The 54,416-nt window shown below is 67.1% G+C and carries 60 protein-coding genes and 1 tRNA gene (1 of these 61 running past the window's edge); 19 read left to right on the top strand and 42 right to left on the bottom strand.

Going from position 1 to position 54,416, the window contains the following annotated elements; genetic code table 11:
* From GTW51_RS23540 to GTW51_RS10090, 18 genes are all read right to left on the bottom strand, one after another.
* Positions 1-503, bottom strand: a 503-nt coding sequence (locus GTW51_RS23540; protein ID WP_203566007.1) for a hypothetical protein, incomplete at its 3' end; no start/stop codon positions are given.
* 113 nt (positions 504-616) lie between these two features.
* Positions 617-895, bottom strand: a complete 279-nt coding sequence (locus GTW51_RS10010; RefSeq protein ID WP_163043791.1) for a hypothetical protein — start codon at positions 893-895, stop codon at positions 617-619.
* A 13-nt stretch (positions 896-908) separates the two neighbouring features.
* The gene (locus tag GTW51_RS10015; protein WP_163043792.1) at positions 909-3,365 is read right to left on the bottom strand and encodes a hypothetical protein; all 2,457 of its coding nucleotides are present in this window, start codon (positions 3,363-3,365) and stop codon (positions 909-911) included.
* 62 nt (positions 3,366-3,427) lie between these two features.
* Positions 3,428-5,995, bottom strand: a complete 2,568-nt coding sequence (locus GTW51_RS10020) for a hypothetical protein (protein ID WP_163043793.1) — start codon at positions 5,993-5,995, stop codon at positions 3,428-3,430.
* Positions 5,996-5,998: 3 nt separating this feature from the next.
* Positions 5,999-8,512, bottom strand: coding sequence for a hypothetical protein (locus GTW51_RS10025; RefSeq protein WP_163043794.1), 2,514 nt, complete (start codon positions 8,510-8,512; stop codon positions 5,999-6,001).
* Positions 8,509-11,463, bottom strand: coding sequence for a phage tail tip lysozyme (locus tag GTW51_RS10030; protein ID WP_163043795.1), 2,955 nt, complete (start codon positions 11,461-11,463; stop codon positions 8,509-8,511). Before GTW51_RS10030 ends, GTW51_RS10025 begins: the two co-directional genes overlap by 4 nt.
* Before the next feature lie 4 nt (positions 11,464-11,467).
* A complete protein-coding gene (locus tag GTW51_RS10035; RefSeq protein ID WP_163043796.1) occupies positions 11,468-12,031 on the bottom strand; it encodes a hypothetical protein in 564 nt (187 codons plus the stop codon).
* Positions 12,031-14,091, bottom strand: a complete 2,061-nt coding sequence (locus GTW51_RS10040; RefSeq protein ID WP_163043797.1) for a phage tail protein — start codon at positions 14,089-14,091, stop codon at positions 12,031-12,033. The genes GTW51_RS10035 and GTW51_RS10040 overlap by 1 nt, the downstream gene beginning before the upstream one ends.
* Positions 14,091-14,714, bottom strand: a complete 624-nt coding sequence (locus tag GTW51_RS10045) for a phage connector family protein (RefSeq protein ID WP_163043798.1) — start codon at positions 14,712-14,714, stop codon at positions 14,091-14,093. The genes GTW51_RS10040 and GTW51_RS10045 overlap by 1 nt, the downstream gene beginning before the upstream one ends.
* A 24-nt stretch (positions 14,715-14,738) precedes the next feature.
* Complete coding sequence (locus GTW51_RS10050; protein ID WP_163043799.1) at positions 14,739-15,005, bottom strand: hypothetical protein; 267 nt, start codon at positions 15,003-15,005, stop codon at positions 14,739-14,741.
* Between the two features lie 68 nt (positions 15,006-15,073).
* The gene (locus GTW51_RS10055) at positions 15,074-15,994 is read right to left on the bottom strand and encodes a phage capsid protein (RefSeq protein WP_163043800.1); all 921 of its coding nucleotides are present in this window, start codon (positions 15,992-15,994) and stop codon (positions 15,074-15,076) included.
* 159 nt (positions 15,995-16,153) lie between these two features.
* Positions 16,154-17,086 (bottom strand): hypothetical protein, encoded by a 933-nt coding sequence (locus tag GTW51_RS10060; RefSeq protein ID WP_163043801.1) that lies wholly within the window; start codon positions 17,084-17,086, stop codon positions 16,154-16,156.
* A gap of 7 nt (positions 17,087-17,093) precedes the next feature.
* The gene (locus GTW51_RS10065; RefSeq protein WP_163043802.1) at positions 17,094-17,450 is read right to left on the bottom strand and encodes a hypothetical protein; all 357 of its coding nucleotides are present in this window, start codon (positions 17,448-17,450) and stop codon (positions 17,094-17,096) included.
* Complete coding sequence (locus GTW51_RS10070; RefSeq protein ID WP_163043803.1) at positions 17,447-19,009, bottom strand: portal protein; 1,563 nt, start codon at positions 19,007-19,009, stop codon at positions 17,447-17,449. Before GTW51_RS10070 ends, GTW51_RS10065 begins: the two co-directional genes overlap by 4 nt.
* Before the next feature lie 3 nt (positions 19,010-19,012).
* On the bottom strand, positions 19,013-19,237 hold the full coding sequence (locus tag GTW51_RS10075; protein WP_163043804.1) for a hypothetical protein: 225 nt from the start codon (positions 19,235-19,237) through the stop codon (positions 19,013-19,015).
* Complete coding sequence (locus GTW51_RS10080; RefSeq protein WP_163043805.1) at positions 19,230-19,625, bottom strand: hypothetical protein; 396 nt, start codon at positions 19,623-19,625, stop codon at positions 19,230-19,232. Before GTW51_RS10080 ends, GTW51_RS10075 begins: the two co-directional genes overlap by 8 nt.
* The gene (locus GTW51_RS10085) at positions 19,618-21,192 is read right to left on the bottom strand and encodes a hypothetical protein (RefSeq protein WP_163043806.1); all 1,575 of its coding nucleotides are present in this window, start codon (positions 21,190-21,192) and stop codon (positions 19,618-19,620) included. The genes GTW51_RS10080 and GTW51_RS10085 overlap by 8 nt, the downstream gene beginning before the upstream one ends.
* Positions 21,193-21,538: 346 nt before the next feature.
* Entirely contained in the window at positions 21,539-22,183 is a 645-nt protein-coding gene (locus GTW51_RS10090) for a hypothetical protein (protein ID WP_163043807.1), read from the bottom strand.
* A 576-nt stretch (positions 22,184-22,759) separates the two neighbouring features.
* Here GTW51_RS10090 and GTW51_RS10095 point away from each other — a divergent pair.
* The gene (locus GTW51_RS10095; protein ID WP_163043808.1) at positions 22,760-22,972 is read left to right on the top strand and encodes a hypothetical protein; all 213 of its coding nucleotides are present in this window, start codon (positions 22,760-22,762) and stop codon (positions 22,970-22,972) included.
* Positions 22,973-23,243: 271 nt separating this feature from the next.
* Positions 23,244-23,324: a DUF6471 domain-containing protein gene (locus GTW51_RS23905; protein ID WP_343033991.1), complete on the top strand. Its 81-nt coding sequence runs from the start codon at positions 23,244-23,246 to the stop codon at positions 23,322-23,324.
* A gap of 17 nt (positions 23,325-23,341) precedes the next feature.
* Here the strand turns inward: GTW51_RS23905 and GTW51_RS10100 are convergent, their stop codons facing one another.
* From GTW51_RS10100 to GTW51_RS10175, 17 genes are all read right to left on the bottom strand, one after another.
* Positions 23,342-24,331 (bottom strand): hypothetical protein, encoded by a 990-nt coding sequence (locus GTW51_RS10100; protein WP_203566008.1) that lies wholly within the window; start codon positions 24,329-24,331, stop codon positions 23,342-23,344.
* A gap of 47 nt (positions 24,332-24,378) precedes the next feature.
* Positions 24,379-26,241, bottom strand: a complete 1,863-nt coding sequence (locus tag GTW51_RS10105) for a hypothetical protein (RefSeq protein WP_163043810.1) — start codon at positions 26,239-26,241, stop codon at positions 24,379-24,381.
* A gap of 96 nt (positions 26,242-26,337) precedes the next feature.
* Entirely contained in the window at positions 26,338-26,634 is a 297-nt protein-coding gene (locus GTW51_RS10110) for a DUF2312 domain-containing protein (RefSeq protein ID WP_163043811.1), read from the bottom strand.
* Entirely contained in the window at positions 26,631-26,864 is a 234-nt protein-coding gene (locus GTW51_RS10115; protein WP_163043812.1) for a hypothetical protein, read from the bottom strand. The genes GTW51_RS10110 and GTW51_RS10115 overlap by 4 nt, the downstream gene beginning before the upstream one ends.
* A gap of 11 nt (positions 26,865-26,875) precedes the next feature.
* Positions 26,876-27,859 carry a hypothetical protein gene (locus GTW51_RS10120; protein WP_163043813.1) on the bottom strand — a complete coding sequence of 328 codons (984 nt, stop codon included), beginning with the start codon at positions 27,857-27,859 and terminating at the stop codon, positions 26,876-26,878.
* Positions 27,860-27,861: 2 nt separating this feature from the next.
* Positions 27,862-28,980: a DUF7146 domain-containing protein gene (locus GTW51_RS10125; RefSeq protein WP_163043814.1), complete on the bottom strand. Its 1,119-nt coding sequence runs from the start codon at positions 28,978-28,980 to the stop codon at positions 27,862-27,864.
* Positions 28,974-29,342, bottom strand: a complete 369-nt coding sequence (locus GTW51_RS10130; protein WP_163043815.1) for a hypothetical protein — start codon at positions 29,340-29,342, stop codon at positions 28,974-28,976. The genes GTW51_RS10125 and GTW51_RS10130 overlap by 7 nt, the downstream gene beginning before the upstream one ends.
* 32 nt (positions 29,343-29,374) lie before the next feature.
* Positions 29,375-30,064, bottom strand: coding sequence for an SAM-dependent methyltransferase (locus tag GTW51_RS10135; protein ID WP_163043816.1), 690 nt, complete (start codon positions 30,062-30,064; stop codon positions 29,375-29,377).
* Complete coding sequence (locus tag GTW51_RS10140; RefSeq protein ID WP_163043817.1) at positions 30,061-30,771, bottom strand: hypothetical protein; 711 nt, start codon at positions 30,769-30,771, stop codon at positions 30,061-30,063. The genes GTW51_RS10135 and GTW51_RS10140 overlap by 4 nt, the downstream gene beginning before the upstream one ends.
* Positions 30,768-30,905, bottom strand: a complete 138-nt coding sequence (locus tag GTW51_RS10145; protein ID WP_163043818.1) for a hypothetical protein — start codon at positions 30,903-30,905, stop codon at positions 30,768-30,770. The genes GTW51_RS10140 and GTW51_RS10145 overlap by 4 nt, the downstream gene beginning before the upstream one ends.
* Positions 30,905-31,447 (bottom strand): helix-turn-helix domain-containing protein, encoded by a 543-nt coding sequence (locus GTW51_RS10150; protein WP_163043819.1) that lies wholly within the window; start codon positions 31,445-31,447, stop codon positions 30,905-30,907. The genes GTW51_RS10145 and GTW51_RS10150 overlap by 1 nt, the downstream gene beginning before the upstream one ends.
* Complete coding sequence (locus tag GTW51_RS24480) at positions 31,444-31,677, bottom strand: hypothetical protein (RefSeq protein ID WP_163043820.1); 234 nt, start codon at positions 31,675-31,677, stop codon at positions 31,444-31,446. The genes GTW51_RS10150 and GTW51_RS24480 overlap by 4 nt, the downstream gene beginning before the upstream one ends.
* Entirely contained in the window at positions 31,674-31,898 is a 225-nt protein-coding gene (locus GTW51_RS10160; RefSeq protein WP_163043821.1) for a hypothetical protein, read from the bottom strand. Before GTW51_RS10160 ends, GTW51_RS24480 begins: the two co-directional genes overlap by 4 nt.
* On the bottom strand, positions 31,895-32,020 hold the full coding sequence (locus GTW51_RS24330) for a hypothetical protein (RefSeq protein WP_281354600.1): 126 nt from the start codon (positions 32,018-32,020) through the stop codon (positions 31,895-31,897). Before GTW51_RS24330 ends, GTW51_RS10160 begins: the two co-directional genes overlap by 4 nt.
* Entirely contained in the window at positions 32,017-32,259 is a 243-nt protein-coding gene (locus tag GTW51_RS10165; protein ID WP_163043822.1) for a hypothetical protein, read from the bottom strand. Before GTW51_RS10165 ends, GTW51_RS24330 begins: the two co-directional genes overlap by 4 nt.
* 47 nt (positions 32,260-32,306) lie before the next feature.
* Positions 32,307-32,684, bottom strand: a complete 378-nt coding sequence (locus GTW51_RS10170) for a hypothetical protein (protein WP_163043823.1) — start codon at positions 32,682-32,684, stop codon at positions 32,307-32,309.
* On the bottom strand, positions 32,681-32,989 hold the full coding sequence (locus tag GTW51_RS10175; protein WP_163043824.1) for a helix-turn-helix domain-containing protein: 309 nt from the start codon (positions 32,987-32,989) through the stop codon (positions 32,681-32,683). Before GTW51_RS10175 ends, GTW51_RS10170 begins: the two co-directional genes overlap by 4 nt.
* Between GTW51_RS10175 and GTW51_RS10180 the strand changes: the two genes are divergently transcribed.
* The 5 genes from GTW51_RS10180 (at position 32,988) to GTW51_RS10200 (ending at position 35,967) form a co-directional block, all read left to right on the top strand.
* Positions 32,988-33,644: a LexA family transcriptional regulator gene (locus GTW51_RS10180; RefSeq protein WP_163043825.1), complete on the top strand. Its 657-nt coding sequence runs from the start codon at positions 32,988-32,990 to the stop codon at positions 33,642-33,644. The genes GTW51_RS10175 and GTW51_RS10180 overlap by 2 nt on opposite strands.
* A 69-nt stretch (positions 33,645-33,713) precedes the next feature.
* Positions 33,714-34,028: a hypothetical protein gene (locus GTW51_RS10185; protein ID WP_163043826.1), complete on the top strand. Its 315-nt coding sequence runs from the start codon at positions 33,714-33,716 to the stop codon at positions 34,026-34,028.
* Entirely contained in the window at positions 34,018-34,212 is a 195-nt protein-coding gene (locus GTW51_RS10190; protein WP_163043827.1) for a hypothetical protein, read from the top strand. Before GTW51_RS10185 ends, GTW51_RS10190 begins: the two co-directional genes overlap by 11 nt.
* Positions 34,209-34,601, top strand: a complete 393-nt coding sequence (locus GTW51_RS10195; RefSeq protein WP_163043828.1) for a helix-turn-helix transcriptional regulator — start codon at positions 34,209-34,211, stop codon at positions 34,599-34,601. The genes GTW51_RS10190 and GTW51_RS10195 overlap by 4 nt, the downstream gene beginning before the upstream one ends.
* Positions 34,602-34,704: 103 nt before the next feature.
* A complete protein-coding gene (locus GTW51_RS10200; protein WP_163043829.1) occupies positions 34,705-35,967 on the top strand; it encodes a site-specific integrase in 1,263 nt (420 codons plus the stop codon).
* A gap of 102 nt (positions 35,968-36,069) precedes the next feature.
* Here the strand turns inward: GTW51_RS10200 and GTW51_RS10205 are convergent.
* Positions 36,070-36,145, bottom strand: a tRNA-Thr gene (locus GTW51_RS10205).
* A 216-nt stretch (positions 36,146-36,361) separates the two neighbouring features.
* On the opposite strand from GTW51_RS10205, the gene GTW51_RS10210 reads away from it, so the two are divergent.
* The 3 genes from GTW51_RS10210 (at position 36,362) to GTW51_RS10220 (ending at position 39,245) form a co-directional block, all read left to right on the top strand.
* Entirely contained in the window at positions 36,362-37,168 is an 807-nt protein-coding gene (locus tag GTW51_RS10210) for an exonuclease domain-containing protein (RefSeq protein ID WP_163043830.1), read from the top strand.
* Positions 37,169-37,235: 67 nt separating this feature from the next.
* Positions 37,236-38,900: a cisplatin damage response ATP-dependent DNA ligase gene (locus GTW51_RS10215; RefSeq protein WP_163043831.1), complete on the top strand. Its 1,665-nt coding sequence runs from the start codon at positions 37,236-37,238 to the stop codon at positions 38,898-38,900.
* 72 nt (positions 38,901-38,972) lie between these two features.
* Positions 38,973-39,245 carry a DUF6460 domain-containing protein gene (locus tag GTW51_RS10220; protein ID WP_163043832.1) on the top strand — a complete coding sequence of 91 codons (273 nt, stop codon included), beginning with the start codon at positions 38,973-38,975 and terminating at the stop codon, positions 39,243-39,245.
* 33 nt (positions 39,246-39,278) lie between these two features.
* On the opposite strand, the gene GTW51_RS10225 is transcribed toward GTW51_RS10220, so the two are convergent.
* Positions 39,279-40,181, bottom strand: coding sequence for a histone deacetylase family protein (locus GTW51_RS10225; RefSeq protein WP_163043833.1), 903 nt, complete (start codon positions 40,179-40,181; stop codon positions 39,279-39,281).
* Between the two features lie 160 nt (positions 40,182-40,341).
* Here GTW51_RS10225 and GTW51_RS10230 point away from each other — a divergent pair, with 160 nt between their 5' ends.
* The 3 genes from GTW51_RS10230 (at position 40,342) to GTW51_RS10240 (ending at position 43,405) form a co-directional block, all read left to right on the top strand.
* A complete protein-coding gene (locus GTW51_RS10230; RefSeq protein ID WP_246232956.1) occupies positions 40,342-41,661 on the top strand; it encodes an MATE family efflux transporter in 1,320 nt (439 codons plus the stop codon).
* Between the two features lie 174 nt (positions 41,662-41,835).
* The gene (locus GTW51_RS10235; protein ID WP_163043834.1) at positions 41,836-42,936 is read left to right on the top strand and encodes a PAS domain-containing protein; all 1,101 of its coding nucleotides are present in this window, start codon (positions 41,836-41,838) and stop codon (positions 42,934-42,936) included.
* Between the two features lie 22 nt (positions 42,937-42,958).
* The gene (locus GTW51_RS10240) at positions 42,959-43,405 is read left to right on the top strand and encodes a response regulator (protein WP_163043835.1); all 447 of its coding nucleotides are present in this window, start codon (positions 42,959-42,961) and stop codon (positions 43,403-43,405) included.
* A 12-nt stretch (positions 43,406-43,417) separates the two neighbouring features.
* Here the strand turns inward: GTW51_RS10240 and GTW51_RS10245 are convergent, their stop codons facing one another.
* Both GTW51_RS10245 and GTW51_RS10250 read right to left on the bottom strand, forming a co-directional pair.
* Positions 43,418-44,521 (bottom strand): quinone-dependent dihydroorotate dehydrogenase, encoded by a 1,104-nt coding sequence (locus GTW51_RS10245; RefSeq protein WP_163043836.1) that lies wholly within the window; start codon positions 44,519-44,521, stop codon positions 43,418-43,420.
* On the bottom strand, positions 44,518-44,865 hold the full coding sequence (locus tag GTW51_RS10250; protein WP_163043837.1) for a DUF952 domain-containing protein: 348 nt from the start codon (positions 44,863-44,865) through the stop codon (positions 44,518-44,520). The genes GTW51_RS10245 and GTW51_RS10250 overlap by 4 nt, the downstream gene beginning before the upstream one ends.
* A 125-nt stretch (positions 44,866-44,990) precedes the next feature.
* Between GTW51_RS10250 and GTW51_RS10255 the strand changes: the two genes are divergently transcribed.
* Entirely contained in the window at positions 44,991-45,410 is a 420-nt protein-coding gene (locus GTW51_RS10255; protein ID WP_163043838.1) for a hypothetical protein, read from the top strand.
* Between the two features lie 7 nt (positions 45,411-45,417).
* Here the strand turns inward: GTW51_RS10255 and GTW51_RS10260 are convergent, their stop codons facing one another.
* Positions 45,418-46,398 carry an alpha/beta hydrolase gene (locus tag GTW51_RS10260; protein ID WP_163043839.1) on the bottom strand — a complete coding sequence of 327 codons (981 nt, stop codon included), beginning with the start codon at positions 46,396-46,398 and terminating at the stop codon, positions 45,418-45,420.
* Between the two features lie 103 nt (positions 46,399-46,501).
* Here GTW51_RS10260 and GTW51_RS10265 point away from each other — a divergent pair, with 103 nt between their 5' ends.
* Positions 46,502-46,945 (top strand): secondary thiamine-phosphate synthase enzyme YjbQ, encoded by a 444-nt coding sequence (locus GTW51_RS10265; protein ID WP_163043840.1) that lies wholly within the window; start codon positions 46,502-46,504, stop codon positions 46,943-46,945.
* 89 nt (positions 46,946-47,034) lie between these two features.
* Positions 47,035-47,694: a response regulator transcription factor gene (locus tag GTW51_RS10270; protein ID WP_425483237.1), complete on the top strand. Its 660-nt coding sequence runs from the start codon at positions 47,035-47,037 to the stop codon at positions 47,692-47,694.
* 21 nt (positions 47,695-47,715) lie between these two features.
* Here GTW51_RS10270 and GTW51_RS10275 read toward each other — a convergent pair whose 3' ends face one another.
* Positions 47,716-51,183, bottom strand: a complete 3,468-nt coding sequence (locus GTW51_RS10275; RefSeq protein ID WP_163043842.1) for a hybrid sensor histidine kinase/response regulator — start codon at positions 51,181-51,183, stop codon at positions 47,716-47,718.
* A gap of 164 nt (positions 51,184-51,347) precedes the next feature.
* On the opposite strand from GTW51_RS10275, the gene mscL reads away from it, so the two are divergent.
* The 3 genes from mscL (at position 51,348) to GTW51_RS10290 (ending at position 54,167) form a co-directional block, all read left to right on the top strand.
* Entirely contained in the window at positions 51,348-51,785 is a 438-nt protein-coding gene (mscL, locus tag GTW51_RS10280; RefSeq protein WP_163043843.1) for a large conductance mechanosensitive channel protein MscL, read from the top strand.
* Positions 51,786-51,897: 112 nt separating this feature from the next.
* The gene (locus tag GTW51_RS10285) at positions 51,898-53,067 is read left to right on the top strand and encodes a pyridoxal phosphate-dependent aminotransferase (RefSeq protein ID WP_163043844.1); all 1,170 of its coding nucleotides are present in this window, start codon (positions 51,898-51,900) and stop codon (positions 53,065-53,067) included.
* Positions 53,064-54,167: an AbrB family transcriptional regulator gene (locus GTW51_RS10290; protein WP_163043968.1), complete on the top strand. Its 1,104-nt coding sequence runs from the start codon at positions 53,064-53,066 to the stop codon at positions 54,165-54,167. Before GTW51_RS10285 ends, GTW51_RS10290 begins: the two co-directional genes overlap by 4 nt.
* On the opposite strand, the gene GTW51_RS10295 is transcribed toward GTW51_RS10290, so the two are convergent.
* A protein-coding gene (locus tag GTW51_RS10295; RefSeq protein WP_163043845.1) for a cupin domain-containing protein crosses the window boundary here: on the bottom strand, positions 54,135-54,416 show its 3' portion. The gene runs 96 nt beyond the window's last position; only the last 282 of its 378 coding nucleotides appear in the window; its start codon lies off the right edge, out of view; it ends in the stop codon at positions 54,135-54,137. The genes GTW51_RS10290 and GTW51_RS10295 overlap by 33 nt on opposite strands.

Below are 54,416 nucleotides of genomic sequence, written 5' to 3' on the forward strand. Positions count from 1 at the left end.
GGCGCCAATCTGACGACCGCCCCGGCCGTCGCCCCCGCTCGCCCCGAAACCGCAACCTCAAAACCCGAACATCCCGAACCGCGCCGCCACCGCGAGCGCGCCCGAAAAGCATGGGCGACACCGACCCGACAGTGCCGCCAACGTCCAACGGGACTGTCAGGCGCGCCCTGATGCATGATCCGGGCTAGAGTTTCAAGCGCGATCCCTAGATCCCACTGTCCTTTGACGTCCGAAGGATCTGTGGATTCGAGAAAATCGTACTGCGGATAAAGGGTCTTTGCCTGCGTCAAGCCCCCTTCCCAGCCGGCATCTAGCCCGAGATAGCGGGAAGGGACGAAGGACAGGTATTCCAGTGATCGGGCATTGAAACAGCCCAGCTCCAAGACGGAGCCGCTCATGCCTTCTGTTTGTTTGCGGAGCCAGTGGAACCTGCCCTCATGCACCGCTTTCCGGAAGCCTCCGGAGAATAGCCGCTCGTCGTAGCCTTTGGAGTGTTGCTTCATACGCCCTGTCCGCTGCCGCCATTGGTGCGGCACCAAACTCCGACGAGAGACACCCGTCAAGGGCTACGACTGTGTATGTTCCTAGCAGGCTGCCAGATCCGCGAGGGGCCGGGTCACACCTCGAGCGCATCCGCAAATTCGGGGCACTCACGAGTTAGCGCCTCATATGCCTGGAGTCCGATCCGGTCGGCACCCTTCGACAGATCCGCCTCGAATTCTATTACTCTTTCCCAGACCTTCTCAAATCTCCTCTCAAATGCTTCTTGAGAGATGAAGCCCCGGAAAATCACAACGCTCGGGGCGTGCTTACTCAGCGTGTCGAAATTATTCAGCCGGATGTAGAGTTCACGCTCTTCACCAGAGTCTGTTCTGGTGACAACCTTGATAGCCATTTCACTTGATCCTTTAAGCTGCGATTGCGCCAGCCGTCTTGATGACGGCGGTTGATCCGATTGTTCCTGATGTCGTGCAGACGTAGTACATGCTACCGCCCGAGGAGAGGTTGAACTCCTCCCACACATCCCCGCGCACGGCCTCGCCGCTTGTGGGTGCGCCTATCGTTCCGGTTCGCTTGCGGAAATTGCTGGTCGCGAGGCTAGCCAGGCCCCGGCCTATGTAGGTCCCGCGCGGCGTGACGTTCCAGCCAGCACCCCAAGGATGACTTTCATCTGTGAAGTATGCTCCGACGTTATTAGCGGGGCTGCCCACGAACCAGCCCCACAATCCCGCCTGACCGAGGCCGCTGCTAGAAGGTTTGAATTGCATCACGGCGGGGCCGCCAACAGCACTTGCACCAATCGAAATCGGCTGGTTTATGCCGCCAACAGTAACTAAATATTCAAGTCCCTCTAAACCAAATCGGCTTGACGACATTATCATTCCGAAATCGATGTCGGCTCCGCGCACCGCACCGCCATGGACGTTTCCAGTTCGGGCGCCACCCAAAGTACCTCCATCCACGGTAGTCCGACGGGAGAACGAACACGGATGCCCAGGTTCAGAGTAACACCCGTTAAACTTTGTGTATGCATTGGGGTAAACGGTCATGTAACAACCGTTTGCTCCTTGGGCGTGAGTCCCATTAAAGAGTGATCCAAGAAATGATTCGTCGACGAAGCAGTATGCACTTGAAGAATGTGTATAAACGTCGTTTATTTTAACGATATTCCCGTTTACCCCCATAATTACAACGTTGTTCTTGTTCCCGAACGAATATCCGTAGTTCAGAACAGACCCGTTCACATTTGCCGCGCTGCCTGTTGGGGTGATTCCTGAGCCACAAAGCAGAATTCCTGCCCCGGCGAAGTCTCTGGTCACCCACACGCCGTCAGTACGAAACCGACCGGTCGAGAACACACCACAGTCGTAATGGCCGACTATCGCGCCCGTTGCCGCCGTGGCGGCCCCGACACCCAAGGTTAGCGTGGTTGTGCCCCCGCCTGAAATTATCTGAGTACGGAGATCATCGGAATATTTTATGGACGCATTGGGCACAGAGATCGTAGGCGCGTTGCTAAGAACGACAGTCCCATTGGAGCCGCTGTTAGACGTACTGACAACATAGGTTCCAGCTGGAAGTCCTGCGCCGACGATATTCACCACCATGCCAGGGCACATTCCCACACTGGCGGAGTTGCCAAATCTACGGCAAGTGATCGTTGGATTTCCGGCCTCACAATCAGCTTTGGCAACATTAGGATTTGCAAGATCATTGGTGTAGCCGGCGCCATTAATATAGATAATTTGGCCGTTTTCAAAATCTCCCGGCGCAGAAAGCGTTAGGATGCGGGTGCCCGCAGCAATCGTTCCTGTTACGGTGTTGGTGTTCTTCCCACTCGCCCGAGTATCAATATTCTCTATGCACCAATCAGCAGCGCGGGACGTGAACCCGGCACTTGAGCGACCGATGAATGCGGTCACCCCAGCGGGAACTACAACAACGGAATTGTTACCCGACGAGCCGGTCGCTCCATCACCGTAGAAGGTGACATTCGTCTCTATGACGGTGGTCTTCGACTTGTAATACTGCCCCACCACGCGGATGCGCCCGCCCAGCAGCCCGAGAAAATCGCGTGCGTCCTCGAGCGCCTGCCAGTTGTCGGTTGCCAGCTCAGGAAAGCCATTCCAATCGGCAACCGCACCGAACTGCCGAATATCAACGACGTCCCCACGGACGAGCTCCCAGCCGGCGCCGTCGCCGGAAAAGAACCCGCCCGGCTTGGCGCCGTCACCACGTCGATAGAGACCCTCGCCGCCAAAGCCGGGCGCAGCAAAGCCGCCCGTCAGAAGATGCGTCAACGCGGGGCCGATTAGCGCGATTTCGGCGGCCGCGCGCGATGAGATCGGAACCGGGTTGAGCGTATCCTTGGCGTAATAGTCGCCGATCAATCCGCGAAGAAAACTGTCGCCCAATGCACGAAGGGTCGCCTCCAAGGAATCGGCGGAAATGCGCTCGAGGCGTTCGCCCGAAAGATCGACATCGAGCTGGTTGCTGTCGCGCCGCAGCTCCTGCAGCACCGTGCCTTGGCGCGACAGTTCTCCTTCGAGACCGTTGGTGGAAACCGAACCGCCCCGCGTCACATCGGTTGAGCGTTCGTGAAGCCGCCGGGAGATCACAACGGCACGCTGACCAAAGGTCAGGGCCGGCGAAAATCGCACGGTGAAATCGTCGAAAAGTAGGCCGGCCAACTTGGCGACCGTCACCGGCTCGAGCGCGAAGTTTCCCGTACCGCGATCGACTTCCGCAATGATGTCGGCGGGATCCCAGATCTTGAACGCAAACGGCCCATAGGTGGCATTGCCATCGCCAGCAATGGGGGGTGAGGCGCGGAACGATCGGGGCAAAGGATAGGGATTTGTCATGCCGGACCTCGCTTATGGTCCGGCTAGAATGACTCGCGCGACAGTCGCTTAATTGCCGACGCCTAACGGTTCGTTATCGCCGGCGCGCGGGCGAGCTCGGTCTGTCCGGGCGGCCACCAGTATTCCTGCCCGGTCTGCGATTTCAGCTGCGAAGCCTTCGCCTTGAAGCTCTTGTCGGCGTCGGGATCGACCAGCCATTGCAGCTGGTCGAGCATCAGCCGGCGATAGGCGCCGCGCGTTGCCCACCAGGACGAGGCGACCGGCGTATAGCGCCCGGCGAAATTGACCGCCTCGCGGCCGAGCTTGGGATCCTCGCCGGTGGCGAATTGGATGGCGTTGCCGACGGTGAGCTGCGCGGCATCGTCGAGCATGGCGACGCCAGGCCCGATCAGCGTGCCGGCAAAGCCCTGGCCGAAGCGGTTGCTCGAGCCGTTGACGAAGTCGCCGAACAGGCCGAAGCCGCCGCCGGTGATCATCGCCTTGAACCAGAAGCTCGGCGCGCTCATGTCCTCGAGATCCTTGCCGTCGGCGAGCGACTTGATCTGGATTGCCATCGCGCCGCCCAGCGTGACGCTGAGCACCATGGCGCTGGCATAGGTCGCGGCCGAGCCGCGGCCGCCGGACTGGCTGGCGAGGATCTGCTGCAGGGCTTCCACCTGCAGCGTCGTGAAGGATAGGCCGAAGCTCTTGAACTGCAGCGCGAAGTCGATCGCCTCGCCCGCCGGCGTGCCGCGCGGCAGATTGCCGGTGACGAAGCTCCGCGCGTTCGGCGTGCCGGACGGCACCGAGCGTTCCGACCAGCTGGACGTCAGCTCGGCCAGTTTCTCGGCGACCTCGCGATGCCGGATTGCCCGGAGCTCGGCCTGCGCCGCCGGATCGACGACGGCCTGGCTGGTGTCGATGTAGCGGACTTCGCCGCCCCGCCGGGCGATCTCGGTCGGGGTCACGAAGCCGGCGGCATCGATGCTCGCCCGCATGATCTCCCAATCGTCGGCATTGATGCCGAAGCCTTCCATTGTCTCCCGCAGCCGTCCTGGCAGCGCGGCAAAATCCTTGCCGGCCTCGTCGGCGAGCGTCGACTGCCAGGCGCGCGCCTCGACCAGCTTGCGGCCCGTCGTCAGCGGCTTCAGGCCAAAGACCATCATCGAGCGGTCGACCAGATATTGCGACCAGTTGTGCCCCAGCATCGGGCCGACGAACCGGGCCTCTGCTTCGATCGTGTGAAGGTAGTCGTCCCATATGACGCCGGCGCGCACGATCTCCTCGCGCTTCGATGCCTTCAGCATCGTCAGCATCGACCCGAAATCCTTCATGATCGGCAGCCCGGCCAGGCGCCGCGACGCCTGTGCGATGAACGGATCCGTCGTCGCCGCGACGACGCCGGCGGCGCCTAGCAGCGCCGAGTTCATCACATTCTTGACGCTCGCCGTCGTGGTAGCCACGCCAGACGCCGCAGAGGGTCGGCCGCGCAATTCGGCAAACAGCGCATTCAGCCGCCACTCGGCGAAGGCGCCGGGTTCGGTGCCGCGCGCCCATCTTGCCGCGTCCCGCGCCACCTTCGCCAGTGACGCCTTGCCAACGTCGCCTTTGGCGATCTCGGAGCGCACGCCCTGGATCATCCAGTCGACCATCGCCGTCGGATTGGGGCCGAGCTCCTCGAGCATGGCGATGTCGCGCGCCATGCCGTTGACGTGCCGGAACATCGCCTGCACCGGATCGCCGTCGCCGAACTTGCCGTTATAGGTCAGCCAGTCGTCGGCCGACTTGAAGGCGATGAAGCGATGATCCTGGCGTTGCGAGGCAAGAGCGCCCTTGCCGCGACCGCCGGCCATCTTCGGCGTGTGGTGGGCCCAGCCGTTGGTCGTGATCGTCTCGAAGACATGGTCGAGCGCCTGGTCGATGCCGTGCGCGCCGACGGGCTCGCCGGTCAGCGGATGGCGCATCTTGTCGGGGTCGACCAGCGGGCGGATGAACGCCTTCCACTGGTCGCGCCCGGCCTGACGGATAGCGAGGCCGTTGTGCGAGTGCGGCAACCCGAACTCGTCAAGCTTCGCGATCGCGCCGCCGGCGTTGTTGAAGCGCTGACGCAGATCCTCGAACACCGACGACAGCGAGCCGGCGAGGCCCTTGGCCGTGGCGTCGCCCGACGCCTGGCCGTGCAGCTCGCGCACCACGTCCTTGATCAGCCCGGCGGAGGCGTTGCGCCGGCCCGTCACCAGGTCACGCGACACGGCCGTCATCAGGTCGGTGAGCTTGCCGTGCGCCATCGACAGGATCGCTTCCTGGCGGCCGCGCACCGAGCTGGCGCCGGCGTAGCCATAATGCGACAGCGTCTGCACCGCAGCCTCGTACACGTCGGCTTTGCCGTTCTCGTCGCGATAGTCGAGGATCCGGCCTTTCAGCCGCTGGCGGGCCTTCTCCGTCAGCACGGCGCGGCGGCGCTTCTCGATCGCCTGCGCGCGCAGCTCGACCGCCAGCTCGTCCTGCGCCGCCTTCGCCGCCTGGTCGTCGCCCAGTTGCGCCCGCTTCTGCGCGAATTTCTGCTCAAAATCGCGATTGAGCGCCTCGCCCTCGTCGCGCGAGATCGCGCCCTGGTCGATCGCCGAATTGATGCAGTCGATGAAGGGCATGGATCAGCTCCGGCAGGAATCGACAAGGTCGGCATAGTCGCCGTCGCGATCGGCGCGGACAAGCAGATCCTCGCCGGTCGCATAGACCGTCTCGCCATCGCTCGTCTTGCCGTCGGGGATGACGTCCCAGATCGAGGCCTGACCTTCGGCCTCGAGCTCGGCCATGGTCGGCGGCATGTCGCCGGCGAGCTCGAGCGCGTCGGGCGATGCCGGTTCCGGCGCGACATCGGGTCTGAGCTGCGGCTCGGGGGGCGACAGAAGCGATCGCAGCCCGTCGCGCTCTATCAGCGTGCTGACGTCCGAAACGAATTGACGGGCTTCCCTGGCCGCGGGAGACCCCTGCGCGAAGCGGACCGCTGCCGCGTTCAGCGCGTCGGAGATCGGGCCGCGCGTGCGGGCGAGCTTGTCGACGATCGCGCCGACCGTCTCGGCCGTCACCGCGCGGCTGGCATTGCCGGTATTGTCCAGGACGTTGCCGGCGGCCTCGATCACGTCGGCACGCTCGGCGAGCAGGGCGAACAGCCGCTTGTCGGCCTTCAGCGTCCGGATCGCCTGGTCGAGCACCTTGACGCGCTCGCCGATCAGCGTCTTCGTCAGGTCGAAGCTGCCGAACATGTCGACCTGGCTTTCGTGCCGCACGCCCGACGCGACAATCTCCTCGAGCAGCAGCCGTGCCGCGCGGTCCGACGCCGGATCGAACTTGGCGAGATCGGCGATCGCCGCCGCATGCAGCGCCGGATCGGCGATCAACTCGCCGACCAGCGCCGCCTTGTTCTCGTCGACGACGCCGTTGACTGCCATGCCCCATGCGTCGTCGGAGAGGCGCGCCAGGCCCGTCGCCTTGCGGATCATCGGGCCGGTGGTCGGCAGCGCGTCGTCGAGGATCTCCGGGCGATCGCGCATGATTCGGGCCGCGTCGATCGCCTCGCCGGATCCTTCCTGCAAATTTTTCTTGGCGGCCAGCGCACGTACATCCTCGGCCGTCCAGCCATCGGCCTCGCGGAACAGATAGCCGTCGAGCCGCACGGTCTCGTCGCCTTCCGCCTTGATGCGCCGCGCCAGGCCCATGCGCTGGTGACCGTCGGCGACATAGCGCTTGCCGTCGGCGCGTTCGTGCACGATCACCTTGCCGGACGCCGTCGGATCCCACGACTTCACGCCGCGCAGCCGGTCGGTCACGCCGGCTTCGTCGCCGCCGCCCTTGTATTGATAGGTCGCTGCGTCCGTCTCGAGCGCGTCCGGATCGAAGCGCTCGAAGGCGACCGGCTTGTCGCGAACCGACAGCGACCGCGCTGGCGCCGGCGTCGCCTCGGACAGGATAGGCACTTCCTCTGCTGGCCGCGGCGGCTTCTGCACCGCACCGCCCGGCGCCGGACCATCCGCCTCGAGGCGCTCGATGCCCTCGCGGATCAGTCGCGACGCCTCGTCGGCCGTGATGCCGTCGGGTACCGGGCCGAAGCTCGCCTCGTCGAGCGCCTGCTGCTCGCGGGCGACGTCGAAGACGCGGGTCTCGAAATCGTCCATGTCGACGCCGAGCCGATCGGCGACGACGCCGAGGTCGCCGGCCTGCGGCTCGCCGATGATCACACGCTCGAGCGCTTCGCGGCCGGGCGCGTCCGTCACCTTCAGCGCCCGCGCGGCCTCGCCGGCGCCGCGCACCAGGCCGCCCAGCGCGCCGCCGAACAGGCCGGCGAGGCCGACTTGCTTCAGCGCCGGCACGATGCCGCTTTCGAGACCGTTCTCGGCGCGCCATTGCTGCGCGGAACTCTGCACGACGCCCTCGACGCCGGCGTTGATGATCGCTTCCGTGGCGATGGTCTGGCCGATCCGGCCGAGCACCGTCCGCGCCGTGCCGGCGCCGCCGCCCAGGAATACGGTCGCGATCTGCAGCGGATCGCGCAGCGCGCCGCGGAACGAACCGGCGAGCGTCGCGGCGACGCGCGACACGCCAGTCATGTCGCCTTGCCCTGCCGTGGTGAGGCGCGCCTCTGCAGCCGTCACGACGGCTTTCGTCTCGTCGGCGAAGTCCGGATTGAACAGCGCCGCCTGGTCGGGGAACTTGCCGGACAGCTCGCCCAGCTGGCGGTTGAAGTCGGCCAGCGCCGTCGCCGCATCGCTCTGGGCGCGCCGGCGCGTGCCGAACGGGTCGATCGGCACCGCGAGCGGCCCGCCGGCGATCGCCGCCGCCTTGGCGGCCTGCAGCGGGTTCTGCAGCTGGACGCCGGTCGCTTCGTGGATCTGCGCGATGCGCCGGTCATACGCCTCGAGCGCGGCATCCTCGCGCGAATAGGTGTTGTCGATGAAGGTCTGCGCCTCGTCGGTGGCCGCGTAAAGATCGCCCATCCGGCTGCGCGTCTCGTCGTCGAGGAGGTCGCTGGCGAGATTGCCGTATTGCGTGGCGAGCCACACCGACGGCAGGTAGCCGGCGGCGCCGTCGCTGAGGCCCAGCCGCTCGCCCGCGAACGTCATGCCGCGGCCGCCGACGCCGTCGGGGCTTTCCGACAGGAGCAGGGTCATCGATAAGCTCCCGGCACGCGCGGCTCGAGCACGCGGCGCATGCCGTCGAGCGCCAGGACGAAGGGCCGCCCGTCGGCGCCGCGGATCCACTGCGGATCGTCGGAGGCGGGATCGCCCGCAGCGAAGCGATAGCCGCCGGCGACGGCCACGGGGCGCGCCGCCTTGATGTCGGCGGCCGAATAGGGCTTGCCGTTCTCGCGCACCGGCGGCGCCGAGAAATACGGTCGCGCGCCCGGCCGCGACCGTCCCATGTCCTGCGGCGCGAGATCCTGGTCGCGGATGGCCTCGATCAGCTCGCCGAAGCGATCGGCCCGGATCGTCGGCGGGACGATCGTCCGCGACGTCTCCGACGAAATGAAGCCGGTCGAGCGACTGACATCGGCGAGGCCGCCATACTGCACGCCCTTCTCGAAGACCGCGCCGGAAGCTTCCTGCAGCGCGCGCTCGAAGATCGGCTTGATGTCGTCCGATTTCGGGTCGACGCCGAGCTGCACGGCGCGCGCCTTGGCGATCGCATGGGCGGCCTCGAGCGTGCGGTGGCCGTCCATCGGCACGCCGACAAAGGCGTCGCCCAGCGTCTCGGCCGCGACCTGGTTGCGCAGCTCGAATTTCACCGCCGGATATTCCTTGCCGTCCGGACCTTTGCCGTGGCCGGCAATGACGTCGCGGGCAGCCGCCGCGGATCCGCCACCGGCGAGGATGGCACCGGCTTGCTGGATCGCCGGCGCCTCGTCGCCCAGCTCGGCCAGCAATGCGCCGGCGCGGCGTCCGGCGCCGGAGATCAGGCCGCCGGCGACTTGCGCCGCCGCGTCTGGATCCTGCGCTGCCAGCGCCTTGATCGCGGTCGCCTCGCCGGGGCGCAGATACTTGGCTTCCACCCCGAAATGCTCGGCCGCCGTGTCGGCCTTGATGATCCGTGCGCGCACCCTGTCAGCCACGGCATAGGGATCGGTGCCGGCCTCGAGGATCGTCTCGTCTTCGGGCAGGATGCCCTTGGCGACAGCGGCGCCAATCGGATCGCGCTTCACGTCGGTTTCCATGCGCGACAGCTCCCGTCGCGCGAAGTCCGCCGCGCCGCTGGCGATCGCCGCCGGATCCTGCTCGAGCTTGCGGACATAGTGATCCGCCTCGTCGAGGCTCTTTTCGCGGATGATCCGGGCGGCGCCGATCTTCTCCATGGTCTCGTCGACGATCGCCGCACCGCCCGGCGCCGTCTTGCCGTCCAGCATGAAGCGGCCGATCGCGTCGGCACCGGGCTCGATGCCGCGCGCGGTGAACTCGGCCAGCTGGTCGCCGCGATCGGCGAGCGCCTTGGCGGCCTGCGTCCCGGCGGTACGCTTGGCCGATTCCTGCCGCTCGAGCGTCGCGTCGATCACCGACCAGCCATCGGCGTCGACGCCCTCGAGCGTGCCGTCGACGAAGTCCTGGCGCATCGTCTCGCGCAGCACGGCGACTTCCTCCGGCGTCGAGAGCGCGGCGCCCTGTTTGCCGTAGAAGCCGACGGCCGCCTCGCGCCGCGATCGATTCTTTGCCTTGAAGGCGTCGTCGGCGTCCATCACGCCGCGCGCGACGGCGCTGTCATAATGCGCGTCGACCGCCTGCTGCGCAGAGGCGAGCGCCGCGCCGGCGTCCTCGTTGCTGGCGTCGAAGGTCTCGATCAGCCTTGCCTTGCCCTCCTCGAACTCAGTCGTGCGCTCGAGGAACTCGAGCCGCGTCGAGATCTGCTCGCGCTGTTTTTGATCCGACAGCGCCTGGCGCCGGTAGGGCTGCGCCATGCGCTCGAAAGCCGTCTCGTAATCGGCGGCGATCTCGGGAAAGACGTGATCCTCGCGGTGGACGGTCCGCAGCGCTTGCAGGCCGGTTTCCAGGGCGGCGGGATCCGCGCCGAACTTGTTGAACACGGCATCGATATCGGCGCGCATCGTCGAATCGAGCCGCTCGAGATAGGTCCGCGTGCCGGCGGCGTCATAGGCGCGATCGCGGATCGTGAAGCCGCCGGTCGGGCGAAACCCGCCAGCGCCGGAGCCGGAGATCTCGACGACAGCTTCCGCAGGCGCCGCCGCATCGGCGCCAGGCGGCGCCACGTCGCCGCCCGTGGCGAGGGCCGTCACGGCGCCGGCAGCGCCCTGCGGCGCCGGTGCCGCGGCATCAAGCGCCGTTACACCCGCGGGCGCGTTCTGCGGCGCCGGTGAGCCGCCGCCGAGGGTGGCTGCCCATTGCGCATAGGCGAGACGGTTCGACCAGCCGTGCCCGGCGCGAGGATTGCGCGCCGAGTAGCCCTGCGGGCGCTCGAAATGCATCAGCGCTTCGGTGGCGGCCTCGAGCGTGCCAGCGCGCTGCAGGCCCGTCCAGGCGGTCTTTTCCCGCGTCTGCAGCTCGTGGACGAAGAAGTCCATCTGCAGATCGGTGTCGCGCCAGTTGGCGCCGCGCTTGCTGGCGAAATTCTGCAGCGCCGTGCGCCGCTCCTTGCGCCACTGCCAGATGCCGGACGACGTGCCCGCATCGCCATTCGGACCATCCGCCCGCAAGGCTGATTCCTGGCGACCGTGGCCGGCGGCGGCGGCTGCTGCGACTGGCGACAGCCCGCGCGCGATCAGCCCGTCGCGGACATAGCGCGCGCGCGCCGTGAGATCGCCCGGAGCCGCAGTCGAGGCGGCTGGCGCGTAAGCCATGGGCGATCCATCCGCCGCCACAGGCACCGGCAGGCTGCCGTCGATCGTCGCACCGGCGGGCGAGCCGGCGAGCCCGGCCGCAAGGCCTGCCGCGGTGCCTTCCTGCTCGGCCAGAAAGTCACCGACCTGACCGGCGCGACCAGCGAGCCGGTCGAACGCCGACGCCACGCGGCGCTGCAGTCCGCCATCGTCGCGCTCGACGCCGAGCAGGCCGTCGGCAAGCAGCGGATCGACTTGGAACTTGCGATAGCCGACGCTCTCGGTGCGCTGGTTTGCCATGGTCTCAGCCCCGCAGGAGGATATTCGACGCGCCCTCGGCGCCCTGACCGAGATCGGTCAGCAGGCCGGCGCGGCGGGTCGACTTGGCGCGAGAGCGATAGTTTGCGGCGCGCTCGGTCAGCCGCGAAACCCGCGTCTGTTCGGTGCCGTTCGCCGTCTCGATGCCGAGATCGGCTTCGCGGAAAGCTTCGCGCCGCGCCTGGCTGGGCGTGCCGAAGGAGAGGTCGACGCCCGAGGCGGCCGTGGCGACGTTCTGCTCGCCGATCGCGTCCATCATCGCGCGCTTGATCGAAGTGCGTCGCTCGACGCCTTGCAGCGTCTCGAGCGCCTTTTCGCGCTCGGCATCGCCGGCGGCCATTTCGAGCGCGTCGGCTTCGGTGTTAGCCGCGCCGATGCCGGCAAAGACCGATAGCGCCGTCGCCGTGCCCTGCAGGATCGAGGCGATGGTCGAGCCCGTGGTCGCGGTCGCCGCCGCCGTTCCGGCCGCCGTGGTGCCGGCGGCGGCCGGAACGGTGGCGGCACTGCCGCCGCCGATAAGGGACATGAAGGCCGACGCAACCGCTACCATCAAAGTTTCTCCTCGAACGTCACGTCACGCACTCTAAGCGGGCCGGGCCGGCGTTGAGTGATCACCGCCGTGGTATCGAGAACCGTCCCGGGGATCCCCGCTACGGTTACCAGTTGCGTTTTTGCCGGCATCGGCGCGTCGACGGGGTCGGCCGTGGTCAGCAGCGGGACGTCGATCGGCGGGGTGTCGTTGGCGCCGATCGCGATCGACGTCGTCGCGATGACATTGACCTTCAGCGTGTGGATGCGGCCGGGGCGGCGGGTGATCGTGTCATCGCGGTTGACCTTGACGCGCGGCATGGACTGCCAGACCGGCGCCACCCATTCGCCGACGGTCATCGTCTCGCCCGGCCAGCCGGTGGCGATCGCGCCGCCGGAGATGGTGAAGGGGCCGATCGTGTAGCCGCTCGCCGTCTCGGCATAGACCGTCGCGCCGTTGGCATGGTGCAGGCCGGTGACGACGCCGGCGCCGTTCGACACCTTCACGGCGGCCGAAAACAAATACGTGTCCGGCGACAGGATCTCATAGGCGAGGCCGTCGGCGCGCTGCACGACCAGCCAGAGCCGGTTCGACGCATCGACGCTGACGGACAGGACTGGCGCGCCGACGGAATACTCGTAGAAGGCAGTGATTTCCTGGTCGCGGATGACCGTCGCGCTGATCAGCCGCCCGTCGGCGCGCAGCATCCAGAGCTTGGTGGCGTCGGTGTTTTCCGAGCCGCGCTGCAGCGCCGTCATGACGATGTTCTCGACCAGGTGGAACGCAAGGAGCGATTCCATCCGCGCCGTGAAGGCCGACGAGATGTCATCATATGCGGTCGAGAACAGCACGCCGCCGCGCTGGCCGACATAGTAGATGCGGTTTTCGATCTCCACCGGCACCGTGCCGCGTGCGAGACCGTTCTCGGTTGTCTTGACAATGTTGAGCGGCTTGTCGCGCTCGATCACCCGGTCGGTGATGAAGTATTCTTTTTCGTCGGTGAACAGCAGGACATACTTGGAATCTTCGACATGCAGGATTTCTTCGGTCGAGTTGGTCCGGATCGCCTCGAGCTTGGCGCCATCGGCGCGCTGCGCCTCGGTGTTGACGTTGAAATACTCGCCGACCTGGCTGAACAGCAGGCCCGACGGCTTGGCGCGAAGCGCGGCGTAGAGCAGCCGGTCTTGAATGATCGTCGCGAAGCCCGGCCAGCCGCGCGACGCGGAGATCGCCGGCTCGCCTTCGGTGTCGCCGATGACGGAATGCGCAGCCAGGGCCGACGCCTCGCTGGTGTTCACGATCTGCGCCGACAGATCATATTCGGCGCCGGTGAAGTCGCCGCCGAAGGTGATCGTCGCTTCCATCGAGTTGCCGCCGGCAGAATTGGCAGCCGTAACGGTGACGCCGACGCCCAGCGACGGAAGATCCTCAAGGGCCGCCTGCAGCTCTGCGGCAAAGGCGGGGTAGTCGATGAGTCCATCGTCGCCCGTCGTTGTGACCGGCGCCGTCGTTTCCCCATCGACTGTCAGGGTGACGACACGCGCATCGTTGTCTTCCGCCCAGCGGATATAGACGATCCAGACGTCAGACGTCTGCGCGTAAACCCCGCCATAATCGACGTCGGGGATCCGCTCATAGGGCCAGGAATCGACCGTCCAGACAGCGTCGCTCTCTCGCAGGACGCGCACGCTTTCCAGATCCTTGTGAAAGATCCCGATCGTGTCGGCCTCGGCATAGATGCCGGCCTCCGCGGCGATCGGCGCCGTGATGGCCGGAATCGATACGATGGCGACCAGGACGAAATCCTTGAAGATCTCGAGCCGTCCCGGCGCGATGCCGATATGGAAGCTCTCGGTTCGCGAGCGCTTGAGCTTGAAGAACCGCGGTGCGGCGCTGGCCGTTGAGAGCCCGATCCGACGAGTGCCGTTGATGTTGCGAAACCCCGCCTGCGGGATCGGCTCGACGTTGAGATAGCGCAGCCCAGCCGAGTAATATTGCTTGATGTCGACGCGGCCCGCGAGATCCTCCGCCAGCTCGCCGGCGTTCATCGACTGCTGGCCGGTTCCCGGACGAGCGACCATCAGGAATACCGGGCATCAGTGAGGGGATCGCGCCACCGATTGGCCGAATCCGGCGGATCACTTGCGACGTTCTGGCTGATCAGCCGCCCGAACAGGCCGCCGGTGCCGCCTTGGCTGGACGTCCCGAAAGCCTGCTGCCAATAGGTCGCCTCGAGATCCTGGTCGGACTGGATCGGCACCGCCAGGGCGCCGGCGAGGGCTGTGGTGAAGGCGGCGCGGAAGGCGGGATCCCAGATGGCGGGATTGACCTCGACCTTGCAGCGGGCCCAGACGTCGAGAACGTCGGCAAACAGTTCGCCGCCCTCGATCGAAAATTCGCGCAGCGGCGCGTCGCGCCGCGGGTCGGAAAGGATTTTAAGCGGCTCGCCGATGCGGTTGCCGGGCAGGCCGAAGCGGTAGCACCAGCCGTTCTCCGGCTCGAGCTCGATGCGGGTCAGTCGATAGGTGGCCCTGCAGAAGGTCCAGTCGTGCAGGCCGAAGCAATGCGCGACGAGATCCGGCCAGACCGCGTCGACCTTGCCGGAAATATGGTTCTCGTCGTCGATCGAGAAGGTTGCCGCCTGGCCGAGCTTGATCAGCGCGCGATTAACCAGCGTCGCTTTGTCGATCACCTGCTCGTCCATGGCGGCATCCCCTCGATCGAGTGCTTAGGCGGCCGTGGCGACGGTCACGACGCCGGCGGCCACGTTGGTGACGATCAGGTCGAGCATCGCCGGCGTACCGTCGACGGCGACAGAGCAGAAGATCCGGTCGCCCTTCTTGAGGTTGAACTTGGTAAGCCCGTCGTTGAAGTACCCAGCGGCGTTGATCGTCGCCGCCGCTTCCGTCGTCGAATAGGCGTAGTGGTTGGCCTGGTTGCGGGAACCGCGATCGCTGGTGGCGTAGCGCGACAGTGCCTTGATGTTGAGTGCCATGGTCGGCTTCTCCTCTAAGGGATGGGGCGGGACCGGCGGCTAGCCGCCGGCCTTGATGTCGGGATGGATCAGGCGACGCGGGTCGGGCGAACCTGCGCCTTGACGCGGATGCGCTTGACGCCCTCGGGCAGGATGCCAACCGAGTTGCCGGAGAGGCCCACCTTGGCGAGCATCGGCGTGCCCTCGTAGTCGGCATGCGTGGTGATCGAGGGGGTTTCCTGATCCCACTCGGCCTCGTTGCCCATGGCGTCCGTCGCCCACATGAACGTGTCGATGTAGCCAGCTGTGCTGAAGCCGTTGCCAGCGCTCCCGGTGCCGTAGGCGCCGGTGCCGAAGACGAAGTGCTCGTCGGGCAGCGTCATGATGTGGATGCCGCGCCAGGTCCGCTTGCGGATGGCCGCCGACTTGGCGAAGGGCAGATCCGCCGAGCCGATATAATCGGCGTTGGCAAATTCCTTGTACATCATGAACTGGTCGAACAGCGCTTCCGTCACCGGCCACCAGACGTCTTCCTCGGCGCCAGCGCCGCGGATCTGCGAATGTGCCTCGAGTGCGTCGAGGAGATCGATCGCAGCCGTGCCGTCACCGATCGTCTTAACTTCGGCGTTGCCGGTGGCGAAGGTATTCAGCGCCTGCAGCTTGAGATTGTCGCGCTGGCGACGGATGGCGTTCGACAGCATCTTGCCGACGGCCGCCTGCTCGTTGGGGCCCTGCTTACGGGCGTCCTGGACGCGCATCCAGGCCGAAGCCTCGAAATCGCGGATGGACACCTGGACCATGGAGAGATCCGGGTTGGTGTTCTGGATCTTCTGGATGGAGCCGGAGAGCTCGTAGGCATCGACCCGGCCGATGACCGGGAACTTGATGACGCCGGCGCCGCCGTCGCCGCGGGCCATCGTGCCGTCGAGATAGCCGCCCATCGACTGATAGCGGGCGCGGACCATGTCCCGGATCTTTTCGCGGTACCAATTTGGAGCTTGAACGGTCATTGGGGAAAACCCTCTGGGATTGATGATTGGACGAAATCACCGAGGGCCGATTAGCCGGAGCCGCGACGGGTCCGGTGAAGGATAGCCGTCGCTCTGTCCAGGTCGCTCCCGTCCGGTAGCAGCCAGAGGATGCACCGGGCGGGAGCCTGTTAAATGATCTCAGTCGCCGGGCAGCGTCTTCTGATAGTCGGCGTTGAGCTGGTCGAAACTCGCCTTGTTGAATTTCGGGCTGGCCGGGTCGTTTTCCGGCAGCGCCGAGCGGCGCGCGAGCTCGGTCCGTGCGTCGTTACCGCCGCCGCCATTGCTGCCGCCATTGGTCGGCTGCGCATTGCCGTCACCGCCCAGCTGGCCCTTGAAGAACTCGATCGCCTTGATGCCCTTGGCGCTGTCGCCGAGCATCATCGTCATGTGGTCGGCCGATTCCTTGTCGAGGCCGCGGGCGACCATGCTCTCGACCCAGCCATGCGCGTCGTTGATGCGCCGCTCGACCGCCGCATCCTGCTGCTGCTGCGGCATCGATGCGGCATTGTCCGGCAGCAGCGCCTTGCGCTCGGCAGCGACGTCGATCGGCGCCTCGAGCACGCCCATTTCGGAGGCCTTCTCCATGTAGACCCCGAGCAGGCCGTGCAGCTTGCCTTTCGAGATCCCGAGTTCCTTGGCCTTGTTGGCGATGTCATCGAACAGCCCGTCGCCCTCGAGCGTGTCGAAATAGGGCTTGAGTTTCTCGTCGACCTCGCCGAACTCGCGATAGGCGGCGATATCGTCGGGCACGCCGTTGTCGCTGTCGCGTTTGCGATAGCCGTCGACCGCCTTGAACAGCTTGTCGATCGTCTCGCGATCATCCTTGCCGTGGTAGCTGTCGGCTAGGCCCTCAGGGCGATAAGGCCCGTCGGCTGCCGCGCCAGCGCCCGCAGCCGCTGCCGCTGCAGCCGCCGCGGCGGGATCACCTTCGCCGGCGCCGGCGCCAGCGCCTTCGCCGGTGCCGGCGGCGCCAGCTGCAGCGGCAGCAGCCGCCGCGACAGCAGCAGGATCGCCACCGGCGCCGACGCCGTCGTCAGGACTGCGCAGGATGCGGTCGAGCAGGTTCTTCATGTCAGCCTCACTGGTTGTCGATCAACTCTTGCCCGCGCCGGATCGCCGCGAGGATCACCTCGCCGACCCCTTCGATGCCCTGCCGGTTCGCGGTCAGGATGGCGGTTTCCTCGAAACTCTTGCCGGTGGCACGGAACGGCTGCCGAAGCGTGATGTCCATCAGCCACTCGATGACCTCGCGGCCCTTCTGCGAGTTCAGCCCTTGCGCCAGGTACATCGCGACATCGTCGGATGGCTGGTTGTGGACCGGCTGCTCCGGACGCGGCGCAAACATCGCCTCGAGACCTTCCCAGCCGCCGCTGGTTGCCTGCTCGAGCTGGTCGATCGAGCGCGCCTGGCGCGGTCCGTATGCTACCTGTGTCATTCTGCCATCGCCTGTTCGATCATCTGGGGCGCCGCCTCTTGCATAGCGCCGGCGGCCATCAGCTGGAGCTGCTGCTCCTGCCGTTTCGCTTCGATATCGGCCCGTTCCTCCTCGGTCGGGATCAACGACTTGTCGATCTGCAGGTCGTCGCCGATCTTCTCGAGCACCTTGTTGATGTGGGCGTAGAGCCCGATGCTATCCGGGCCCGCAATCGCCCCGACCATCTCGATGTAATTGGCGATCGAGGCGAGGCGCCCGGCATTCATCGCCGCCTGCATCGGCGACTGCACGCTCGTCGCGATCAGGAACTGGTCGACGTTGAGCGGCATCGACAGGAAGCCGGCATCATAGAGGATCTCGGCCACGCGCGGCACGATCACCGGCATGATCTCGTTGGAGAGCCGCCCGAAAGCGCCGATATGCGTCTCGGCCTTCTGGCGCAGCTGGCCGACGATCTCCGATGCCGAGCGCGGCGTGCCGCGCTTGTCGGCGATGCGGTTGTCGAACAGCGCCATTTTGATGTCGTCGCGCAGATTGCCGATGATCATCGACGCGACATCGAGGCGCCCGCTGGCCGGATCGATGCGGGATACGTCCGGACCGAGAATGCCGCCGGTCGACTGCATCGGCCAGAACTCGCCCGGGCCGACGCGCACCGTGTCGGGGTTGAACGTGCCGCCGGCGCGGTAGCCCCAGATCCCGAGCATCTGGATGGCAGCCGCCTTCAGCGCCAATTCCTGCGCCTTGTTCAGCGTCTTGATCGACGGCAGTGCGAGCAGCACGGGCCCGCGGCCATAGGGCTCGCCGGGCACGCGGTAGTAGCGCGGAATCGCGATCGGCTGCGTCCGCGACCAGCTCTTTGCGATTGGCTCGACGCCCTCGGCGATGTAGGCGGCGAAGGTCCAACCGAACTGGTTGCCGCCGGTGAGCTTCACCCAATCCTGATAGATCGTTACGACGGTGCCGGCCTTGCTGACGTCCTTGAAACCGTCGGGAAACTTGCCGTCCGGAAAGGCGTCGATCACCTGTTGGTGCTCGAGATCCTGTTTCCAGGACACCAAGTTCGTGCGGCCGCTCATGTCGATGCCGATCGCGATCTCGTCGAACGGAATCGAGACGAACAGCACCGGATTTTGCGCGTCGCCCTTGATGGGCAAAAGGGCGCCGGTGCCGACGCCGAGATCGATGCAGGTTTCGTGCAGGCTCGTGTCCCAATCGCCCGTCTGGAAGAACGGGTGCATGGCGCTGCCGACCTTCTCAAGCTCGCGGTCGAGCTTCACCGCGCCGGCGCCGAGCTTCAGCCGCGCCAGGGCGCCCGACTGCAGCGTAAACGGCGCCTGGCCGGACGGGAACAGATCCTGCTGCAGCGAGCCCGCGAAGTGCATCGAGCTCATCGTTGCGGTCATATCGAAGATCCGGTCGACCTGGTTCTTCGCCTGACCGTCGCCGCCGGGCCGCCGATGCGGAATCGCGTAATCGTAGGCCTGGCGATAGAGCGTGTCCCACGGGCCGCGCTTCGACCAGATCTGCCGGCGCCTGACGACGTGCCGATCTTCCATGAATCAGCCGCCCAGCGTTGAGGCGAGACCGCCTTCGGCCGTATCGGACAGGAGCAGGCGTCGACCGCGCGGCGCGCGCCGCGATGCGCCGCTGGCCTTGCTGTCTTCGTTCAGCGCCGCCAGCTGGCGATCATTGGCGATCGACTGCAGCTGGCGTTGCTCGGCCGCCTGCTTCTTGGCTTCGTCACCGCCGCCACCCCCGAAAAGTTTCGCCGCCACATCACCCATCGCCAACCCACCTCAATTCGGTTTCGTCCTCGCCGGTCGGAACAAATCCGGCCAGGCGGTGCATCCGGCGGCGGGTGCGATCTTCCGGACCGACACGCGCAAGGATGACGACGCCATGATCGGCGAGCGGGCGGAGCATTAACTGCGCCAGCCGGATCAATCGCCGCATGTGCGGCCGCGCCGCGCGCGAGATCCGCGTGCAGAGCTCCACCCGGTCCGGTGCCTCCGGGAACAACCAGGCGACGGCGATCGGATCACCCGCCAGGCGGATCGACACGGAATGGCTCTTGCGATGCTGCAGGACGAGGATGCGCCGGCGCGACGATCGGGCCGCCAGCGTCAGGACGTCGAGGATCGGCGCCGGCGTGAGGATCTCGATGTCAGACACTGAAGACGTCGAAGTCGGCGCGCGCCTTGCGCGACGAGATCGGCACGACCTTGCTCGGCCGCCCCTGCTGCGCGGCGTCGGTGATCGCGCCCGCCCGCCCGCGATGGCCGAGCGTCAGATACTGCCAAGCGTCCTGAATATGCGAGTAGGAGTTCTTTGCGACGGCGAGGCGATCGGTGGCGCCGGCGCTGGCCATTTTGGTCAGCTTGTAATGGGCCGCGAAGCCGCCGATCGTGACCTCGCAATCGGACGAGACCAGCAGCCGTGGCGTGTTGCCGTCGATCATGCCCGATAGATACCAGCGCACCGAATCGTGGCGCAGGCCCGGCTCGTTAGACGGCGCTGGCATGATCGATACGTTCAGCGCCCGCGCGACGATCTCCATGTGAGACAGCTCGCCCGCCTGGCGATCGGCGCCGTAATAGGCCGAGGGATCCGCCCATGCCTCGGAGATCGGGAAGCCGGCAAAGTCGGCGAGCAGCACCTCGAGGATCATCGTCGCGAAGCGCGTCGGGCCAGTGCCGGGATCGGTGCAGATCTCGCGCAGCATGCGCAGCTGGCCGTTCGGCATGAATTGGCCGATGCCGCAGGCCGGCGAGCCCCCGGCGTCAAGGCCGAGCCCGATCGGCAGCCCGCGCACCGGCGAGAGCTTCTGATCGGTCCGATGGACGTTGATATTAAACTCCGGATAGACGGCCTTGCCGTCGGTGGCATAGCCAGGCAGGCCGTGCACGAACCGGCGCACGTCGTTTTCCGTCATCGTCTGCGACTCGAGCTCGTAGGACGATCGCGGCTTGCCCACGCGGTTCTCGGCATTCGGCGACAAACCCGACGGCTGAGGGTGCAGGACATAGCCGGGCTTCTGCTCGGCCTTCTTGGCGTAGCCGGTGAAGCGCAGCGACCAGTTGCCGATGTCCGGCGGGTTCATGTCGGCCCAGACCATACGCGGCAGGATGACCTCGCCTTCCTTCGGCTCGAGCCCCATCAGCCGAAAGCCCTCGGCCGCGGCCTTTGACACGCGATCGAGCTCGCTGTCGGCGATCATCGAGACCGGCGGATAACGCCCGGTACGCTGCAGGAACATGCCGGCGACGCGCTCGTCGAACGCATCGCATTCGTTCATCCACCCGGCCGAGATCTCGTAGCCCTTGGTGAAGCTCTCGATCGTCTGGTCGCCGATCGCGCCCGTCTGCAGCGTGAACTCGACCTTGACGCGGCTGTTGTCGCGGATCGTCTCCCACTCGAGCTTGTGCGTCACCGGCCGGTCTTGGCCGCCGGCGTAGCTCTTCGTCCAAGGATGATCTTCCGGAAATGCTTCGTGCCACGATTCCAGCGCCGTTCGCGCAAAGTCTCGATAGGTGGTCCGGATACAGGCGACCTTCATGCGGATCACGCCATCCCGGCAGACCGGCATGAACTTCGACGCCAGCAGCGGCCCCTTCATGACGCTGCAGACCGTCTTCCCAGACCCGGCCGGGCCCATGATGATGTCGATCGGCCCAACCGCCTGGAGGAACTTCGCCCCGACCGGCCCCGGCGGCCCGTATCGCTGAATGTCGATGCCCATGACCCTTGGCCCTCTCGTGACGGCGCAACCCGCCACCCGATTCAAGGCTACTGAGTTTCCGCCACCGTTGAGTGAGCCAGTCCGGATCTCTGGTGTGTGTGAGAGGCGAGCCCCCGGGGGAGGGGTGCGCTTCGCGGTTTTGAAGCCTCGCGCGGGCGGGCGCACGCGCACGCGAGGGGAGGGGGCGGGGTCCGGCGCCGCACCGGCCACCGGCTGGCGCCGGCGAGGCGAGGCCGTCGCCGAACTGCCTCACGTCCGCCAATGATTTTCAATGATCGGCGCGACGCTCGAAACGCCAGCGATTGTAACGACTTGGCCGAACCGTGAGACACCACCCGCCAGCGTCTCACGTCTCGCCGTCGCTATCCCCTTGATTTCGTTGAGCCTGCCGAACCTGCCCGGTCACCGACATGAACGCGTCGCCCGCGGCGCCGCCGGCGGCCAGGTCGCCGACCAGCAGCACGCCGAGGCGCCGCTCGGTGACGTCGATCTCGACCGGCCGCTTGCTCTCGAAGTACGGCAGCAGCTCGGCGTTGGCCTTGAGGATCATCGCCAGCGCTTCCGCCGGCGTGCAACTCTCCTCGACGAGCTCGCCCTCGCGCGGCCCGCTCTTGGCGCGGTAGGGCGTCGACAGCTCGGCCGCCAGGTCCATCGGATTGGCGCTGGCGATCGCCGCCAGGTTCTCCATCGGATGCCGGTAGCCCTTCGCCAGCAGGTAGTTGCGCATCGCCGTGGTGCGCTTGTTGCTGGCGCCCTTCGGCCTCCCTCGCCCTTTGGCGCCTTCGATAGTATCCGCGACATAGCTGACAGGCCCGGCGAACAGCGAGACGCCGAACAGGTCCGCGTCGTCGCCATCGTCGGCGCCCTCGAGCTGCGCCGCAAGATCCGCAGCCGCCTGGTCGACCGTCGCGCGGATACCGGCAGGATTTCCGTCCTCGATCGGCGCCGCGGCGCCGCGTTCCGGATCCTGATCTGGCGGTGTGTGTGCCACTGAAAGCCCCATATTCCGGCCCTTTCGGGCGCCTCGCTCTATTGGACCCGTTTTTTATTCCGGTTGACTGGCAATCCGCCGAGAAGCCCGGTTCAACCGGCGTTCAACCGCCATTCGGCCAGCGTTTCCATAGACTTATATACCTACGGTTGACGGTTGTATGGTTGAATGATCCCTCGCATATGCGCGCGCGCGCACACGAGAGCATCAATAACCGGTCAACCGTTCAACCGATGGATTAAGCTGTTGATTGTGCTGAAGGTTCGCGGTTGAACCGGGTTCAACCGCTGGTCAACCGTTCAACCGGATGGCGCCGCCACCCCCATGCCCGAACGGGACAGGCGCAACCGTATGACGCACGCGCCCTAGTTAAGTGCTCGCGGCGCGAAGCGCGGGCCGCAGGGACATGCGCAAGCGCTTCGCGCCGCGAGTTCCGCTTAGATCTCTTGGGCGGCGGAAAGAGAAAACGCCGCCGACCGACACAGCCAGGACGGGCGAGGGATCGGGATCGAGAGGGTTGCCGGCGCGAACGAAAGGCGGAATATGTTCCTCTTTCGTTCCGAAGGAGAATCGCGAGTGGCCGTCAGGAGGATGCAGGACCTGGTCTTCACCATCGAGCAGTGGACGGCCGACGAGGCGGCGATCGAGGAGAAGCTCGCAGAGGCGTCGAACGCTGTCGTGGCACGTGCTGCATTCACCGCCGCCTGCAGGCAGCGGCCGACCAGCGTCATCCTGCTAAGGCACGGGATAAGGGTGGTCGAGGCCCAACGGCCGGGCACGGGACGCTAGCCGGCGATCGCCAGCGCCGCCGGCGTCAGTTGGTGGAGTCAAAGCACGCCGGCAAGCCACACGGCGCCGCCGACGATCCGCAAGAGAGGTAGGGAGTACGCCATCACGCCCCACACGAACCAGGCGAGGACGACAACGAAATTAGCAAGGCAGATGGTCGAGCGGACCGACTGGGAAGAGAAGGACAAGGGCATCCTGCGAGGTGAGATGGCGCGTCGGAAAGCTGGCGGCAATCGGACTCGAGGAGACAGAGCGGAACCTGCGCAATAAGGTGAGCCGGGGGAAATTCACCGCAGGATTCTTGTTACAATGCCTTACTGCCATCGGCACATTATCGTTGCGGCTAGAATAGCGGCACTTGTCCTCTTGCTAGGTGCAGACAACGCCAGTGTCGCACAGGAACAGGAAACCAACCCATCCGAGACAAGCCAACCCAATGGACAAGAGGACGCTTCCACCAGCAGCAAGGTACCATTTTCGATCCCTGTTTCGATTATCGAAGGCCTTGGCGAAAGAGAGGCCGCCCAACGCAGCGAAGCAGAGAGAGAGCAGCGTGAGCGCGACGATCTGATAGCCCAAAAACTTGCGGCTGATGCCAGTTCGAGATCGGCTGAAATCGCTTGGTGGCAATCCGTCTGGTCTTTCGTTCAGACGGTTTTCATATTCATTGGCACCGTCGCTCTCGTTTGGACGCTGATAGAAACTCGTCGGATGATCGCCGTGGCCGACGAGACGCTTAGGGTTGAGAGAACTGCCGCCGAACTCGAATACCGGCCTATTATAACGATTGATGGCGTTTACATTGAGCCCCCAAGCACCGGGATCCCCGCCGATCACATACATCACCTCGTCGGGTTCACCATCACAAACCAAGGCAAGACACCCGCGTGGGTCACAGAAATAAAAGCTTTTCGTTACTACAGCGACGATGACTTTGTAACGGGTATTAAGTCTGAAGAGATTTTCTGCTCTGATCCAGTTTATAGAATGGATAATCCTTACAGGCTGCTTTTTGGCGGTCGTCAAGAGAGCTTCATTATTGCCAACTTGAATTACCCCCATTTCGAGCGCGCGCGAACTCATGTGCCTGAGGAAGTGCTGGCACAGCATGCCGAATCCGCTGTCACTAGTGCTATGCGGTTCGACAGTAAGCTCGCATATGTTGCGTGCGTAGTCTGCTACAGGTTCGGAATCGGGGCAGACGAACGCCCATTTAAGACTGCGACCGGTTTCTCCATCCGCCCCGCATGGAACAAGGATGGCGGATTTGTTAAGTTCACCCAAAATCCGATAGCTGCCTTCGACAGGATGACTTAAGCCCAGCAAAATCAGAGCGACCACTGCCGCGAGCGCGCGCACCGCGCCGCATGAGAAGACGTCGACGACGCGGACAGCCGGCCTCGAGCTCATGCGCCGGACGTTAGCTTGTCATACTCGACCAGGTCCACCAGCAGGCACCATTTCGTCGAGCCGTTGATCTTGATATTGTGCAGCCGCTTGTCATCCTTGCCGCCGCGCCGCACGACCTCTTTCGGTCCCTGTTTGAGCGCGATGGTCCAGCCGCCGCCCTGAAACTCCGTATCGCCGAAGATCCTTGCCAGCTGTGGGCCGCTGGAAGGCACCGCCAGCGCGTAGCCCTCGCACGGGTCGCCAGGCTTGCGCAGGCCGAGCCCCGCGGCCGCCAGGCGTAGCCGTGCGTCCTCGTAGTCGACGCCGCCGTTGCCGTCGACGAGATCCTCGATCACGCCGCCGACGGTCAGCCGGTCGCCGCCCTTCCATGCCTCGATCGAGGAGCCGAACAGCTGGTCGAGCACCTTCTGCCAGTTGTCGACTTCCTCGAGCCGGTCCGATGTCGTCGCCTCGGCGATCTTGTGGCCGGTGGCGGCCATTTCGGTGATGTCGAGCCCGGCCTCGCACATCGCCTCGTCGCCGAGCAGCAGATGCGCCGCCGCGAGGAGGGTGCCATAGGTTGCCTGGGCGCGGGCGTCCATGCCGCCGTCATGCAAGGCGCGCTTCCACTCCGGCAACAGCCGCGATCGGAACGCCGTCCAGCCGTCCATCACCTGGCGAACGATCATCGGCCCGTCGGCCTCCGACAGGTCGATCGACAGCGCCTTGCGGCTTTCGTCGAGGCGCGACAGGTTGAGGATCGCCATGCGCGAGCGGTCCTGCGCGCCCAGCGGCGGCGGGTTGATCGCCGAAAACAGGAACGAGTTGCGCGCCTGGAACTCGACGCCTTCGTGATCGGCGCCGCCGCGGAACATCGACGAGCCGGAATAGGCGATGCGCGCGAGCTCGATCACCGACTGCGCCTTGGTCGACCGCGCCTTGTTCTCGAGCTCGTCGACCGTGACGGCCAGCGAATCCTGTTTAACCCGCTGATAGATGCCGGCGGCCGTCGTGTCGGCTGTGGCATGCAGCGAGCGGCCGAGCACCCGCGTCAACACGCCGTGCAGCGTCGACTTGCCGACGCCGCGGCCGCCGACGGTGAAGACGATCGGCCGCTCGTCGAGCGCGCCGCCCATGTAGGACGTGGCGAACCAGCCGAGGAACAGGATCGGGTCGATCTCCGGCCGGTCCCATGACCAGGTCTTGAGATATTTGAGGATCCGATGCGCCGGCGTCGTCTCCTCGGTTACGACGACCTCGCACGGCCGCTGCACTTCCGGCGCTCTTGTGTAGAGATAGCCGTCGAGCTCGCCCGGCCGCGCCGCCATCAACTTGCCGCCAGCCTCGGCCGTCCAGAGATATTCCCCGGAATGCCAGACGAAGCGGTCGCCGCGATCCTTCCAGCCGCCGCGCCCTCGCACGCGGTCCTTCGGGTCGAACAGGCCCTTGCGGGCGCCCTCCTGGATCAGGCAGTTCATCGCCTTGTCGCGCTCGAGGCGCTTGACCACCGCCGGCAGCGGATCGCCCTCGGCATCCTTGCCGGGCGACGCCTTCGCCGGCCAGGCCCAATAAGCATAGTTGAGCTGCGGCGCGAACAGCTTCGCCAGCACGGCCGCGTCCCATCGCTCGATCGCCATCAGCTGGCCGGAAACCGAGACGCAATAGGTCACCGCGTCGGTGTGGCCGAGCACCTGAACCGGGCATTCGGGCGGCATCTGGTCCCACGGGGCGCCGGGCCACTCACCGGCCTTGACGCCAGCGCGCGGCAGGTTCGGGTCCGGATCCTCGGCGATCGCCCGTTCCTGCAGGCGCCGCGCCGCGTCGAGAAACGCAGCCTTGGCGTTCGAGACGCCGATCCGGGAAACGGGTTTCTTTGACATGCCACCGCATCAGTTGAAGTCGGATAAAAAAGGCGGCGCCGCGCTGAGGCAGGCGCCGCCAGGTGCGGCCCGCGGGAGGACGTGCGGGCCGATCGGTCAGACGACGCGGAGGACGCGATCCGCCGCCGGCGCCTCGTCTTCCGGCAGGTCGGCCGCCATGCCGATCGCCTGCAGGTAAAGCTCGAGGATCGCCTCGTCCTCGCGGTACTGGTCGAGGCCCTGTTTGCGGATCGAGACGAGCCGACGCAGCGCCTTCTTGTCGAAGCCCTCGCCTTTGGCCTCGGCATAGACGTCGCGGAGATCCTCGCCGATCGTCGCCTTCTCCTCGTCGAGCCGCTCGATGCGCTCGACGAAGCTGCGGATCCGATCGGCGGCGACGAAACCCTCGCTCATGACGCCCAGCCTTCGAGGAACTTGGACAGCGCCGCGTGGAGTTGCCCGGTTTCGCCGGCGGCGTCTTCCGCCATTACATCGGCCTCGATCAGGATCTTCGCCGCGTCGGCGAGCTTCTCGAGCGTATCCTCGTCGACCTCGCCGCCCTCGCTGGCGACGCGCAGCAGGACTTCCGTCGCGACGCTCGCCTGGTGTGCCGCCGCGAGCAGCTTCTCGCGGCGAGCTGACATGGCGCCGGCGCTCATGACCGCGCCGCCATCATCCGGCCGAGCTCCGACAGATCCTCCGGCCCGTCGACCGCCTCGAGCGTCGTCTCGTCGGCCGCCACGCTGAAGCGCCGGCGCGGCGCCTCGATCAGCCGGGCGAGGGCGGAAGCCTCGCGGCGCTGCATCGCATCGACCTTGATCAGCACGTCGCGAAACGTCTCCCATGCCGCCCGCGCCGCCGGCGAGAGATCCGGCCAGGCCGTCGCCAGCGCCAGCGCCGGCGCCCCCTTCGCCGTGTGGCCGTACAGCGCTTCCGTCGGCGCCTCCGGCCAGGTCCGCACGAACGGCACGACGACGAGGATCAGCGCGACATGCGCGTCGAGCGCCGCCGTGTCCTCGTCGCAGAACCAGCGATCGCCGCCGGGCTCGATCGCCGGCGTCAGCGCCTCGTACACCGCCGTTCCCGCGTCATAGGCCGCCGACGGCGCGCCCGTCGCCAGCTCGAGCGCGTCGACCAGCGTCTGCATCGGATCGGCGATCAGCTCGGCCCATTCCTCGGCGCTCACCCCAACCGGCGGCGGGCCCTTGACGGCGGTCGGCTCGACGTCGTCGAGTTCGTCGGAACCGGAAGCTTCACCGGTCACGTCTTGCGCAGCGGCGCCTGTGGGATCCCCGTCGCTCGATCCATTTTCCGCTGCAGGTTTTCCAGCCTCGCCGTGGTCGGCTCCAGCTCCGGCAGTGGCAGCAGCATCGGATACCTCCGCAGCATCGGCGGCAGGTTTTCCGCCGGCGTTTTCAGCCTGGCCGCTTCCCGCGGCGCCTTCTTCCGGCTGCCCGCCCGCATCCGGCCCGGCATCTTGCAGCACGCCATCGCTCAACCCTTCCTTCTTCTCGAGTGCGGCCAGCTCGGCGCGCTTGGCGTCGATCGCCTCCTGGATCGTCTCGTCGCCCCAACGGCCGTCGACCTCGATGCCGAGATCCCCGGCTTCCTTCACCAGCTTCTTTGACTGCCTCGCCATGGTCACTTCCCTTGTTGCGGCACGTAGCCGTCGTTGAAATCCTTGCCGACGGCCGAGCGCATGACTTCGACCGGCTTGTCGTGTTCGGAGAGCTTCGCCAGCACCTGGTCGAACTGCTCGAGCGCCGTGCGGCTTTGCCAGTCGTTGTCGGCCGCCACGAACACCATCGAGACGCAGGGCAGCCACACCGGCGCCGCGCCCATGCCGATCAGCGAGCCGCCGGCCCACACGCGCGCGTCGGGCACGGCGATCGCCAGGCTGAGACCGTCCTCGATCCCCTCGCAGAGGATCAGCGGCGCCGGAATCGTCGCCGTCTCCGGCGGCAGGCCTTCCGGCCCGTGCGCGATCCGGATCACCGAGCCCATCGCCTCGCCGAACATCAGCTTGGGCGACTTCACCGGCGCCTTCGCCGGCTGCACCGGATCGAGGAAGGTACAATGCACCCCCGTCACCAGGCCGGTCGCCGAGCGGAAGGCCGAGACGATCGCCGGAAATTCGGGACCGGGCGCGACCTTCTGCCGGCGGCCGCCCTCGCTCGACCAGCGCGCGCCCTTCCACCATTCCAAGGCAGGGGCGACGCGGAACGTCTCGCGATCCCATTGCGCGACGTCGGCGAGCGGCACGCCGCGGCCGAGCGCGAAATAGCGATGCGCCAAAAGCGCGGCCGCCGAATCCTCGACGATCGGCGCAGCGCTGTCCCACAGCCGCCGCACCGCCTTGCGCCGCTCGGCCGCCTTGTTCTCTGCCTCGCGCTGCGCGTCGACCCGGCGCTGTTCATTGCGGGCGGAAAAGTCGGCGCGCTCGCGGGTCGACATGCGCGTCAGGCCCAGCCACTCGCGCGACCAGTCCATCGCCCCCTTGAAATCCGTCGCCAGGCAGTGCGCGACCAGGCCGACGACGTCGCCCTTGTCGCCCGATCGCCAGTCGATCCAGGCGCCGACGTCGCGATCGAGCGCGATTTTCAGCGCCGGATCCTTGGCCTCGTCGCTGGTCGCGGGGTTGTGCGCCACCCAGAACCGGTTCTCGCGGCGTCCCGCCGGCAGCATCGCCTGGCAGAGATCGAGGATCCGATCCTTCAGCCCCGCCTTGACCTCCTCGACCTCGCGGCGATCGCCTACCATCGACGCCCCCCGACGAAGCAGATGCCGAGGACGCGGGCCCGGCCAAGCATGGCGTTGCGGGTGCGCTTGGGAAAACCTTCGGCGAACAGGATCTCGGCCGCCTCGCGTGCATTCTTGCCGGCGCCGGCAAGCTCGACGAGGCGCGTGGTTTCCTCGATCGACCACGCGCCTTTCGGCAGCTCATAGGTCAGGCCGACACGGTCAGGCCGCCGGGCGATTGTCATCGCCGCGCTCAGCACCGGGAATTGCGGCGCCACGCCGCGCCGGCGCGCGACGTGGCGCGGATAGCTCGGGTCGACCTTGAAGCGCTCGGCAATGTCAGCGCCGCGCTCGCCGGCCTCATAGGCCGCGGCGATTGCCATCTTGATCTCGTCTGACAAACGCGGCGCACCCATCACGCCACCTCGAGGAGCGGACAGGCGGGCACCGGACGCGGCGCACCGAAACGCTCGGCATCGTCCTTGCGCGTCATCGCCTTGCGGCTGGGCGGGATCCAGAGCGGCGCGCGCGGCCGCGCCAGGGCGCCGCCGTCGTCCTTGCGCCAGATCAGCCAGCAATAGTCGGTCAGCGTGTCGCCGTCCGGCTCCCAGCGGCCGCGATGCATCGGCACGCGCTCGACATAATAGGCGATCTGCGTCGGCGGCGTGTCGCGGTAGAGCCCGGCGAACCGCCCCTTGCCATGCAGGAAGGTCGGCCGCACCAGCATGGCGACGCCCTGCCGGGCGCGCTCGAGCGACAGTCGCGTGAATTCCAGCGCCTTGTTGAAGGGCGGGTTGGTGATGATCCAGCCGGCCGCGATCGGCGTCTCGAACATCTCGTCGAGGAAGTCGCGGCACCCGCCATAGCCATAAGGAAAGACGTCGGTCGCCACGACGGCGCCGAACGTCTCCTCGAGCACGGCCGCCATGTGGCCTTCGCCGCAGGCCGGTTCGTGAACCGTCATGCGGTTGCGGCCGCGCATGCCGAGCCCGTGGCGCAGGAAAGCCCGCGTCGCCCAGGGCGGCGTCGGGAAATAGTCCAGCCCGCCCGGCGGCTCGACCCGGCGACGGGCGATGGCGCGCGCGCCTTTCAGGGCGGGCATCATCGGGCGGATCTTTCGGGCGCGTCGATTTTCGCGCGGTGGACGGTGAAAGTGACGGCCACGACCCACGGGTTTGCGTTCCAGCCGTAGCCGCGCTTGGCGTTCAGGCCATCCCACAGCGTCCGATAGCTTTCTCGAGGATCAGAGAAGTGGCGCTTGGCGATGTCGTCACCGCGCAGATAGTCGTGCCAGCCCCACGCGCTCGGCATTCCCGCTGCGTAATCCTTTTTGATGCCCTCGGCGATCGCGTCCGCCTCGCTGATCTCCTGCAGCCGCTGCACGCGCACGTCGGTCACGATCAGCGTTAGGAGCGAAGCCCAGCGCGGCATGAACATGCCTGGGCGAAGCTTTCCCGTGAGGCGAGCGCGATCGTCGTCTGCCTCGCAGGCGATGTGAGCGTGGGTCGGGATGTCGCGCGGCGGGAACCTGTCGAACGCTGCGCCGGTACGCCACGCCTCGCGCACCCACAGGCGGTCGCCGACGGCGTAGCCGGCGCGCTGCATGGTGATGACGCCGCAGCCGTCGTTGCCTAGCGCGATGCGGCCGCATGCCTCGTCCTCGTCGAAGTGGAGCGAGGCCGTGCAGAGTAGGCCGGGGCTCGTTTCAAAGCTGTCCGGCTGCGGATTGAGCACGCGCCGCGTCTGCGTCTTGCTGCCGTCGAGCAGCGCGCGGACCATCGGGCCGGAGAAAAGGATTGGTCGCGCGGTCATAGGGCACGCCCCTTGATGAAGGCGAAGACGGCGAACAGCGCCCAGCCAGTGGCGGCCAGCCAGAGGCCGACGACGAGCGTCGCACCCACGGCGACGAGCGCGGCCAGTGTCGTGATGAACCAGAGAACCTGCATCACCACTCACCCCCGCTCATCAGGCTCGCCAGCTGCTCGAGCTCGGCATCGAGCGCAGGATCGGCGTCGCGTTGGTCCTCGACCGCCTTCATGGCGACGCAGATCGCCGCCGGCGTCAGCTCGAGCGCCCGCGCGATCTCGGCGGCGCGCACGTTCAGCCCCTGGTTGACGACGGCGATCGCCCGCCGGCGGAAATCGGCGGCCTTCAGCCAGGCCGGATCGTTGGTGGCGCGGCGCGAGGGATCGTGCCGCCGCACTTCGGCGGGATCCTCGCCGGCGCGGTGGCAGACCAGGGCGAGCGCCGCGAAAAAGCAGGTACGCACCAGGCGCGAATGTTCGTCCGGCTGCGCCGCCGCTCGGCCAAGCCGCCCGGCCGCCGCGCGAAGCTTCGCCAGCATGGCTGGGCGGGGCGTCACGCCAGCGTTGACCAAGCGCCGGTAGTGTTTTTCAGAGACCCCGGCGAGCCCGGCGAGCTGCTCGCGCGAAACGCCAGCGGCCAGTCGCTTGGCCTCAATCTGGAACAGGGGAGATTGTGCGTTCACGCCGCCTTCTCCTCGATCAGGGCGGCGCGGATCCGGGTACGCGTCAGCGGCGACGGGCCCGGCTTGGCGCGCAGCAACAGGACGTTGTCGGAAAGCTCGACCTCGATCAGCGTCACGCCGGCGGTCGGCCATTCGGCGTTGATCGCCGCCACGATTGCGTCGACCGCCGCCGGCTGCTCGGCCTTATCCAAGGGCAGCTTTTCGCAGAGGCAGACCTCGATTGCGGTCACGTCAGCACCTCGTCGAGCGCCGAGATCAGCGCCTCGCTGGCGCGCAGCCGCAGTTCGGCCCGGTAGCGCGGATGCCAGTGCTTGTCGCCGAGCGGAAGGCCCATGGTCTTGGAGCCGGATACGTCGCTCGCCTCGGCCGCGCGGAGGCTGGCGACCTGATCGATCGTCTTGGCGCGGTGAACGACCGCGGCCGCGCGAATGCCGTGAAGGTCGATCTTCATGACACCACCAGCGCCGCGAAGATGCTGCCAAGCAGCACGACCAGGCCGGCAAGGCCGGCCATTGCCAGGAAGGCCAGCAGCACCGTGCTGCAGACCTCGCCGCCGTCATCGCCCGGCATCATCGACGCAACCCCGCAAGGATCGCCACCGGCGAGGCGTCGCCGCGCAGCACCGAGCAGCGATAAAGATGCTCGGTGCGAAACCGCAGCTTGGCCGCGTCGAGCGCCATGTCGGTCATCTCGAAACCGACATGATAGCGCACGTCGTCGCGCACTTGCTGCTCGGCTTGTGCCGTTGCTTGCGCCGCCATGTGAGCGCGCGTCGCCCGCGCGGCCGCCATGTCGTCAATCGTCATCGCCATGCCAGTTCCTCCTGTTGCGCCGGCGCTCGAGCGACCGCTCGATCGCCTCAAGGCTCCTGAAAAAGAGACGCTTGATCAGGGCGCGAGCCCGCCGCGCCTCGGCGGCCAGCGCGGCGCCGACGGATCGTCTCAAGCTCATTCTCGATCTCGCTCGTTTGGCTGTTGATGCGGGCCGTGTGGGCGTCGAGCGCCTCGACAGCGAGCCGCAGGAGCCGGGCGTATTTCCCCGACACGTCGGTCATTTCGCGTGCCCGCTTGTGCAGCCGTAGGAAGTAGCTGGCCGGCACGCCGGTCTTGCGATTGAGGCGGTTGCGCACCGCCTCGTCTGTGTCGCCGGGACCGCGATACTCCTCGCGGTGCAACCGCGCCGCAAAGGCGCGCGCCTCCGCGACGGCGGGTTCCAGCCCGTCGAAGGTCAGGCTCACGGGATGATCTCCGGATGTTTTTCGGCCGGATGCGGCCGCACTTCGGTCAGACATGGTCGACCCCTCCTGTCAGTTTGGGACATGGAAGGAGAGGCGCTGCTATGATGTTCGACAGCAGGGGACGGGTAGAAGTCGGAAGCAGATACCCGTCCGCATGTCGCATGAATGATCCGCCCCATGATGAGAGGCCGCGGAATGCGTTCGCCGCGCACATATCGACCGACCGTGCCCTGGGGGACGCCGATCCGCTGGGCGAAGGCGCTCTGGGTTTCGTTGGTCTCGGAGAGAAAATCATCAAGCGTCATGCGCTCGAAGAAAGTCCAAAATGGTTTCACAAGTCAAGAGGAAAAATCCATTTCGGTGTTAGACCGAAACGGACTATCCAGCTACGCCGAAGGGATGAGCAACCTTCGCCACTACCGACTACAGGCTGGGATGAGTCAGGCGCGCCTGGCCGAACTCGCCAAGACCAGCCAGCCTCAGATCAACAAGCTGGAGATCGGGGACCGCAAGCTGACCCGCGAATGGGCCGAGCGTCTGGCGCCCCACATCAACGCGACCGCGCAAGAACTGCTGTTCGGGGAGCTTCACCGTACCTATGCGCCGATCGTCGGCTACGTCGGCGCGGGGCAGGCGGTCTATTCGGGGGCGGCACCCGAGAACGAGCGGGTCGAGGTTCCGCCCAGCGCGCGGGGCCCGGTCGAAGTGGTCGTGGTGCGCGGCGATTCGATGTACCCGGTCTATCGCGACGGCGACCGGATCATTTTCGAAGGCATCAGCCGTTCGGTCGAGGAGCTGATCAATCGCGAGTGCATCGTCGAGCTGGCGGATGGCCGCAAGTTGATCAAGACCATTCGTCGGACCCGTGATGGCCTTGCGCTGGAGAGCTTCAACGCGCCTCTGATCGCCGATCCCATCATAAGCGCCGCGTGGCTCGTGCGTTGGGTTGAGCGTCGATAATCCATTTCGGTATTGACAGATTAAACCATTTTGGATTTTCTGCCTTCGTTCTCAATAACGGAGGCTTCCATGTCCATTGCCTACACGACCGGCGGCAACCCGCCACCGGACATCCTGCTGAACGACACCCAGAAGCAGGCCCTTGATCGGCTTTGCCGTAACCGCTACCGGCGCGGCCGCAATCGCTGGGAAACGCCTGGCGACCAGGACATCAGTTTCGACGTCGCCGCGCTGCTGAAGCAGAAGAACCTTGCCGTCATTCGGCACGGCTCCGGACGCGACCGGATTGAAGCGACCGGGCTCGGCCTCGAGATCCGGCAGATGATCCGCCGCAAGCGTGGCGAACGCCGCCTGAAGCAGCGGGAGCGCTCCAATGCGGAGTGACCGGCGGGATCCGCTGCAGCAGTTCCTGCTCGGCTGCGGCCTCGCGATTGGAATGACGGCGACCTTCGGGCCACCGATCACCTGGGCGCTGCAGCGCGCCGAGGCGAGCATCGAGCGCGAGAACGTGCGCAACCAGGAGAACTTCGTGGGCTTCCGCACCGCCGCCGGGGAGCAACTGCGATGAGCGCGCCAGCACTTAATAAATGTCCGGACATTCCTGCACTTAACAAATGCCCGGACATTTCTCGTCCGTCGATCGCCGAAAAGTTCCTCGGCGTCGACGAGCTGGCCGAAGCGCTCGGCATCTCGGTCGAGCGGTTGAAGGCGTCGGCCTGGCGCATGCATGCCAAGGCGGGCTTCCCGCCGCGGCTGCCCGGTTGCGGCTGGCGCTGGTCGCGACGTGCGGTCGAGGTCTGGATCGACGCGACCGGGGTTCCCGCCAGCGACGAGCAGCGCGAAGAGCTTACGGGCGGGGCAGACAACTCGGCCCTCCGGCCGAACGCCGCTCCAATGCTGCGCCTCGTCGACGGACAGCGCGCCTCGCTCGAGGCGCGCTATGGTGGCCGCACGTGACGGTCGCCGACTATGCCGCTCGGCTCCTGGCCGAGCGGCTTGCCGTCCTCGAGCGGCTGATCGAAGCTGCCGAGGCGGCGCTGCCGAAGAAGGAGACAAGCCGGTGAGCAAGCCCCCGAAGATCCCGCTCGTCGCCTGGCGCGACGGGCGCCCGCGCTTCGTGCCGGGCGCCGCCCTTCGCGCGCTCGGCTATAAGGGCGAGGATCTCCGGCACGGTGACGGCACCTGGTACAGTGTCGGTGAGGCGACCGACTGGTCGCTGGAACGCGCGGCCGAGATCCAGCGCCGGCGCGTGGCAGATCTCACCGCCGCCAACCGCCGGCGGCCGAAGGGCGCGAGGCCCCTGCGCCAGGCGCCGGTGGTCTATTCCTTCGCGCGCCTGTTCGAGGACTGGCAGCGCAGCCCGCGTTGGGGCGAGGCGACCGCCGTCGGCAAGCGCGACGTCAAGGCCTATGCGCTCAACACCCGCAACAACTATCGCCAGGCGATGAAGACCTTCGAGAAGCACGATCCGGAGTTCTATCACGCGGCCGTCGCCGTGCTGACGCCGCAGCTCGCCTTCGGCCTGTTCGAGGATCTCTGGGAACAGCGCGGCCTGTCGTCGGCGCGCGCCGTCATGGCGACGCTCTCGGCCGCGATCTCCTGGGGCCGCCGGCGCGGGCGTGTCACGCTCGCCGGCAATCCCTGCATCGGCCTCGGCTTGACCACGCCGGAGCCGCGTGTGCGCTTCGGCACGCGCGAGGAGATCGCCGCCCTGGTCGCGACGGCCGACGCTCTGGGGCGCCCGGAGATCGGCGACATGGTGATGCTGGGGGTCTGGACCGGGCAGCGCCAGAACGATCGCCTTGCCCTCGTCGCGCACAAGACCGAGCTCGCCCGCGGCCGCCGCGTCTTCCGACAGAAGAAGACCGGCGCGATCGTCGAGATCTTCGAGGCGCCGGAGCTCAAGCGCCGCCTCGTCGCCAGCCGCAAGCGCCGCGAGGTCGCCGGTATCGTCGATCCGCAGATCGTCCTCGACGAGCGCCAGTGGCGCCCGTTCAAGGCGCACCACTACCGCCACACCTTCGGCGAGATCCGCGATCAGGCGGCCGCCGGCATCAAGCGCGAGGGATCCGACGAATGGCGCCTGGCGCCGTGCCCCTCACTCGCAGACTTTCACGATCAGGATCTGCGCGACACGGCCGTCACCTGGATGGGCTTCGCCGGCGCGACGATCGCGCAGATCTGTTCCGTCACCGGCCACTCGGCGCAGTCCGCCCACACCATCCTCAAGCACTACCTGGCGCAGCACCCCGACATGGCCGACACCGCGATCGGCAAGATGGTCGCCTGGTTCGACGAGCCGGACGAGGGCGAGAGCGAGTGAAAGAGAACGCCATGAGAACCCCGTGAGACGGGTTCAAGTCTCACGGCGTCTCACGTGTTCCCCGCTTGTTCACGGTCGCCGCTTCTAACTTATTGGAATTGTTGGTGCCGCTTGCAGGACTCGAACCTGCGACCCCATCATTACGAATGATGTGCTCTACCACCTGAGCTAAAGCGGCCCGCGCATGGCTCTCGCCCGCGAACCGGGCTCTGATAGCCGCAATCGGCGCCGGGTTCAAGCGGCAATGGGGGTCGCGGGCCGGCCAATGTGGTGAGCCGGCGGCAGGGGAGGCGGGCAAACCGGAGAGGGCATCGAATATTCCAGCCAGTCCGCTATGACCCTGCGACCGCCGTGCGACTTGCGCCGCGTCGCCACAAGCCCGATCTTCTCCCCGATGTCCGACCTGTTCCCGCCCGTTCCCACCACGCTCTCGCTGTTCGACGATCGGCCGCCGCCGGTCGTCCGTGTCATCGATACCGAGACAGCCGGCCAGAAGCTGTCGGAGGATGCGGTGATCGAGATCGGCTCGGTGGACATCGATCTCGCCAGCGGCGCGATCGTCAACCCGATGCGCAGCTTCTGCGACCCGGGCGGCGCGGTGATCAATCCGCATGCCCGCCGCGTCCACCGGATCACCGACGCCATGCTCGACGGCGCGCCACCTTTTGCCGAGGCGCTGAAATCCTTCGCCGGGGCGCCCATCTATGCCGCACAGCGCGCCGAGTTCGACCGCTCCCGGCTGCGCCTGACCGGCCGCTGGTTGTGCACCCACAAGCTGGCGCTGCGGGCGTTTCCGACGCTGCCGGCGCACGGGTTGCAGAGCCTGATCAAATACGTGCCGCTCGGGCTTTCGCCGGTGGCGCCGCTGCTGGCGGGCGAGCACCCGCATCGCGCGCTCTACGACGCCGCCTGCACCGCCGTGTTGCTGGCCGCCATCACGGCGAAGCTGCTGCCGCGCTGCGCCGATCTCGCCGATTTCCTCGAGCGGGCCGAAAGGGTCTCGCTCGAGCCGGCGCTGCTCGCACGGTTCCGCTTTGGCCGCCACAAGGGCGTCGATCTGGCGCGGGTTCCCGACGCCTATCTGGAATGGCTGCTGCGCGAGCCGGGCGTGGATGCCGACACGCTCTTCACCGCGCGCCACCATCTGCGCCAGCGCGGCATCCGCGGCACCCGCGTCCTGCCGGCCGCCGCGGCCGGGTAGAGCCGGCCGGTGACCGCAGGCCGCGCCGCGCTATCTGCGCTGGCGACCTCAATGCCGCCGGATGGACATGCAGCGTTTCGCCGAACTTCTCGACCGACTGGTGCTGACGCCCGCGCGCAACGGCAAGCTGCGGCTGCTGCGGGATCACTTCGCCGCGGTGCCGGATCCCGAGCGGGGTTATGCGCTGGCGGCGATCACCGGCGGGCTCGACATATCGAGCGTCAAGCCGGCGATGCTGCGCGGGCTGATCGCCGAGCGCATGGACGAGGTGCTGTTCGGCTATTCCTACGACTATGTCGGCGATCTCGCCGAGACGATCGCGCTGGTCTGGCCGGCGCCGCATGACGGCGTCCGCGCCATCGCCGAGCCGCCGACCCTGTCGGAAGTGGTCGGCGCGCTCGATGCGGCGACGCGCCGAGAGGGACCGCTGCTGATCGAAGCGTGGCTGGACCGCCTCGACTCCTCGGGGCGCTACGCCCTCCTGAAGCTGGTTACTGGCGCGATGCGCATCGGCGTCTCGGCCCGGCTCGCCAAGCAGGCGCTGGCCGATTTCGGCGGCCAGGACATCGCCGCCATCGAGGAGCTCTGGCACGGGCTCGAGCCGCCTTACGAGCCGCTTTTCGCCTGGCTGGAGGGCCGTGCCGAGAAGCCAGAATCGGCGGCAGCCTCGCCGTTCCGCCCGGTCATGCTGTCGCATGCGCTGGAAGCGCCGGACTACGGGAGGATTGAGCCCGGCGTCTATGCGGCGGAATGGAAATGGGACGGCATCCGCGTCCAGGCGACCGCCGAGCGCGGCGTGCGCCGGCTCTATTCGCGCACCGGCGACGACATTTCCGGCGCCTTTCCGGACCTCGTCGACTTCATGACCTATGACGGCTCGCTCGACGGCGAGCTGCTGGTCGCCCGGCCGGTGGACGCAAAGTCCGGCAAGCCGAAGGTCGCGGCGCACCCCGAGCCCCCGCGCGACGACATCGTCGTCGGCACGTTTTCCGACCTGCAACAGCGGCTGAACCGCAAGGCGGTCTCCGCCGCGGTGCTGAAGCGCTATCCGGTGTTCCTGCGCGCCTACGACCTGCTGCAGGCGGGCGGCGAGGATCTGCGCGGCCTTCCCTTCGCCGAGCGGCGCAAGCGGCTGGAGCTTTTCCTCGTCGGCCTCGTGCCCTCGCGCTTCGACCTCTCGCCGCTGGTGCCGTTCGACCGGTTCGACGACCTCGGGCCGTTGCGCGCCGAGCCGCCGCATCCGGTCATCGAGGGGCTGATGCTGAAACGCTGGGACTCGGTCTACGTGCCCGGCCGGCCGAAGGGCCCGTGGTTCAAGTGGAAGAAGGACCCGCGCCTGGTCGATGCCGTGCTGATGTATGCCCAGCGCGGCCATGGCAAGCGCTCGAGCTATTATTCCGACTATACGTTCGGCGTCTGGACCGGGCCGGAGGACGATCTGGAGCTGGTGCCGGTCGGCAAAGCCTATTTCGGCTTCACCGACGAGGAGCTGAAGCAGCTCGACAAATATGTCCGCGACAACACGGTGGAGCGCTTCGGCCCCGTCCGCTCGGTCCGGGCCGAGCCCGACCACGGGCTGGTCATCGAGGTGGCGTTCGAAGGACTGGCGCGTTCGACCCGCCACAAATCCGGCGTCGCGATGCGGTTTCCGCGCGTCTCGCGGCTCAGATGGGACAAGCCGGCCTTCGAGGCCGACCGCCTGGAAACGCTGCAGGCGATGCTGCCGGATTAGCTCGACTTCTTGCGCCGCAGCGCCCGCTCGCCTACCTGCCCGACAGGGGACGCGCAGCACGAGAGGCGGATCATGTCGGAACGGGTCAACAGTTTTCTCGGAGGATCGCCGCTCAGCGTCGCGATCCGTCTGATCCTTCTTTCCATTGCGGTCGGGCTGATCCTCTCATGGTTTTCCTTCAGCCCCTGGGACGTCATCGACTGGTTCGTCGACCTGTTCGACTGGCTGTGGATCACCGTCTTCGGCTCGCTCGACCGGGCGTTCGACTTCTTCCTCCTCGGCGCGGCGATCGTCATCCCGCTGTTCATCATCTCGCGGCTTTTCAGCATGGGCGGCCGCCGCTGAGGCGATGGCGCTAAACGCGGGGACTCTCATCGGTCACGCAAATTCCCCCGCGACGCGGTGCACGATCGTATGCCGACGTGCCAGCGCTTCGATGTCGCGCGAGTAGCCGCCGCCGATGACGGCGGCTACGGGAACGGCGCGGTCGCGGAAGAAGCCGATAACGGTGCGGTCGCGCTCGGCGAGGCCCTGGTCGGTCAACGACAGCCGTCCGAGCCGGTCGTCGCCATGCGGGTCGACCCCGGCGTTGTAGAAGACCAGTTCCGGCCGTGCGATGTCGAACGCCGTGTGCAGCGCCGCCCAGAGCGCCGCCAGATAGGCCGCGTCGCCGGTGCCGTCGGGGAGCGCCACGTCCCAGTCCGACTGCGCCTTCACCGCCGGGTAGTTCTTCGCCCCGTGCAGCGACAGCGTGAACACGCGCGGCTCGCCCGCGAAGATCCGCGCCGTGCCGTCGCCCTGATGGACGTCGCAGTCGACGACGAGGATGCGACCGACATCGCCCTCGGCGAGCAGCCCGGCGGCCGCGACGGCGACGTCGTTGAACACCGAGAAGCCGGCGCCGCCGTTTCGCCCGGCATGGTGGCTGCCGCCGGCGGTGTTGCAGGCGAGCCCCTCGGCGAGGGCCAGCTTCGCGGTCAGCACCGTGCCACCGGTCGCGCAGCGCGAGCGCAGGGCGACCTTCTCGTCCACCGCGAAACCGATCGCCTTCTCGATCGCCGCCGGTACGGTCCGGCTCAGCACCTGGTCGACATAGAGCGGGTCGTGGGCAAGGCGCAGCCACTCAGGCGACGCGGGTGTCGGCACGTGGAACCCGCCGGCGGAAACGATCCCGTCCTCGACGAGGATCTCCGCCAGCCGGCTGAATTTCGACATCGGAAAGCGATGGCTGGCGTCGAACTGCGCGTCGAAGGCGGGGTGGTGGATGATCGGAACGCTCATGCCGCCGCAAGATAGGTCACGGCCGCCAGCCATGCAGCTTTTGCTTGCGCGGCGGATGCGCCGATGGCACCCACGAATGATGCGGCGCGACGACGACGATCCGGAACCGAGGGCGATCGCGGCGGCGCCGGGTGGTGCTGCGCCGTTCGTTCGGCCGTTCATGGTCGGCCATCGCGACGTCTGGCGGATCACCCTGCCAATGACGCTGGCGTTCCTGACGACGCCGCTGCTCGGTCTCACCGACACGGCCGTGGTCGGGCGGATCGGCGATGCCGAGGCGCTCGGTGGTCTCGCCGTCGGCGCCCTGGTCTTCGACTTCGCTTTTTCGACCTGCAACTTCCTGCGGACGGGCACCACCGGGCTCACCGCCCAGGCGGTCGGCGCCGAGGATCACCGCGAGGTGCAGGCGGTGTTCTGGCGCGCCATCGCGCTCGCCCTCGTCATCGGCCTGGTGCTGATACTCGCCGAGCCACTGGTCACCGCTCTCGGCCTGCTCGCCATCGCGCCCGGCGAGGGCGTTGCCGAGACCGTGCGGACCTATGTCTTCGTGCGGATGTTTTCTGCGCCCTTCGCGCTGCTTAATTACGCCATCCTCGGTCACGTACTGGGGCGGGGCCAAGGCGGCCTCGGGCTCGGCCTCCAGATCGTCGTCAATGGCACCAACATCGGCCTCTCTGTCCTGTTCGGCCTGGTCCTCGAATGGGGCATTGCCGGCGTCGCCTTCGGCACGGTGTGCGGCGAGGCAGTGGGGGCGCTCGTCGGCCTGTGGATCGTCATTCGCGGCTTCGACCGGCGGGACAGGCCGTCGCGGCAGGCGATCATGGAGCGGCAGGGCTTCCTGCGGATGGTCTCAGTCAATCGCGACATCATGATCCGCTCCTTCTGCCTGCTCGGCGCCTTCGTGCTGTTCACCCGGCTCGGGGCGCAGCTCGGCGCCGTGGTCCTGGCAGCCAACGGCATCCTGATGAACCTCTTCCTCGTCGGCGGCTATTTCCTCGACGGCATGGCGACAGCGGCCGAACAGCTCGTCGGCCGCTCGATCGGCGCGCGTTTTCGCCCGGCCTTCGACCAGGCCGTGCGCCTTACGATTGGATGGGGCATCGGCCTGTCGCTGCTGCTGTCGGCGCTCTTCCTCCTCGCGGGTGAAGCGCTCGTCGCCTTCCTCACCACGGACGTGGCCGTGCGCCAGTCGGCCGGCACCTATCTCGCCTGGGCGGCGATGACCCCTTTTGCCGGCGCCCTGGCATTCATCATGGACGGTGTCTTCATCGGCGCGACGTGGTCGCGCACGATGCGCGACATGATGCTCGTGTCCGTCGCCCTCTTTGCCGTCGCTGCCTACGGCTTGACCGGGCTCTACGGCAATCACGGGCTCTGGCTGGCGATGCTGCTCTTCCTGGGGTTGCGCGGCTTCAGCCTGCTGGCACTGCTGCCGCGGCGGCGCGACCAGAGCTTCCCGGCACCTGGCGGAACGCCGTGATGTGCCGCTGTCGCTGACCGTCAGATCGCCGTGATGAACGCGGTGTTACCGGCCCGTTACTAGGTGGCGGGGGAACAGAATCTGCCGCCCTCACGTTAGCCGACCGCCATAAACATAGCGTGGCATAGAGATTTAGGCCGGATCATCCCGACTCACTCCAACGGTCCCCGAGGCATGAAACAGCGCGACGACTGGCATCTGACCGAGATCATCGGCCATGAACTTGGACGCGGGGATCCCTTCGCGGCCGCCATTCGCGGTACGCGCATGTCGATGATCATCACCGACCCGCGGCGGGAGGACAATCCGATCGTCTTCGCCAATCAGGCCTTTCAGGACCTGACCGGCTACGATCGCGACGAGATCATCGGCCGCAACTGTCGCTTCCTCCAGGGCGCCGAGACGGATGGCGCTGCGATTGACCAGGTGCGGCAGGCCATTGCCCAGGAGCGATCGGTCAATGTCGATCTCCTCAACTACCGCAAGGACGGGACGACCTTCTGGAATGCGCTGTTTGTCAGCCCGGTCAGGGGCGACGATGGCGACGTCCAGTTCTTCTTCGCCTCGCAACTCGACATGACGCATCGGGTGGAGACGGAAAGGACGCTGGCCCGCCAGAAGGAAATCGTTGAGGCGGAGGTTCTCGCTCGCACGCAGGATCTCGAGGCGGCGCTGGAAGCCAAGACGCTGCTGCTCCACGAGGTCGATCACCGCGTCAAGAACAATCTGACGATGATCGGCTCGCTGCTTCGCCTGCAATCCCGCTCGCTGCCTGATGCGCAGTTCCGCCGGACGCTCGAGACCATGCTGGAGCGGGTGGATGCACTCGCAGCCGTGCATCGCCGGCTTTACCAGAACGACGACATCACGCGCTTCGACATCGGCGCCTTTGCCGAAAGCCTGGCCGAGGATGTGCTGGGCGCCAGCGGACGCTCGGACATTATGCTCAGCAGCCGATGCGAGACGGTCCACATCGCCGCCGATCAGGCGGCACCCGTCGGCCTGATCCTCAACGAGCTGATCACCAATGCTGTCAAGCACGCTTACGACAACGGCAGGGGTGGCGAAATTTCCCTTGGCGTGCGGCAGGTGGACGGGCACGCGCTGATCGATCTGCGCGACGACGGGCCGGGTTTCGACCCGGACGCTGCCTTTGATGGTTCCGTGGGCCGGTCGCTGGTCGCGCGTCTGTCGCGGCAGATCGGCGCGGAGACAGAATGGAACGGGGCGGCGTCCGGCACGCATGTCTCGATCCGCTTCCCGGTGGCGTCGTGACCGACAATCAAGGATGACAGTAATGCGTACGTCGCCCCTCAAGTTTCTGATCGTCGAGGACGAGGCGCTTCTCGCGATGGACATCGAGGCCATGATCGAGGATGCCGGCCACGAGGTCATCGGCGAAGCGAGTTGCCTGCGCCTTCTGCAGGGCCTGCCGGTCGAGGTGAAAATGGATGTCGCATTCGTCGATATCCAGCTCGCCGAAGGCTCGAGCGGTCTCGATGCCTGCGCCTACATCCGCGAGGTCTGGCCGCAGGCCTACGTCATCTACGTGACAGGCAATCCCCGCAAGGTGCCGAACGACTTCGCAGGTGGGCACGGCATCCTGCCGAAGCCGTTCGTGCGCAGCGACGTGTTGCGGGTGATGCGGTATCTGGAAGAGGGTGTGTTCGACCCGCCGCCATCGTCGCAGCCACCTGCCAGCTTCGTGCCCGCACCGGCACTGGCGGACTCCTGGAGCAGCTAGGGACGATCCGTCTCAGGCGATGCCCGGCGGCGGCGACGCCAGCACCTCGTCCACCTTCGTATCGCGAATATCGGCGATGTGGGCCGTCCTTGTCCGATCCAGATGCCTGAGCATGCCGGTGAGGATACGGGTCGGCAGTTCCGGCCCGTCATAGACGAGGCCCGTGTAGAGCTGCACCAGATCGGCGCCCGCCTCGATCTTGCGAATGGCGGTCGCAGCGCTGTCGACGCCGCCCACGCCGATCAGCGGAAAATTCGGCCCGAGCGCCTTGCGGAATTGCGCCAGCACATAAGTCGAGAGCGCCATCAGCGGTCGGCCGGACAGGCCGCCGGCCTCGTGCAGGCTGGGGTCGGCGCCGAGATCGGGCCGGGATAGGGTGGTGTTCGAGACGATCAGCCCGTCAACCTTGCGCTTGATCACCGCCTCGGCAATCTCCTCGACCTGGCCCGGCGCAAGATCAGGCGCGACCTTGACGAACAGCGGCTTGCGCGGCGTCGCCGACAGCGCCGCGTAGCCGTCCCGCGCGGCGATCACCGCAACCAGCAGCCGGTCTAGTTCCGACCCGCTCTGGAAGGCGCGCAGCCCCGGCGTGTTGGGCGAGGAAATGTTGATCGTCAGGTAGCTCGCCAACGCCTCGAAGCGGTTCACCCCCTCGACATAGTCGGCGACGCGGTCGGCCGAATCCTTGTTGGCCCCGACATTGACCCCGACGATGCCGAACTTGCGTGCCCGCGCTTCCAGGCGCTCGGCCGCGTCGGCGTGCCCCTCGTTGTTGAAGCCGAGCCGGTTGATGACGGCGCGCTGCTTCTCCAGCCGGAAGATGCGCGGCTTGGGGTTGCCCTCCTGCGGCTGCGGCGTCAGCGTGCCCACTTCGACGAAGCCGAAGCCGAGCCGCAACGCCGCGTCCGGCACCTCGGCATTCTTGTCGTAACCGGCGGCAAGGCCGAGCGGATTGGAAAAGGCGATGCCGGCCACCTCGACGCGTAGCCGATCATCGACGGGAACGTTCATTCTCGGCACCAGGCCGCGCTTCAGCGCCGCCAGCGACAGCCCGTGCGCCCGCTCGGGATCGAGCCGGAAGATCGCCGGGCGCGCCAGTTGGTACAGGCGTTTCATCGCACCGTGCCGGGAAACTGGTGGTGCCCGTCCGGCGCCAGCGGCAGGTCCTCGCGCCACAGCACGGCGTCGAGCATCAGGGGCCCGTAGAGATGCGGAAACAGCGCCCCGCCGCGGGACGGCTCCCAGCGGAGCGCCTCGCCAAGGCGCTGCGGATCGACGGCTATGAGGACAAGATCGCGCTGGCCCGCGAAGTGCCGCGCGGCGGTCTCGCGCACCTGCGCGCCGGTGGAGAAATGGATGAAGCCGTCGGCCTCGTCCACCGGGGCGCCGTCGAAGCGGCCACTGGCCTTGGCCGCCTGCCACAGCGGCAGCGGGGCGATCTTGTAGATGGGCTCGTCCATGGCCGCTGGGTTGCCAGAGGCCGGCGGATACGTCAATCGGCCGTCGCCATGAGACGGTCACGCCAGGCGTCTAGGACTCGAAAGATCCAATTGCCCGCAGCGGGCCGGGGATAAGGAAGCGCTCGATGATCCGCCTGATGTCTCTCATGGTCGCCGGCATCGCCCTGCTCGGCACTGCCGCCTCCGCCCAGGACGAAGTGGCTGCCGGCCGATACCAGATGCAGCCGGTCGACGGAGGCCTTGCCCGTCTCGACACCCAGACCGGTGCGATCGTCTTCTGCCGGTCCGAGGCGGGAACGGTTGCCTGCGATGACACGCCGCGCGGCCCCGGTCGTGACCAAGAGATGTCGCGTCTGGATGCGCTCGAAAGTCGCGTCGAGGCGCTGGAGGCGAGCCGGCGGGCACTGGTCGACCGGGACGATGCCGACTACGCCGTCGAGCAGATGAAGAAGCTGTTCAGCGGCTTCGCCGACATCGTGCGGGATCTCGAGCGCGACGTGTCCCGCCCGGAACCGGACGACGCGACGCCGCCTGACCGCACCTGATCGCGGCTCAGATCGGCGACGCCATCTTCCGTCGCAGGAACTCTTCCATCTTCGCCAGCGACTGGCGTCCTGCCTCGGTGGGAAACGACTCGAAGACATGCGCGCCGCCATTGGTCAGCGACAGCTCCGCCTCGTTGCCGGCGGCGACCCAGCGCGCTGCCATGAACAGCGTGTCGTCGATCAGGAGATCGCCGGTGCCGCAGCTGAACAGCGCCGGCGGCAGGCCCGCGAGGTCGGCATAGATCGGCGACACCGCCGGGTCCTTCAGCGAGATGTGGTCCGGCACGAAGCGCAGGACGAATTCCTTGACGTCCTCGGTGTTCAGCACCAGCCGTTCATCGCCGAAGCGACGCACGCTCGGCGTCAGCGAGAGATCGTAGCAGCCGGCGACGAGGTTGGCGGCCTTGTAGGGCATCATCGAATACTCGTCGCGCAGCCGGATCATCGTCAGCACGGCAAGATGCGCGCCGGCCGACTCGCCACCGATCGCCAGATAGCCGCGCGGCAGGTCGAGATGGCCGTTGGCGAGCGCCACGGCGACGTCGGTGCAGTCGTCCGGCGCGGCCGGGAACGGATGCTCCGGCGCCAGCCGATATTCCACCGAGGCGACCGTCAGCCCGGTCGTGTCGGCGAGCTGGCGCAGCCGCGGATCGGATTCCTCGGCGCCGCCGAATACCCAGCCGCCGGCGTGGAAGTGCAGGAACGTGCCGCGCGTCTGGCCGTCGGAGGGCCGGAGCACGCGGATCTCGATCCGGCGCCCCGCCGAGCCGAAATGCACCAGCGTCTCGGCCGCCTTGTCCTTCGGCGCCATGACGAAGGTGCCGAAGCCGGCCTTGCGCAACTCGCGGGTCTTTTCCACCGGCACCGACCAGGGGTCAGGACGCTTCTTGTGCTCGGCGATGATCCGTTCGTTGAGCGCAGTGAGCTCCGGATCCGTCAGTGCCGGATCGAACGCTGCCGGATCGATTGTCAGATGCGCCTTGGCCATTGCCGTTTCCTCTTTTGCAAACGACAAGCTAGGACGGTGGGCACGCGGGAGTAGGGCGAAAAGCGTGCCGTCGGCATGCGCCGGGTCCCCGGAGGGAGCGGCGATGCAACAGCATATCGAGATCCTCACGATCGAAACGCCCGGCCGCGCGATGCTCGACGTCAGCCGCTGTGTCGATGAGCGGCTCCGTGCCGCCGGCGCCGCGGACGGGCTCGTCACGCTGTTCGTCCGCCACACGTCGGCATCGCTGCTGATCCAGGAAAACGCCGATCCCGACGTCCAGCACGACCTCCTCGCGGCGCTCGACGGGCTCGCCCCCGAAGATGGCGACTACGTTCATACGATCGAGGGTCCGGACGACATGCCGGCCCATATCAAGGCGGCGCTGACGGCGACCAGCCTTGCCGTTCCGGTGATGGGCGGCCGGATGATGCTCGGCACCTGGCAGGGCGTCTATCTCGTGGAGCACCGGGCCCGACCTCATAGGCGCGAGATCGTCCTGCACTTCGCCGGAAGCCTGTCTGCCTCCACGGAAGGCGGCGCTTGATCCGCGGCGGCATAGGGTATTGAAGGGACGCGCGGGGGGAACGGCGATGACATGCTGGCGACGGGGCTGACCACGGCAGGGAGGGGCGCTTGATGGGCCAGGTGTTTATCGTGGCGGACGATCATCCGCTGTTTCGGGGGGCGCTACGCGAGATCCTCGCGTCACTGCCCGAGCCTGGCACGATCGTCGAGGCCGCCGATTTCGACGAGACCGCCCGCGCGCTGGCAGACAATCCCGAGGCCGACCTGCTGCTCCTGGATCTCGCCATGCCCGGCACGAGCGGGCTTTCCGGCCTGGCGCTGTTGCGCGCCGAGTATCCCTCCATCCCCATCGCCATCGTTTCCGGCATCGAGAATGCGCCGATCGTCGCGAGAGCGCTGGATCTCGGTGCGTCCGGGTTCATCCCCAAATCAACCGGCTTCGAGGAGATCCGCCGCGCGATCCAGACGCTGCTCGCCGGCGATGTCTGGCTGCCGCCGGACGTGCCGCTCGATGCCGAGCGCGATCCGGAAGTGACCGAGCTGATCCAGCGCATCCGCACGCTCACCCCGCAGCAGACCCGCGTGCTGACCATGCTCGGACGGGGGCTGCTGAACAAGCAGATCGCCTACGAACTCGGCATCTCGGAAGCGACGATCAAGGCGCATGTCTCGGCGGTGTTGCTCAAGCTCGGCGTCGACAGCCGCACCCAGGCGGTGATCCGGCTCTCCAAGCTCGGCATCGATCTCGACACCGGCTTTCTAGCCTGAAGCGACGGCTCCCCCTCGTGCCTATTCGGCCGCTTCCCGCCGGCCGCCGCGCCGCGCCATGGCGGCCCTGAGCGAGGCCGGCCGCAGCGGCTTGGTCAGGACGTCGACATCGACGCTGAGCGCCTCCTCTCGCAATTGCGGCGATCGGTCTGCCGTCACCAGGATGGCCGGAAGCGCGGGGTCGAGCACACGGCGCAGCAGGACGATCGCCTCCAGCCCGGTGCCGAAGTCGAGATGATAGTCGACCAGCGCGATGTCGGGGACGGCGCCGCGGGCGACGAGGTCCGCCGCCGCCTCGGCGCCGGTCGCATAGGTGTCGACAAGGCAGCCCCAGCCGCTGAGGAGCGTCTTCATGCCGTCCCGGATCGAGGCTTCGTTGTCGATGCAGAGCACATGCGTGCCGCGCAGCGACAGCCCGCCGGGCGCCGGGACCGCCTCCGCCGCTGCGATCTCGACCGGCCTTGTCCGCGCCAGCGGCAGGCCGACGCGGAAGCGGGTGCCGCGGCCATGCTCGGAGGTCGCGGTGATCGGCAGGTCGAGCACGCGGGCGATCCGGTCGACCACCGACAGGCCGAGCCCGAGGCCGCGCGCGGTCCGGGTTCCCTCGTCGAGCCGCACGAATTCCTGGTAGATCGACTGCAGCTTGTCGGACGGGATGCCGATGCCGCTGTCGGCGACCTCGATCTCGATGCGCCGGTTGCCGCGGTGGCGCACGCCGACGACGACCTTGCCGGCGGGCGTGTATTTCACCGCGTTGGACACGAGGTTCTGGATCAGCCGCCGCAGCAGATTGCGATCCGTGCGCACTGCGACGCTGGTGGCGACGAAGCGCAGCGACAGCCCCCTTTCGTCCGCCAGCGGCCTGATGTCGGTCTCTATCTGGCGCAGCAGCGGCCCGAGCGGGAAATCCTCGATCTTCGCCTGCATGCCGCCGGCATCCAGCCGCGAAATGTCGAGCACAGCGCCGATGATCGCCTCGACCGCTTCCAGCGACGAGCCGATATTTGCCGCGATCTCGGTGCCCGGCAGGTTCTGGTGCCGCTCCTGCAGCGCCGAGACATAGAGCCGGGCGGCGTTCAGCGGCTGCAGGATGTCGTGCCCGGCGGCGGCCAGGAAACGCGTCTTGCCGAGATTGGCGGCGTCGGCGGCGTGGCGCGCCTTGCCGAGCTCGGCATTGGCGGTCAGCAGTTCGGCGGTGCGGTTGCGCACCCGTTCCTCCAGCGTCTCGTTCATCTCGCGCAGCGCCGCGGCGCGCCGCACCCGCTCGGTCATGTCGGAGACGGTGGCGACGAGCCCGCCCTCCGGCATCGGGTTGGCGCGGAATTCGAGCACCCGGCCGGACTGGATGAGGCTGATCTGCCGCAGCGCCGGCGGGCGCGTCAGCACCTCGAAGCTCGCCCGGTATTCGGCGCGGTCGATCTCGCCGGCGCCGAGCAGTTCCTCGAGGACGACGGTGAGCGGCGTGCCGATCTGGCCGAATTCCGGCGACAGCCCGACCAGGTCGCGGAACTGCCGGTTCCAGAAGGTCAGCCGGTAGTCGGCATCGAAGATCGCCAGGCCCTGGTCGACCTGCTCCAGCGCGATCCGCAGGAGATCGCGATTGTACTGCAGCGCCTCGGAGGCGTCGTCGAGTAGCCGCAGGGCCGACGGGCTCGACTTGGCGTGGCGCTGGAACAGCAGGGAGAGCACCAGCCGCGAGGAGGCCGAGCCGATCGCCGAGGTCAGCAGCTGCTCCGAGAAGCGGATCGTGGCGCTATCGGCGGGCGCTGCCTCGTCGAGATCGCGCTCTTCGCCCTCGGCAAACCGCGCCAGCGAGCGGTCCGTGCGTTCGGGCCCGAGATAGCGGGCGATCGTCGCGCGGAGTTCGCCGACGGTGACGTCGGCGCGGGTCCGGCGCAGCCCCGCCGCCGGTCCGGCGTCGCTGGAGGCGAAGATCGCCGCCTGGATTCGCTCCAGCGGCTTGGATTGCCGGCTGAGCGAACCGAGGACGAGAAACACGACATTGGCCGACAGGCTGACGAGGCAGCCGTAGAGCAGCGGGTCCATTGCCGGGCCGGGAGCCGCGAGGCCGTCGAGGGAGTCCGCCACGACGGCCGGACCGAACAGCGCCGGCAGCAGCAGCGTGTAGGCCCAGCCGACGATGCCGGCGATGAGCCCCGCCATGGCGCCGCGGGCATTGGCCCGCTTCCAGTAGAGTCCGGCCAGGAACGCAGGCGCCAGCTGGGCGATGGCGGCGAAGGACAGGAGGCCGATCGAGGCGAGGCCGCTGCCGATGCCGGCAAAGCGGTAATAGCCATAGCCGAGGAACACGACGACGAGGATCGCCGATCGCCTGACATTGAGGATCAGCCTTGTCTCGTCGCGCTTGTTGTCGGCGCCGTGGCCGCGGTGCTTGAGAAGCCACGGCAGGACGAGATCGTTCGAGATCATGATCGACAGGGCGACGCTGGCGACGATCACCATGGCGGTCGCCGCGGAAAGCCCGCCGAGAAACGCAAACAGCGCCAGCGCATCCTGGCCCTGCGACAGCGGCAAAGACAGCACGTAGAGATCGGCGTCGACGCTCGGACCAAGCATGAGCACGCCGGCCGCGGCGATCGGCGCGACGAAGATGTTGATCAGCACCAGATAGAGCGGGAACAGCCAGCGGGCGCGGCGGATCTCCTCGCGCGTGCGGTTCTCCACCACTGTCATGTGGAACTGCCGCGGCAACAGCAGGATGACCAGCGCGCTGAGGCCCATGGAGGCGAGAAAATGCCCGCCGATCTGGCCGTCGAACGTCGCTGCGAAGCCCGGGTGCGCCTTCGCCGCGGACAGGAGTTCCCGCGGCTCGAAGAGGACGAAGGTCGCCCAGATGCCGACGGCGAGAAACGCCCCGAGCTTGACCAGCGATTCCATCGCGACGGCCAGCACCAGCCCGTCCTGGTGCTCGGTGGCGTCGGCATGGCGGGTGCCGAAGAGGATGGCGAACACGCCGAGCACCGTCGCCACCAGCAGCGCCAGGTCGGCGAACATCGGCGGCATTTCCGGGGTCGCGGAATAATGCGTCACCAGCGTCGCGACGCTGGTCGAGATCGCCTTCAGCTGCAGCGAGATGTACGGAACCGTGCCGATGATGGCGATGACCGTCGCCAGCGCCGCCACCGAGGGATTCTTGCCGTAGCGCGAGCCGATGAAGTCGGCGACGGTGGTGATCCGCTCGGCCTTGGCGTGGCGCACCAGCCGCTCGATGAAGCGCGGCGCCAGGACGAAGACCAAAATCGGCCCGAGATAGATCGCCAGGAACGACAGCCCTTCGCGCGCGGCGACGCCGACCGAGCCGAAGAACGTCCACGACGTGCAATAGACCGCAAGGCTCAGCGCATACACGCCGGGACGGCTGATGCGTGCCGGTGGCTGGCGCGTAGCGCGCCGATCGCCCCACCAGGCAACCGCGAAGAGCAGCAGCAGATAGACGATCGCCGTGACGACGATGATTCCGCTATGCAAACCGGCCTCCCCGACCGGCGGCGAGAAGCGCCGCAGACGGATCGAAAGAAACACCGGCAGCGCCGCAAGTCCAGTTCCGCCTTTCCCGCCGGCGTTGGTGACAGGACGCTGCGATAGTATGATCGGGCGTCCCGCCGGATTCGGGTCGCGTCAGGGAAAAGCCGATGCTCAAGGAGTTCAAGGAATTCGCCCTCAGGGGCAACATGGTGGACCTTGCCATCGGCATCATCATCGGCGCGGCCTTCTCCGGGCTGGTCAACGCCATCGTCGCCGACCTGTTCATGCCCATCGTGGCGGTCATCACCGGCGGCGTCGACTTCTCGAACAAGTTCATCGCGTTGAGCAGCGGCGTGACGGCGAGCAACCTCGTCGACGCACGCACACAGGGGCCGGTGCTCGCCTACGGCAACTTCCTCACATTGACGATCAACTTCCTGATCGTCGCGTTCATCCTGTTCCTCGTCGTCAAGGCGATGAACCGGCTGAAGCGCCAGGAGGAGGCCAAGCCGCCGGAAATTTCAGAGGTGCCCCGCAACGAGAAGCTGCTCGAGGAAATCCGCGACCTGATGGCGGTCGCGACGGAGCGCACGCCCCGCGTCTGACCGCGGGTCTCGCGATCCGAACCGTCTCGGGGCTTGACTGAATCGGCCGGAAGGCCGAAGGCGAAAACGGGGACGACTAGCCCCGCCCCGACCCTTCCCGGAAGGCCAAGCCATGAGCGATCTTTCACGCCTCAGCCGCGAGGCGGTCGAGGCGCCGGAGAGCGGCATCGTCGCCGTGATGACCTATGCCCGCGGCCGCGAGGGGCTGATCCCGCTCTGGGCCGGCGAGGGCGACCTGTCGACGCCGGCCTTCATCAGCGAGGCGGCCGCCGCCAGCCTTGCCGCCGGGGAGACCTTCTACACCTGGCAGCGCGGCATCCCGGAGCTGCGCCAGGCGCTCGCCACCTATACCGAACGGCTTTACGACCGGCCCACCGCGCCGGAACGGTTCTTCGTCACCGGCTCGGGCATGCAGGCGATCCAGCTCGCCATCGCCTGTGTCGCCAGCGCCGGCGACGAGGTGGTCTATTTGGGCCCCGCCTGGCCGAATTTCGCCGCGGCGGTGAACGTCAAGGGTGCCGTGGCGCGCGAGGTGTCGCTGGACTTCACCGAAGCCGGCTGGCGCCTCGACCTGCAGAAGCTGGCGGACGCCATGGGGCCGAGGACCCGCGCTCTGTTCATCAACACGCCGTCCAATCCGACGGGCTGGACGGCGAACGAGGGCGAGCTCAGGGCAATCCTCGACCTGGCGCGGGCGAACGGCATCTCGGTGATCGCCGACGAGATCTACAACCGCTTCCATTATGCGGGCGGCCGCGCGCCGTCCTTCCACGACGTCATGGACGAGGCCGACTCGATCTTCTTCGTCAATTCCTTCTCGAAGAACTGGGCGATGACCGGCTGGCGGATCGGCTGGATCGAGACCAGCCCCGCCTATGGCGACGTGCTGGAGAATCTCATCCAGTACTCGACCTCGGGTGTCGCGACTTTCATGCAACGCGCCGCCGTCGCGGCGCTGCAGGACGGCGAAAGCTTCGTCGCCAGCCAGGTCGAGCGCGCCGCCAAGGCGCGCGACATCTTCACCGACCGCCTGCTGGCGACCAACCGCGTGTCGATGACGCGGCCGGATGGCGCCTTCTATGCGTTCTTCGCGGTGGACGGCATCAGCGACACGCGGGCGGCGGCCTTCCGGCTGGTCGACGAGGCGCTCGTGGGCCTTGCGCCCGGGACCGCGTTCGGCCCTGCCGGCACGCATTTCCTGCGCGCGTGCTTCCATCGCCGGCTCGACGAGGTCGAGATCGCGGCGGACCGGATCGCGGATTGGATCGGCCGGTCGGCGTGAGGGCCGTTCCCCGGCAGCGGATCGTCGCGCTCGCCGCGACGCTCGTCCTCGCGGCCTTGGCGGGGGCGGCCGGCGTCGTCCTCGGCTTTCCGGTGCCGTGGCTGCTCGGCCCGGTCCTCGTGGTCTCCGCGGCGAGCATTGCCGGCCTCGATACGCGCCTGCCGCTGACCCTGCGCAGCTTCGCCTTCTTCGTGCTGGGGATCCAGGCCGGTTCCGGCGTCACCCCGGCCGTGCTCGAGCAACTGGCGCTGTGGCCGGCCTCCTTCGCCATCCAGATGGTCGGCGTCGTCGTCGTGATCGCCGCGAGCTACGCCTTCCTGCGACGCGGTCTCGGCTGGGATCACCCGACGTCGCTGTTCGCCTCCATGCCGGGGGCGCTGTCCTTCGTGATCGCGGCTGCGGCGCAGACGCGGGCCGACATGGCGCGCGTCGCGGTCGTCCAGAGCGTGCGGCTTTTGATGCTCATCGGGGTGCTGACGCCGACGCTTGCCTGGCTGCAGAGCGATATCGGCATTCTTGCCGCGGGCCATCCCGCAGCGACCCTGCCGGACTATGCGCTGATGTTCGCCTTGTGCGGGATCGGTGCGGTGGCCGGGCATTTCTCCCGCGTGCCCGGCGGCATGATGCTGGGCGCGCTGATCGCCAGCGCCATCCTTCATGGCGGCGGCTTCGTCACTGCGCCGATCCCGCCGGCGCTCGCGGCATTCTGCCTGGTGCTGCTCGGCGCGGTGATCGGCGCGCGGTTGCGCGGCATCGGGCGGCGGGAACTCGCCGGCCTCCTGCCGGCGTCGGTCGGCTCGTTCGTCATCGCCTTGGGTCTGTCGGCGATCGCCGCAGTGGTCGCGATCCTCTCCCTCGGACTCGCGCCCGGCAAGGTGGCGCTGGCCTATGCGCCCGGCGCGCTGGAGGCGCTGACGGTGCTGGCCTTCCAGTTCGATGTCGATCCCGCCTATGTCGCCGCGCATCACGTCGTGCGCTTCCTGGCGATCGCGTTCCTGGTGCCGTTGCTGGCGACCCGTGTCGCCCGCGCGGCGACCGCTGCGGATGGTCCTGACCCGGAAGCCGGGTCAGGCGTCGATGGTGGCAAAGACAGAGGGTGAGGGCGCCGGCGCCTCGCCGCCGGCCGGTCCCCAGAAGATCACCCAGGTGACGAAGTCATCCGACATGTTGAAGAAGCGGTGCTCGATGCCGGCCCGCACGAACAGCGCGTCGCCAGCGGCCACGCTCTCCTCTTCGCCGTCGCGGATGAAGTCACTGGTGCCGGCGGCGACGATGTAGAGCTCGTCCTGGTCGTGCGGCTGCTGGCGATCCTCGCCGCGCGGCGCGAACACCTGCAGCGACATCGTGCC

The organism is Aurantimonas aggregata, assembly GCF_010500835.1.
Taxonomy (GTDB): Bacteria; Pseudomonadota; Alphaproteobacteria; order Rhizobiales; family Rhizobiaceae; genus Aurantimonas; species Aurantimonas aggregata.

Coding starts and splice junctions, on each gene's coding strand:
- GTW51_RS10010 (WP_163043791.1), bottom strand. CDS start 895: ATGGCTATCAAGGTTGTCACCAGAACAGACTCTGGTGAAGAGCGTGAA.
- GTW51_RS10015 (WP_163043792.1), bottom strand. CDS start 3,365: ATGACAAATCCCTATCCTTTGCCCCGATCGTTCCGCGCCTCACCCCCC.
- GTW51_RS10020 (WP_163043793.1), bottom strand. CDS start 5,995: ATGCCCTTCATCGACTGCATCAATTCGGCGATCGACCAGGGCGCGATC.
- GTW51_RS10025 (WP_163043794.1), bottom strand. CDS start 8,512: ATGACCCTGCTCCTGTCGGAAAGCCCCGACGGCGTCGGCGGCCGCGGC.
- GTW51_RS10030 (WP_163043795.1), bottom strand. CDS start 11,463: ATGGCAAACCAGCGCACCGAGAGCGTCGGCTATCGCAAGTTCCAAGTC.
- GTW51_RS10035 (WP_163043796.1), bottom strand. CDS start 12,031: ATGGTAGCGGTTGCGTCGGCCTTCATGTCCCTTATCGGCGGCGGCAGT.
- GTW51_RS10040 (WP_163043797.1), bottom strand. CDS start 14,091: ATGGTCGCTCGTCCGGGAACCGGCCAGCAGTCGATGAACGCCGGCGAG.
- GTW51_RS10045 (WP_163043798.1), bottom strand. CDS start 14,714: ATGGACGAGCAGGTGATCGACAAAGCGACGCTGGTTAATCGCGCGCTG.
- GTW51_RS10050 (WP_163043799.1), bottom strand. CDS start 15,005: ATGGCACTCAACATCAAGGCACTGTCGCGCTACGCCACCAGCGATCGC.
- GTW51_RS10055 (WP_163043800.1), bottom strand. CDS start 15,994: ATGACCGTTCAAGCTCCAAATTGGTACCGCGAAAAGATCCGGGACATG.
- GTW51_RS10060 (WP_163043801.1), bottom strand. CDS start 17,086: ATGAAGAACCTGCTCGACCGCATCCTGCGCAGTCCTGACGACGGCGTC.
- GTW51_RS10065 (WP_163043802.1), bottom strand. CDS start 17,450: ATGACACAGGTAGCATACGGACCGCGCCAGGCGCGCTCGATCGACCAG.
- GTW51_RS10070 (WP_163043803.1), bottom strand. CDS start 19,009: ATGGAAGATCGGCACGTCGTCAGGCGCCGGCAGATCTGGTCGAAGCGC.
- GTW51_RS10075 (WP_163043804.1), bottom strand. CDS start 19,237: ATGGGTGATGTGGCGGCGAAACTTTTCGGGGGTGGCGGCGGTGACGAA.
- GTW51_RS10085 (WP_163043806.1), bottom strand. CDS start 21,192: ATGGGCATCGACATTCAGCGATACGGGCCGCCGGGGCCGGTCGGGGCG.
- GTW51_RS10105 (WP_163043810.1), bottom strand. CDS start 26,241: ATGTCAAAGAAACCCGTTTCCCGGATCGGCGTCTCGAACGCCAAGGCT.
- GTW51_RS10110 (WP_163043811.1), bottom strand. CDS start 26,634: ATGAGCGAGGGTTTCGTCGCCGCCGATCGGATCCGCAGCTTCGTCGAG.
- GTW51_RS10115 (WP_163043812.1), bottom strand. CDS start 26,864: ATGTCAGCTCGCCGCGAGAAGCTGCTCGCGGCGGCACACCAGGCGAGC.
- GTW51_RS10120 (WP_163043813.1), bottom strand. CDS start 27,859: ATGGCGAGGCAGTCAAAGAAGCTGGTGAAGGAAGCCGGGGATCTCGGC.
- GTW51_RS10125 (WP_163043814.1), bottom strand. CDS start 28,980: ATGGTAGGCGATCGCCGCGAGGTCGAGGAGGTCAAGGCGGGGCTGAAG.
- GTW51_RS10130 (WP_163043815.1), bottom strand. CDS start 29,342: ATGGCAATCGCCGCGGCCTATGAGGCCGGCGAGCGCGGCGCTGACATT.
- GTW51_RS10135 (WP_163043816.1), bottom strand. CDS start 30,064: ATGATGCCCGCCCTGAAAGGCGCGCGCGCCATCGCCCGTCGCCGGGTC.
- GTW51_RS10140 (WP_163043817.1), bottom strand. CDS start 30,771: ATGACCGCGCGACCAATCCTTTTCTCCGGCCCGATGGTCCGCGCGCTG.
- GTW51_RS10145 (WP_163043818.1), bottom strand. CDS start 30,905: ATGCAGGTTCTCTGGTTCATCACGACACTGGCCGCGCTCGTCGCCGTG.
- GTW51_RS10160 (WP_163043821.1), bottom strand. CDS start 31,898: ATGAAGATCGACCTTCACGGCATTCGCGCGGCCGCGGTCGTTCACCGC.
- GTW51_RS24330 (WP_281354600.1), bottom strand. CDS start 32,020: ATGATGCCGGGCGATGACGGCGGCGAGGTCTGCAGCACGGTGCTGCTG.
- GTW51_RS10165 (WP_163043822.1), bottom strand. CDS start 32,259: ATGGCGATGACGATTGACGACATGGCGGCCGCGCGGGCGACGCGCGCT.
- GTW51_RS10180 (WP_163043825.1), top strand. CDS start 32,988: ATGCGCTCGAAGAAAGTCCAAAATGGTTTCACAAGTCAAGAGGAAAAA.
- GTW51_RS10175 (WP_163043824.1), bottom strand. CDS start 32,989: ATGACGCTTGATGATTTTCTCTCCGAGACCAACGAAACCCAGAGCGCC.
- GTW51_RS10185 (WP_163043826.1), top strand. CDS start 33,714: ATGTCCATTGCCTACACGACCGGCGGCAACCCGCCACCGGACATCCTG.
- GTW51_RS10190 (WP_163043827.1), top strand. CDS start 34,018: ATGCGGAGTGACCGGCGGGATCCGCTGCAGCAGTTCCTGCTCGGCTGC.
- GTW51_RS10195 (WP_163043828.1), top strand. CDS start 34,209: ATGAGCGCGCCAGCACTTAATAAATGTCCGGACATTCCTGCACTTAAC.
- GTW51_RS10210 (WP_163043830.1), top strand. CDS start 36,362: ATGTCCGACCTGTTCCCGCCCGTTCCCACCACGCTCTCGCTGTTCGAC.
- GTW51_RS10215 (WP_163043831.1), top strand. CDS start 37,236: ATGCAGCGTTTCGCCGAACTTCTCGACCGACTGGTGCTGACGCCCGCG.
- GTW51_RS10220 (WP_163043832.1), top strand. CDS start 38,973: ATGTCGGAACGGGTCAACAGTTTTCTCGGAGGATCGCCGCTCAGCGTC.
- GTW51_RS10225 (WP_163043833.1), bottom strand. CDS start 40,181: ATGAGCGTTCCGATCATCCACCACCCCGCCTTCGACGCGCAGTTCGAC.
- GTW51_RS10230 (WP_246232956.1), top strand. CDS start 40,342: ATGGTCGGCCATCGCGACGTCTGGCGGATCACCCTGCCAATGACGCTG.
- GTW51_RS10235 (WP_163043834.1), top strand. CDS start 41,836: ATGAAACAGCGCGACGACTGGCATCTGACCGAGATCATCGGCCATGAA.
- GTW51_RS10240 (WP_163043835.1), top strand. CDS start 42,959: ATGCGTACGTCGCCCCTCAAGTTTCTGATCGTCGAGGACGAGGCGCTT.
- GTW51_RS10245 (WP_163043836.1), bottom strand. CDS start 44,521: ATGAAACGCCTGTACCAACTGGCGCGCCCGGCGATCTTCCGGCTCGAT.
- GTW51_RS10250 (WP_163043837.1), bottom strand. CDS start 44,865: ATGGACGAGCCCATCTACAAGATCGCCCCGCTGCCGCTGTGGCAGGCG.
- GTW51_RS10255 (WP_163043838.1), top strand. CDS start 44,991: ATGATCCGCCTGATGTCTCTCATGGTCGCCGGCATCGCCCTGCTCGGC.
- GTW51_RS10260 (WP_163043839.1), bottom strand. CDS start 46,398: ATGGCCAAGGCGCATCTGACAATCGATCCGGCAGCGTTCGATCCGGCA.
- GTW51_RS10265 (WP_163043840.1), top strand. CDS start 46,502: ATGCAACAGCATATCGAGATCCTCACGATCGAAACGCCCGGCCGCGCG.
- mscL (WP_163043843.1), top strand. CDS start 51,348: ATGCTCAAGGAGTTCAAGGAATTCGCCCTCAGGGGCAACATGGTGGAC.
- GTW51_RS10285 (WP_163043844.1), top strand. CDS start 51,898: ATGAGCGATCTTTCACGCCTCAGCCGCGAGGCGGTCGAGGCGCCGGAG.